General features: G+C 50.0%; 53 protein-coding genes (2 of these 53 only partly in view). 13 read left to right on the forward strand and 40 right to left on the reverse strand.

Going from position 1 to position 57,671, the window contains the following annotated elements:
- The 14 genes from NYE29_RS29920 to NYE29_RS29985 form a co-directional block, all read right to left on the reverse strand.
- Positions 1-1,099, reverse strand: partial view of a DUF5682 family protein gene (locus NYE29_RS29920; protein WP_445322226.1) — the 5' portion only. 1,244 nt of this gene lie to the left of the window's left edge; 1,099 of the gene's 2,343 nt are visible here — the first part of the coding sequence; its start codon is at positions 1,097-1,099; the stop codon falls past the left edge of the window.
- Positions 1,099-2,202, reverse strand: a complete 1,104-nt coding sequence (locus NYE29_RS29925; RefSeq protein ID WP_340898730.1) for an AAA family ATPase — start codon at positions 2,200-2,202, stop codon at positions 1,099-1,101. The genes NYE29_RS29920 and NYE29_RS29925 overlap by 1 nt, the downstream gene beginning before the upstream one ends.
- Before the next feature lie 23 nt (positions 2,203-2,225).
- Positions 2,226-4,064: a HEAT repeat domain-containing protein gene (locus NYE29_RS29930; RefSeq protein ID WP_340898731.1), complete on the reverse strand. Its 1,839-nt coding sequence runs from the start codon at positions 4,062-4,064 to the stop codon at positions 2,226-2,228.
- A gap of 51 nt (positions 4,065-4,115) precedes the next feature.
- Positions 4,116-5,555, reverse strand: coding sequence for an SWIM zinc finger family protein (locus NYE29_RS29935; protein WP_340898732.1), 1,440 nt, complete (start codon positions 5,553-5,555; stop codon positions 4,116-4,118).
- A gap of 251 nt (positions 5,556-5,806) precedes the next feature.
- Positions 5,807-6,409, reverse strand: coding sequence for a response regulator transcription factor (locus tag NYE29_RS29940; protein WP_076111358.1), 603 nt, complete (start codon positions 6,407-6,409; stop codon positions 5,807-5,809).
- Positions 6,409-7,545: a sensor histidine kinase gene (locus NYE29_RS29945; RefSeq protein ID WP_076111382.1), complete on the reverse strand. Its 1,137-nt coding sequence runs from the start codon at positions 7,543-7,545 to the stop codon at positions 6,409-6,411. The genes NYE29_RS29940 and NYE29_RS29945 overlap by 1 nt, the downstream gene beginning before the upstream one ends.
- A gap of 163 nt (positions 7,546-7,708) precedes the next feature.
- Positions 7,709-8,773 carry a fatty acid desaturase gene (locus NYE29_RS29950; RefSeq protein ID WP_038590765.1) on the reverse strand — a complete coding sequence of 355 codons (1,065 nt, stop codon included), beginning with the start codon at positions 8,771-8,773 and terminating at the stop codon, positions 7,709-7,711.
- A 133-nt stretch (positions 8,774-8,906) separates the two neighbouring features.
- The gene (locus NYE29_RS29955; RefSeq protein ID WP_340898733.1) at positions 8,907-10,094 is read right to left on the reverse strand and encodes an MFS transporter; all 1,188 of its coding nucleotides are present in this window, start codon (positions 10,092-10,094) and stop codon (positions 8,907-8,909) included.
- Positions 10,095-10,319: 225 nt separating this feature from the next.
- Positions 10,320-11,915, reverse strand: coding sequence for a response regulator (locus NYE29_RS29960; protein WP_340898734.1), 1,596 nt, complete (start codon positions 11,913-11,915; stop codon positions 10,320-10,322).
- A 17-nt stretch (positions 11,916-11,932) separates the two neighbouring features.
- Positions 11,933-13,279: an ABC transporter substrate-binding protein gene (locus NYE29_RS29965; RefSeq protein ID WP_340898735.1), complete on the reverse strand. Its 1,347-nt coding sequence runs from the start codon at positions 13,277-13,279 to the stop codon at positions 11,933-11,935.
- 38 nt (positions 13,280-13,317) lie between these two features.
- The gene (locus tag NYE29_RS29970; protein ID WP_340898737.1) at positions 13,318-15,042 is read right to left on the reverse strand and encodes a cache domain-containing sensor histidine kinase; all 1,725 of its coding nucleotides are present in this window, start codon (positions 15,040-15,042) and stop codon (positions 13,318-13,320) included.
- Between the two features lie 85 nt (positions 15,043-15,127).
- Positions 15,128-15,991, reverse strand: a complete 864-nt coding sequence (locus NYE29_RS29975) for a carbohydrate ABC transporter permease (protein ID WP_076111354.1) — start codon at positions 15,989-15,991, stop codon at positions 15,128-15,130.
- Positions 15,988-16,941, reverse strand: coding sequence for a carbohydrate ABC transporter permease (locus NYE29_RS29980; protein ID WP_340898740.1), 954 nt, complete (start codon positions 16,939-16,941; stop codon positions 15,988-15,990). Before NYE29_RS29980 ends, NYE29_RS29975 begins: the two co-directional genes overlap by 4 nt.
- Positions 16,942-17,086: 145 nt before the next feature.
- The gene (locus NYE29_RS29985; protein WP_340898742.1) at positions 17,087-18,448 is read right to left on the reverse strand and encodes an ABC transporter substrate-binding protein; all 1,362 of its coding nucleotides are present in this window, start codon (positions 18,446-18,448) and stop codon (positions 17,087-17,089) included.
- A gap of 241 nt (positions 18,449-18,689) precedes the next feature.
- On the opposite strand from NYE29_RS29985, the gene NYE29_RS29990 reads away from it, so the two are divergent.
- Positions 18,690-18,902 carry a hypothetical protein gene (locus NYE29_RS29990; RefSeq protein ID WP_340898744.1) on the forward strand — a complete coding sequence of 71 codons (213 nt, stop codon included), beginning with the start codon at positions 18,690-18,692 and terminating at the stop codon, positions 18,900-18,902.
- Between the two features lie 183 nt (positions 18,903-19,085).
- A complete protein-coding gene (locus NYE29_RS29995) occupies positions 19,086-19,985 on the forward strand; it encodes a manganese catalase family protein (protein WP_340898745.1) in 900 nt (299 codons plus the stop codon).
- 84 nt (positions 19,986-20,069) lie between these two features.
- Here NYE29_RS29995 and NYE29_RS30000 read toward each other — a convergent pair whose 3' ends face one another.
- Both NYE29_RS30000 and NYE29_RS30005 read right to left on the reverse strand, forming a co-directional pair.
- A complete protein-coding gene (locus tag NYE29_RS30000; RefSeq protein WP_179091770.1) occupies positions 20,070-20,231 on the reverse strand; it encodes a hypothetical protein in 162 nt (53 codons plus the stop codon).
- A 175-nt stretch (positions 20,232-20,406) separates the two neighbouring features.
- Entirely contained in the window at positions 20,407-21,402 is a 996-nt protein-coding gene (locus NYE29_RS30005) for an aldo/keto reductase (protein ID WP_340898748.1), read from the reverse strand.
- A 176-nt stretch (positions 21,403-21,578) separates the two neighbouring features.
- Between NYE29_RS30005 and NYE29_RS30010 the strand changes: the two genes are divergently transcribed.
- Entirely contained in the window at positions 21,579-22,253 is a 675-nt protein-coding gene (locus tag NYE29_RS30010; protein ID WP_076111349.1) for a tetratricopeptide repeat protein, read from the forward strand.
- Positions 22,254-22,517: 264 nt separating this feature from the next.
- Here NYE29_RS30010 and NYE29_RS30015 read toward each other — a convergent pair whose 3' ends face one another.
- From NYE29_RS30015 to rpiA, 5 genes are all read right to left on the reverse strand, one after another.
- Positions 22,518-25,676: an MMPL family transporter gene (locus tag NYE29_RS30015; protein ID WP_340898750.1), complete on the reverse strand. Its 3,159-nt coding sequence runs from the start codon at positions 25,674-25,676 to the stop codon at positions 22,518-22,520.
- The gene (locus NYE29_RS30020; RefSeq protein WP_038590729.1) at positions 25,673-26,125 is read right to left on the reverse strand and encodes a MarR family winged helix-turn-helix transcriptional regulator; all 453 of its coding nucleotides are present in this window, start codon (positions 26,123-26,125) and stop codon (positions 25,673-25,675) included. The genes NYE29_RS30015 and NYE29_RS30020 overlap by 4 nt, the downstream gene beginning before the upstream one ends.
- Before the next feature lie 226 nt (positions 26,126-26,351).
- Positions 26,352-26,792, reverse strand: a complete 441-nt coding sequence (locus tag NYE29_RS30025) for a GNAT family N-acetyltransferase (RefSeq protein ID WP_076111347.1) — start codon at positions 26,790-26,792, stop codon at positions 26,352-26,354.
- 94 nt (positions 26,793-26,886) lie between these two features.
- Complete coding sequence (locus NYE29_RS30030) at positions 26,887-27,294, reverse strand: VanZ family protein (protein ID WP_076111346.1); 408 nt, start codon at positions 27,292-27,294, stop codon at positions 26,887-26,889.
- 79 nt (positions 27,295-27,373) lie between these two features.
- Entirely contained in the window at positions 27,374-28,054 is a 681-nt protein-coding gene (gene rpiA / locus NYE29_RS30035; protein ID WP_179091774.1) for a ribose-5-phosphate isomerase RpiA, read from the reverse strand.
- Positions 28,055-28,138: 84 nt separating this feature from the next.
- Between rpiA and NYE29_RS30040 the strand changes: the two genes are divergently transcribed.
- Complete coding sequence (locus NYE29_RS30040) at positions 28,139-28,336, forward strand: hypothetical protein (RefSeq protein WP_076111344.1); 198 nt, start codon at positions 28,139-28,141, stop codon at positions 28,334-28,336.
- Positions 28,337-28,344: 8 nt separating this feature from the next.
- Here NYE29_RS30040 and NYE29_RS30045 read toward each other — a convergent pair whose 3' ends face one another.
- From NYE29_RS30045 to NYE29_RS30055, 3 genes are read right to left on the reverse strand one after another with little or no spacing between them, the layout of a single operon-like run.
- Complete coding sequence (locus NYE29_RS30045; protein WP_340898754.1) at positions 28,345-28,821, reverse strand: GNAT family N-acetyltransferase; 477 nt, start codon at positions 28,819-28,821, stop codon at positions 28,345-28,347.
- A 39-nt stretch (positions 28,822-28,860) separates the two neighbouring features.
- Positions 28,861-29,394 carry a macro domain-containing protein gene (locus NYE29_RS30050; RefSeq protein WP_256718138.1) on the reverse strand — a complete coding sequence of 178 codons (534 nt, stop codon included), beginning with the start codon at positions 29,392-29,394 and terminating at the stop codon, positions 28,861-28,863.
- Between the two features lie 4 nt (positions 29,395-29,398).
- Complete coding sequence (locus tag NYE29_RS30055) at positions 29,399-29,866, reverse strand: hypothetical protein (protein ID WP_144024344.1); 468 nt, start codon at positions 29,864-29,866, stop codon at positions 29,399-29,401.
- Positions 29,867-30,140: 274 nt separating this feature from the next.
- Between NYE29_RS30055 and fsa the strand changes: the two genes are divergently transcribed.
- From fsa to NYE29_RS30070, 3 genes are all read left to right on the forward strand, one after another.
- Positions 30,141-30,788, forward strand: coding sequence for a fructose-6-phosphate aldolase (gene fsa, locus NYE29_RS30060; protein ID WP_038590710.1), 648 nt, complete (start codon positions 30,141-30,143; stop codon positions 30,786-30,788).
- A gap of 149 nt (positions 30,789-30,937) precedes the next feature.
- Positions 30,938-31,390 (forward strand): MarR family winged helix-turn-helix transcriptional regulator, encoded by a 453-nt coding sequence (locus tag NYE29_RS30065; protein ID WP_340898757.1) that lies wholly within the window; start codon positions 30,938-30,940, stop codon positions 31,388-31,390.
- A gap of 11 nt (positions 31,391-31,401) precedes the next feature.
- A complete protein-coding gene (locus NYE29_RS30070; RefSeq protein WP_340898758.1) occupies positions 31,402-32,598 on the forward strand; it encodes an MFS transporter in 1,197 nt (398 codons plus the stop codon).
- A gap of 37 nt (positions 32,599-32,635) precedes the next feature.
- On the opposite strand, the gene NYE29_RS30075 is transcribed toward NYE29_RS30070, so the two are convergent.
- The 3 genes from NYE29_RS30075 to NYE29_RS30085 form a co-directional block, all read right to left on the reverse strand.
- Positions 32,636-33,916 (reverse strand): MFS transporter, encoded by a 1,281-nt coding sequence (locus tag NYE29_RS30075; RefSeq protein WP_340898760.1) that lies wholly within the window; start codon positions 33,914-33,916, stop codon positions 32,636-32,638.
- A gap of 225 nt (positions 33,917-34,141) precedes the next feature.
- Positions 34,142-36,493 carry an RNA polymerase recycling motor HelD gene (gene helD / locus NYE29_RS30080; protein WP_340898761.1) on the reverse strand — a complete coding sequence of 784 codons (2,352 nt, stop codon included), beginning with the start codon at positions 36,491-36,493 and terminating at the stop codon, positions 34,142-34,144.
- A 247-nt stretch (positions 36,494-36,740) separates the two neighbouring features.
- Entirely contained in the window at positions 36,741-37,772 is a 1,032-nt protein-coding gene (locus NYE29_RS30085) for an FUSC family protein (RefSeq protein WP_340898762.1), read from the reverse strand.
- Positions 37,773-37,975: 203 nt separating this feature from the next.
- On the opposite strand from NYE29_RS30085, the gene NYE29_RS30090 reads away from it, so the two are divergent.
- Entirely contained in the window at positions 37,976-38,446 is a 471-nt protein-coding gene (locus NYE29_RS30090; protein ID WP_076111336.1) for a hypothetical protein, read from the forward strand.
- 49 nt (positions 38,447-38,495) lie between these two features.
- Here NYE29_RS30090 and NYE29_RS30095 read toward each other — a convergent pair whose 3' ends face one another.
- On the reverse strand, positions 38,496-39,176 hold the full coding sequence (locus NYE29_RS30095; RefSeq protein ID WP_340898763.1) for a phosphatase PAP2 family protein: 681 nt from the start codon (positions 39,174-39,176) through the stop codon (positions 38,496-38,498).
- A gap of 111 nt (positions 39,177-39,287) precedes the next feature.
- Between NYE29_RS30095 and hfq the strand changes: the two genes are divergently transcribed.
- The gene (gene hfq, locus NYE29_RS30100; protein ID WP_038590687.1) at positions 39,288-39,509 is read left to right on the forward strand and encodes an RNA chaperone Hfq; all 222 of its coding nucleotides are present in this window, start codon (positions 39,288-39,290) and stop codon (positions 39,507-39,509) included.
- Positions 39,510-39,647: 138 nt separating this feature from the next.
- On the opposite strand, the gene NYE29_RS30105 is transcribed toward hfq, so the two are convergent.
- A complete protein-coding gene (locus NYE29_RS30105) occupies positions 39,648-40,757 on the reverse strand; it encodes a lactonase family protein (protein WP_340898764.1) in 1,110 nt (369 codons plus the stop codon).
- Between the two features lie 223 nt (positions 40,758-40,980).
- Here NYE29_RS30105 and NYE29_RS30110 point away from each other — a divergent pair, with 223 nt between their 5' ends.
- A complete protein-coding gene (locus NYE29_RS30110; protein ID WP_038590681.1) occupies positions 40,981-41,316 on the forward strand; it encodes a hypothetical protein in 336 nt (111 codons plus the stop codon).
- 316 nt (positions 41,317-41,632) lie between these two features.
- On the forward strand, positions 41,633-42,844 hold the full coding sequence (locus NYE29_RS30115; RefSeq protein WP_076111333.1) for a peptidylprolyl isomerase: 1,212 nt from the start codon (positions 41,633-41,635) through the stop codon (positions 42,842-42,844).
- Positions 42,845-42,922: 78 nt separating this feature from the next.
- On the opposite strand, the gene NYE29_RS30120 is transcribed toward NYE29_RS30115, so the two are convergent.
- A complete protein-coding gene (locus NYE29_RS30120; RefSeq protein WP_038590676.1) occupies positions 42,923-43,117 on the reverse strand; it encodes a hypothetical protein in 195 nt (64 codons plus the stop codon).
- A gap of 75 nt (positions 43,118-43,192) precedes the next feature.
- Positions 43,193-43,792, reverse strand: a complete 600-nt coding sequence (locus NYE29_RS30125; protein ID WP_076111332.1) for a nitroreductase family protein — start codon at positions 43,790-43,792, stop codon at positions 43,193-43,195.
- 381 nt (positions 43,793-44,173) lie between these two features.
- Here NYE29_RS30125 and NYE29_RS30130 point away from each other — a divergent pair, with 381 nt between their 5' ends.
- A complete protein-coding gene (locus NYE29_RS30130) occupies positions 44,174-45,484 on the forward strand; it encodes a metallophosphoesterase (protein ID WP_179091768.1) in 1,311 nt (436 codons plus the stop codon).
- A 30-nt stretch (positions 45,485-45,514) separates the two neighbouring features.
- Positions 45,515-45,733, forward strand: coding sequence for a DNA-binding protein (locus NYE29_RS30135; RefSeq protein ID WP_076111330.1), 219 nt, complete (start codon positions 45,515-45,517; stop codon positions 45,731-45,733).
- 97 nt (positions 45,734-45,830) lie between these two features.
- Here NYE29_RS30135 and NYE29_RS30140 read toward each other — a convergent pair whose 3' ends face one another.
- The 9 genes from NYE29_RS30140 to NYE29_RS30180 all read right to left on the reverse strand — a co-directional run.
- On the reverse strand, positions 45,831-47,345 hold the full coding sequence (locus NYE29_RS30140; protein ID WP_083675693.1) for a copper amine oxidase N-terminal domain-containing protein: 1,515 nt from the start codon (positions 47,343-47,345) through the stop codon (positions 45,831-45,833).
- A 93-nt stretch (positions 47,346-47,438) separates the two neighbouring features.
- On the reverse strand, positions 47,439-48,107 hold the full coding sequence (locus tag NYE29_RS30145; RefSeq protein ID WP_340898772.1) for a TraX family protein: 669 nt from the start codon (positions 48,105-48,107) through the stop codon (positions 47,439-47,441).
- Between the two features lie 169 nt (positions 48,108-48,276).
- Positions 48,277-49,440, reverse strand: a complete 1,164-nt coding sequence (mmsB, locus tag NYE29_RS30150; protein WP_076111328.1) for a multiple monosaccharide ABC transporter permease — start codon at positions 49,438-49,440, stop codon at positions 48,277-48,279.
- Positions 49,427-50,977: a multiple monosaccharide ABC transporter ATP-binding protein gene (gene mmsA / locus NYE29_RS30155; protein ID WP_076111327.1), complete on the reverse strand. Its 1,551-nt coding sequence runs from the start codon at positions 50,975-50,977 to the stop codon at positions 49,427-49,429. The genes mmsB and mmsA overlap by 14 nt, the downstream gene beginning before the upstream one ends.
- Before the next feature lie 40 nt (positions 50,978-51,017).
- A complete protein-coding gene (gene chvE, locus NYE29_RS30160; RefSeq protein ID WP_076111326.1) occupies positions 51,018-52,106 on the reverse strand; it encodes a multiple monosaccharide ABC transporter substrate-binding protein in 1,089 nt (362 codons plus the stop codon).
- Positions 52,107-52,412: 306 nt separating this feature from the next.
- Positions 52,413-53,636 carry a response regulator gene (locus tag NYE29_RS30165; protein ID WP_076111325.1) on the reverse strand — a complete coding sequence of 408 codons (1,224 nt, stop codon included), beginning with the start codon at positions 53,634-53,636 and terminating at the stop codon, positions 52,413-52,415.
- A 26-nt stretch (positions 53,637-53,662) separates the two neighbouring features.
- Positions 53,663-55,522 carry a cache domain-containing sensor histidine kinase gene (locus NYE29_RS30170; protein ID WP_340898776.1) on the reverse strand — a complete coding sequence of 620 codons (1,860 nt, stop codon included), beginning with the start codon at positions 55,520-55,522 and terminating at the stop codon, positions 53,663-53,665.
- 29 nt (positions 55,523-55,551) lie between these two features.
- Positions 55,552-56,565 (reverse strand): substrate-binding domain-containing protein, encoded by a 1,014-nt coding sequence (locus NYE29_RS30175; protein WP_076111323.1) that lies wholly within the window; start codon positions 56,563-56,565, stop codon positions 55,552-55,554.
- Between the two features lie 79 nt (positions 56,566-56,644).
- Positions 56,645-57,671, reverse strand: partial view of an LTA synthase family protein gene (locus tag NYE29_RS30180; protein WP_076111322.1) — the 3' portion only. 779 nt of this gene lie beyond the right edge of the window; 1,027 of the gene's 1,806 nt are visible here — the last part of the coding sequence; its start codon lies off the right edge, out of view; the stop codon is at positions 56,645-56,647.

The following is a 57,671-nucleotide window of genomic DNA, read 5'->3' on the forward strand; positions in this document are numbered from 1 at the left end:
ACAGCTCTCCGTGGCCGAGAAGCGTCTGTGCGGCATCGCGCAGATCCCGCAGCGTGGGTGCACTGCCGCCGTGCAGCGACGCCAGCGACTCTGCCAGCCGGACCGCTTCAATAACCTCTGCGGTTGAGCGGTGTGTGCCGGAGCCGCGTACACGGCGCGCCACCGAAGACAGGTACAGATGCGGCAGTTCCTCCGGCCGCCCGGCCGCCATGGCTTCCCACATCATTTGGAAATAATGGGGAGCCCCGTTCCCCGCGCCATAGCCGGACATCGTGGACAGCTTGTAATACGAATAAGGCATCAGCGTCAGCTTCGTGCTGCGTGAAGGCAGCGCAGCCAGTTCTTCATCACTCATGCTCTCCGTAAGATCGGCCAGAGCCGAAGCATGGTAGGCACCACAGATGACGACGATCTTCTGCGGCTCATGTCCGGCGGCAATCATCTTCTTGATCTGCCGCCTCATATAAGACTCACGCAGCGCATTGTAGGCATATTCGGACGGCTGCTCCCGCAGCTCCTTCTCTTCCGCCAGTTCACGCATTTGTGCGGAGAAGGATAGGACCGCTGCACGGTATGCCCCGGCATTCGCATTATGCTCGTAATTCCGCTCCCAGTACATGTCATAATCATACTCGCCTGCCAGCCGGGCAATCCGGCTGTAGAGCGATTCTTCGTCCTGCATTTCTGCTGCAGAAGGTTCTTCGGCTTCAACAGCAGCGGGCTTAGCTTCCTGCCCGCTGCCCCGCTGCTGTCTCTTCATATCCTGCAAGCCCAGCGTTACCGAAGAAGGCAAATCAATAAATAACGCCTCCGCTCCATTCTCCTTAGCCCACTTCATGCCCTGATATTCCGGAGAATAGACGGCAAAAGGCCAGAGAACGGTACGCACCGGCAGCTCATCAGTAAAGGCCAAAATTGCCACCGGAGGTTTCGTAACTTTATGAGTCAGATGGCGGATTTCCTCGGAAGCATCGCTAGGCCCTTCGATCAGCACCGCTGTCGGCTGAAGCTGATCCAGGTATTCCAGCAGATGCTTTGCGCCGCCCGGTGACAGATGCCGCACCCCGAAAATATGCACTCCAGCTTCAGCAGCCTTAATCACTCGTTCATCTCCTTACATGCCTGGTACAGGCCGCGCCACTCTGCTCCTTTTTTCTTCATCACATTGTCCAGGTATTCCTTCCAGACCAGTTTATCCTTGTCATCATCCTTGACAATCGCTCCCTGAAGTCCGGCGGCCAGATCATCGTCAGTCAGCTCGCCGCTGCCGAAGCTTGCCGCCAGCGCCATACTGTTGGTCAGCAGAGAAATGGCTTCTGCCGTAGAGATAACCCCAGCCGGTGACTTCACCTTCTCCTTCTTGTCTAACGTCATTCCGCTGCGCAGCTCCCGGAAGATGGTAACCACCTTCAGGAGCGCCTCATCCGCCGGAACGGAAGCTTGCAGCTCATACGAAGAAGCAATTTCCGCAACCCGCTTCTTCACGATGGCCAGCTCCGTCTCAAGATCGGAAGGCGCCGGCAGCACAATAATATTGAACCGCCGTTTGAGTGCGGCGGACATTTCGTTGACTCCGCGGTCCCGCGTGTTGGCTGTGGCAATAATAGAGAAGCCCTTGCGGGCCCCCGCCTCCTTGCCCAGTTCCGGCACAGAGATCGTCTTCTCCGACAGAATGGAGATCAGCGCATCCTGCACCTCGGAAGCACAGCGGGAGATCTCCTCGAACCGGGCGATTCCGCCGTCCTCCATGGCGCGCATGATCGGACTCTTGACCAGCGCTTCCGGAGTAGGACCGTTCGCCAGGAGCATCGCATAATTCCAGGAATAACGCACATGCTCTTCACTGGTTCCGGCGGTCCCTTGCACAACAAGCCCCGAGTTACCGTAGATCGCCGCCGCCAGATTCTCAGACAGCCAGGATTTGGCTGTTCCCGGCTCACCGATTAGAAGCAGCGCCCGGTCAGTGACCAGGGTGGCAACCGCCATTTCAATCAACCTTGAGTTGCCGATATATTTCGGTGTAATGATCGTTTTCCCGGCTTTGCCGCCAGTTATGAAGGTCAGCACCGCCCGGGGAGACATCTGCCAGCCGGCAGGAATCTTCCCTTTGTCCTCCTTGCGCAGCGCTTCCAGCTCCTCACGATATAATACCTCCGCAGGCAGCCGCATGTAATCCTGAAGCTGCTCTTGTCCCGTTAACATATACTCATCTCCCTCTAATGACTTTACTCTTGGCTCCGCAAATGGTTAAGCAAATACTCAAGCTGCTGTGCGCATTCGTATCTGTATACCGGAACAATAGCTTCAATACGGCTGATATAGCTGACCGGAAAACGAAGCATCATTTGGAACACGAAATAATCAAAGATATAAGGATTATAAAGCCGATCATTCTCCAGCACAGACATTAGGAGCTCCTGGCGCTCCTCCTCTTGCATATCCGTACGCTCCAGACCAATAAAGATATTCGTGATAAATTCTTGCATTCTGCGTTTCTTCTGCCCCTGGAGCTTCTCCAGGAGGTAGCTGCGGGCACGCTCATGCCCCGGCTGTGCAAAGGCGCATACCAGCTCCAGTGCGTCACGGTCAATGAACCAGTCCAGCCAGCGCGGGTCCCACTCTGCGGCAATTCTCTCCGCAGGCAACATCTCTCTCGAGTATTGGAGCCTGTCTCTGGAAGAACTCCAAGGTGATTCGTAAGCCACCCGTTCCACATTCATAATCTGCCGCTCCAGCGTTTCCAGAAGCTGCTGGTCACGCTGCGCCGCCTCCTTCGAGACGATTGATTTCAACTTGTTCATCATCGTACCGCCGAACTGGTTGTACAATTCCTCCGGGTTCAACTGCTGCTGAGCCGCACGGAAAACATTCGGCAGATAGCGCATGTTTTGTTTCGCCAGCCCCTTCAGCAGCTCCAGTGATTCCGCGGTAACCGACTTTTCAGTGTACCAGGCCGCCTGATCGATAAGCGGCAGCCAGCCAAACGAGATAAAACGGGTGTATTCTCCAATCACATAGCTGTATGCTTCATCGAGCTGCGGATTCCGCTCGCTATGGAGAGCAGTTAGGTAGGGTTCGATTCCATTCCAGTATGTTTCCGACTTCTTCTTGTCCTCGTTGTCCCGGGGAGCATCACGCAGCTCCTCCATAAATCGAACCGACAGCTGGTCTGTAACCCGCGCCGAAGGCCACTTGGAGAGCGCCTCCGCGACCAGCGCCCGGTCCTTCTTCAGCGAAAATGCTTCCAGCAGACGTTCCCCGCCCTGCAGGGAACCGCCTGCTGCCAAAGCGGCAAACGCAGCTTCCCGGATGGTCTTCTTCTTGTCCGCCGTCCATTCCAGCAGTGCCGGGATATAGGCCTCATGCCCGGCAAGACATCCGATCGCCGCCACCCGGACATCATCGCTGCCGCTCTCTGCGGCTGCGTAGATCTGTTCGAGCACGCCGGCTCCCCCCACTTTGCCAATCACCTGCAGCTTGCGGACCTCACCTCTGCCGCCGGCCGGATTAAAGTGCTCCATCAAATATTCGGCGATAGCCGGGCCGTAAGACGGAAGTATCTCTGCCGCCGCAAACTCCGCAAGCTCCGCATAAGGATCTTTCAAAGCGGCAATAGCCAGCGGAAGCAGGCGCATATCCTGAAATACACCTTCCTTAAAAGCTTCGATTACGATCTCATATCTGCCGCTTCCCGTCGTGGTCAGTGCCTGTCTCACAGCGGCCAGCTTGCGGTAAGGCAGCCGGGTCTCCGCCGGGAAATAAAAGGCCCGCAAAGGACCCGGAGTTCCGTCGGGTGCCGTAACCCCCTGGGTGTAGAGCACCGATTCCAGCAGCAGCGTCAGCTCCTGCAGCTTTGCAGCGGATACAGGTTCCGCTGTACTGCCGGGCTCTATCAGAGCCGTTATACCCTCACCCAGCCTCTTGAAGACTGGAGCACGCTCACCGAGTTGCTGAAACTGCGGAAGCAGACGCTTCAGCCGGAAATCTCCGGCTGCCAGATCACTTCCGGCAATATAAAGTCTTCTCACCTCTTGGTGAAGCTCTTGCAATAATGCTGTACTCATGGGCTGTCCCCCTATAGGTATATAAATCATGTTTATGATCTCAATGATTGGTCAGTACAAGAGCCGGGTTACCGCCTCATCCTTGATTATCGTCAGCGGTTGGGCAGTCAGCCGACCCGAATCCAAATGATGCTCGAACATCACAAGTATGGCACAGTCCGTCAGCAAGGAAGCTGGCAGAAACGGCAGTAAATCCACCGTTCCCTGAGGCAGCGAAGGGATATCCTCCAGCACCAGTCTGCTGCCGGACTCATCTGTGATGACATACTGGCCGCTTTCGGTTATCCCAAGACTTGCTGCATGCAGAAGCAGCACAGGCGATTTATCACTCAGCGGATTCTTGAGCTGATTTTTCACTTGCTTGAGCACCTCCGCGTAAGAGCGGTGAGCCTTGCTGTAGACCTGATGCAAGTCAGCCTCAGTAACAGGTCTCGCTGTTATTTCTTCATATCGGACCCGGGCATTCATCTCTCCGGGGTATTTGTAGAGCAAGGGAATCCGGCCAACTTCAAAGAAGCTGTCTTCTTCCCGCATCAGTTTGGCTGCCTTGTAAGGGCGATAATATACCGTCCGGTGAATCTCTCCGCTGTTCGTTTCCAGCCAGTAGCCAAGGTCGACATATTCCTGACGGGCAAGATCATCGTAGCTGTAGAAGGCTAATTGCAGAAGCTCGACCTCTTCCTTCACCAGTCCGTATTCCTTCAGTTCAGACAACTGCCAGGCATGTCCAAGCCATTCATCAATAGTAGATTCATGATCCAGGGCAAGCTCGGGGTCCTCACTCCTCGCGGTCAGATAAGCCCGGCCTTTCTTAATAAAAGCATGAAGCCGTGTCAACTGCTCCATCGCATATGTATAACTCTCTTCACGGTCACGGCCTTCATCCAGCAGCAGCGCGAACCGGCGCAGTTCAATCTGTGCTCCTGACAAATAATAATTGCCAAGCTGCTTCACATGTTCTTTAATCGTCTTCAGCGTTTTGCTGTCAATGGTCGACAATCCGCTGCGGATAAGCGACAGGACCAGCTTCTCCAGCAGATCAAGCCCTTCAAGCTGAGCGTTGATCTTTTTCTTCAGCGCAGATTTATTAACTTTCTTAGGCTTAGCTTCCCCGCCTTCGGCAGCTTGCTTCACCTTGTTCTCTTCACGTTTCTCGGCCTTCTCGCGTTTGGCAGAGATGTCCTCGGGTACATCAGCTATTGTGAAAGGCTGACCCTCGGCATAGGCATACAGCAGGCCCAGCGCATGCTTGCAGGGGAACTGCCGGCTGGGGCAGGTACAGCGGAACACCGGCTTATCCGGTACAACGAAGTCCGCAGAGCACTCATAAGGCGTTTTGCCGCTTCCCGAGCACTGCCCGAACAGCAATTCCCCGTTCTCCGAACGGTTCAACTGCACGAAGCTTTTCTTCTTCACCAGCCCCTGACCATTCTTCATGGCAGCGGCGTTGGGTGCGAGCGAATCTACATACGATGATGTCAGTTCAGGCAAATCAGTTTCCTCCCCAAATGAGATAGCATAATAAATCGAAAGATATCAAGCAAACAATTGGATATATCTTCTATTAACCAATTAACACGGATAAGATCACATGTTTGCATTTATCTTAACAAAAATGGTTTGCTGTTCCAATGGCAACCCCTCATCCGTGGCAAAAATAGTAAAATCGTCCTACCTCTGCAGATGAAATCCCGGGAAATGAGCAAAAAAATAGGGTGACTCCGAAAGTCCCCCAGTGATCCTCATTTGAACCAGCCTTTTTCCTTGAACCTAGTAATCGCTTCAATCCGGTTGCCCACATCGAGCTTGTCGAGAATAACCGAAATATAATTGCGGACCGTACCGGTCGTAATGTACAGCTGGCTCGCGATTTCCTTCGTATTTTTGCCGTCGGCAATCAGTCCCAGTACTTCCTTCTCCCGTTGGGTCAGAGGATTGGCCTCATTGCTGTAAGCTTCGTCCATAAGCTCCGGCGCATACATCCGTTTGCCAGCCATAACGCTGCGGATCGAGAGAGCCAGCTCTTCACTGGGGCTGTCTTTCAGCAAATAGGCATTTACGCCAGATTTAACGGCGCGCTCGAAATATCCGGCCCGGGCAAAGGTGGTCAGAATCATGATTTTGCAGCCGGATTGCTTCAGCGCCTCCGCCGCCTCAAGTCCGGTCATTGCCGGCATTTCGATATCCATGATGCAGATATCCGGTTTGAGCTGCTGGACCAGCTTTACAGCCTCTTCACCATTAGCTGCCCGGCCCACCACTTTCATATCCTCTTCCAGATCGAGCAATGAAGCCAGGGCGCCAAGCAGCATGCGCTGATCTTCAGCAATTACAATTTTGATCATCAGTGATTCGCCTCCCGTTCCGTCTGCTGGATGACTGTGGGTACTTTAATGACAATCGTTGTCCCTCCGTCCTTCACAATGTCCAACAAACCGTTTACAAATTCCAGCCTCTCTTGAATTCCCTGCATTCCATGGCCCTTATAAAATAGAGAAGTCCCCTCAATTCCCTTGCCGTTATCCTGTATCTTAACAACCAAATCTACGCGCGAGGGTTCAATGAGAATTTTGCAGACCGTGGCACCGCTGTGCTTTACCACATTCGTTACCGCTTCCTTAATACACATGCTCAGCACATTTTCCGTAATTAGTGAAGTATTCTTCAGCTTGGGACTGCCTTCCAGCTCGAACTCAATTTCCGCAGCCTGCAGGAGCTGCTTGATCCGCACCAGCTCGTCTTCAAGCCGGATGCCCCTCATCTGTGTAATCATTTCACGGACTTCTTTGAGCGCTGTTCGCGCTGTCTGGCGGACATCGTTAATTTCGACGATAGCCTGTGCCGGATTTTTGTTGATCAGCTTGCCGGCCAGATCACTCTTGAGTCCGATGAGCGACAGCTTTTGTCCCAGTGTATCATGCAGATCACGGGAGATCCGCTGGCGTTCCTCCATGATGACGAGTTCAGAGATCCGTTTATTAGCATCCTCCAGTTGGACCTCCAGCTTATCCTGATTGTTGCGGTTATACGTTGTAGCAGGCAGCAGGACCACCGCAATCATACTCACAAGCACAAAAGGGAGCTGGGAGATGAATACCGGATTGCGTGTAATCAGTTCATAGTTGATGGCGATAATCGTGGTCAGCAGGTGAATTGAATACAGCGTAAAGAATCCGACCCGCTTCTGGATATTCCCGATAAAAAAAGCCAGGAACAATGCAAAATACATATACCCGAACAGCAAGGTCATCGTTATAGAAACAATAATCTGCACACTTGTCCAGAAGTAGACCACCCAGCCCGTTGATTTGAAGGCTAGGACATAACAGGCAAAAAATACAATGATCATGAGAATTCCGTATACCCACCGGTCCATTGAGGACGAACGGAAGATAAAATAGAAGGGAAGAATGTAAAAAATGACCCATACATAAGGGCTCAAACCTGTACTTTTATGGAATATATGGTGCCACTTCTGCATGTTAGCCATCCTTTTTGCCAGCAATATTGTACCTCCATTTTAGCATAAACCTTGCAGCAACCGGCAACCCGCAACAAAAAAGAGAAAGCTCAGCACCGGTCAGCGTTCAGCGGTTCTGGCTTCCTCTCCTGTTACAGTGTCATTTAAAAGATAAGGATGGCTCTCATTCGCCTTGAAGTCCGGGTTTGCGTACCTTTAACGCTTCCACAGCCGGCTTCGGCTCCCGCAGTCTTGCCTTGATCTCCTTAAAGCCTACAAATCTTCTATTCTCTTCATCCCACAGACGGAAATGAAGGGCCTTCAAGCTGCTGCCAATCGTGATCGTTGTCGCTTTTTGCAGCGGCGGAGTGGCATTATGGGCCAGCTCCAGATTATAATTCGGCACCTTCGGACTTAAATGATGGACATGGTGAAACCCGATATTCCCGGTGATCCACTGTAAAAGTCTCGGCAGTTTGTAGTAAGAGCTGCCTTCTACGGCGGCACTTACATAACTCCATTCGTCCTCATGCTCAAAATACGAATCCTCGAACTGATGCTGTACATAAAATAACCAGATGCCGAGAAAGCCTGAGACAAATACGATCGGCAGCTGTACCAGCAGAAATGCCTGCCAGCCGATGGCCAAAATCAAACCACTATAAAGCGCTGCGATCAAAATGTTAGTCAGATAAGTATTCATCCGCTCCTTACGTCTTGCCCCTTTGGCATTAAAACGGTATTGGATCAGGAAAACGACGATAGGTCCAGCTACAAACATCACCAGCGGGTTGCGGTAAATCCGGTAATATAAACGTTTCAAAGGCTTGGCAGCCTCATATTCTTCAACTGTCATAATCCAGATATCGCCAATGCCTCTTTTCTCAAGATTGCTGCTTCCGGCGTGATGGATGGAATGACTGTGTTTCCACTGGCGATAAGGCACCAAGGTTAATACTCCCGTGATCGTGCCTATGATATCGTTGGCTTTACGGCTTTTGAAGAACGAACCGTGGCAGCAGTCATGAAAAATAATAAAGGTCCGGATCACAAACCCCGCTGCCGGAATCGCAAACAGGAGGGTAAGCCAGTAGGAGACAGACAGGCTGAAATATGCAGCCGCCCATAACAGGACAAGCGGTCCAAGTGTATTAATAAGCTGTCTTACGCTTGTTTTGCGGTCTGTTTTCTCGTAGGGAGCCACACTTTTTTTCAAACTGGAAAGCTGGGATGTCTGTTTCGTAGTCATCGTGTTTGTTTCCTCCTCGGATGTGTCCGGTTCCGGTCACATTCATCTAACTTCATTATAGAGAAGGAAGTGTCATACCCGTAAGTCATAAGTATCAAGGAGGGAGTATGACAAATGTCATACTCCCCTCAAATTAAGCTAACTTTCTAATCCGTAGCAGCGGGAGCAAAATCAGCGTACCCATCAAGAGCAGCACACCGCTCCCTGTGAAAACAGCGAACAGCGAGAATGTTCCCTTCAGATATCCGGCCATGGACATACCGATGACCATAAATCCCATAAACATCGGTCCCATAATTCCGCCTACCCGGCCCATATAGGCAGTCTCCGTATTTTGCAGAATCAGTGTATTGATTCCGATATGAACACAAGGATAAAAAAAGCCAGTCAACGCTTGAAGCAAAATCGCGAGCAGCACATTATGCGCCGATCCCATACCGATGGTCCCTGCGGCACTTATGAGCAGCCCTGCTGCCAGCAGTATTTGCGGCTTTACCTTTTTGCCGATTCCTATAACAAGTGTCCCGCCCAGCATCATTGCAGCTCCGTTAACCACCATCATCCATTGCAGGAAGCTGCTGTCCTTGCCCAGATTCTCAATCATCACAAATACACCCAGAGGCTGAATAAGCCCTGCTCCCAGCCCGGCAAATGCAAACGAAATTCCCAGATTTCTCAATATCGCACTGGAGTGCACATAATGCAGTCCTGCTATTATTTCCGTGGCAATCCCCTTACGCTCCCCGGCTGCCTCATCCGGCACATCCTTAGGCAGCAGCCCCAGAATCAGCGCCGAACCGATAAACATGACTCCCATGATCGTAAGTGAAGTTTCAATACCATAGTGTTCATATATAAAAGCACCGATCATCGGGCCAATCACCATAAAAAAAGCGGTCAGCGACTGGAAAACGGCCATCACACCCTGTAGCTGTTCTTCGGGAACATGCTGCTTAAACAGCTTCATTGCGGAAGGCTGGGAGAATTGTGACAGTACCGCCGAGACAAAGGTAGCCAGCAGCAAGGCTCTCCATGATCCTGTTAAGACCACAAGAAGCACTGCAAACACTGATAATGCGGATAACCCGTCGCTTAGAATCATCGTTTTCTTCGGACGCCACCGGTCCGCAAACGTACCACCGATCAAAGCAAATAAAAAAATCGGTGCAAATTCAGCTACAGAAATCAGCGATACGTAAAACGGATCATTGCCCGTTATCTCCGTCACATACAAGAGTATCGCGAAATTGCGCACCCATACTCCAAGCTGAAGCAACACTCTGGATGCAATAATTGTTCGTACAACTTTATTACCTAACACTAGGTTCCCCTCCATAAAAAATAAACATAAAATTATAAACATCGAGAGCTCTCGTTTATTAATATATAGACGTTTTATTATTTTGTCTATATTTAATTAGACATTTATCTAATCTATCTATTGTAAACGTAAAAAAAAGCGCACAGAGAGATCTGTGCACTTCTCAAATAGAATTCAAATCGTTGCTGCGCTTTACCAAGTGTTCCGGAAATTGCCCCCAAGCTACTATGCCTGCTTCGTATATTCCTCGCGGTACTCTGTCGGCGTCTTGCCGGTCGCTTTCTTGAACACCTGTGTAAAATAACGGGGGTCCTGATAGCCGACGAGCGGAGCTACCTGGTAGACCTTTACATTGCTGTTCTGCAAAATATATTTGGCCTTTTCCATCCGGCAGTTGGTAACGAATTCAAGAAAGGTGTAACCGGATATTTGCTTAAATAACGTGCAGAAATGGCTGATGCTCAAACCGGCTACCTCCGACAGCTCTTCAATACTGAGATCTTTATGATAATTGTCTTCAATATAACGTTTGGCTTTCTCAACAACGCTGCGTCCATCTTCACGGGCCATCACTTTGTTGCTCTCCAGCATCCACTCGCGAAATTCCTGCTTCAGCACGTTAATCATTGCCGTCAGGGTACCCAGGCCGTGCAGTTTGCCAAGCAGCCCCTCCAGCGACCAGTCCGGCTGCATGTTCAGGTTCTCAAATTGCCTGTACAGCACAACAACCATCTCGATGATGATCCGTTCGGCCAGCTCCTTGGACAGCGCCTGGGCTTCAATAAAGATGGCCATTTCATCGAACAGCACCAGCATCCGCTCCATGTTCAGCGTGCGGATGCTTTCGATCAGCGAAACCTCAAGCTCCTTCGGATACTTTACGTCCCTGCCGCCTGTATCCGGTGTCTCCTCTTCAATAAACACGCCTGCCTGGCCGGAATAAAAGCGCTGGAACAGCGCCTTGGCTGCAAGCGGATATACGGTGCTCAATTGATCGATCCCCTGCGTGCTGCGGCTAATCCCTACTGAGCAGGCCAGCTTGGAGTACCTTTTAATATCAGCAACCAACTTCTCGCCAAGCTCTCTTTTGCCTTCCCCGAGCCTTCCCGGAAAGAGCAGCACCCATTCTCCATTGTAGAACGGGAACACAGAAAGCGCGCCATTGTCCATTGACCACTCTTCAAGGATATTGCGGATTGCGAACAGCCAGAGATGCTTCTCCTCCGCGCTCCATCTTGCAGCAAGGGCCGCATAATCGTCAAGCCTGACGACAGCCATGAAATATTCGCCCTCCAGCTCGCTGTTCTCCAGCCACTTTAAATGCTGCAAAGGCCGCGAATTACCGAGCGTGAACTCCGCAAACATCCGCTCCCTTGCGAGCGTCGACAGCATTTGTACAGAGAGCATCAACTGCTCGTTCTCCTTCTGTTTATCCAGTTTCACCTTCGCCCGGGTCAGCATCTCCGTTAATTCATCATGGTCAATCGGCTTCAGCAAATAATCAAATGCCCCGAGCCGCAGTGCATCACGCGCATATTCGAACTCCCCATAGCCGCTAATAAAAATAAAGATCAGCTTGGAGCTGTGGGGCAGCACCTCTTTCATTAGGGCGATACCATCGATGACAGGCATGCGTATATCACTGATGATGATCTGCGGCGCTTTCTCTTCAATCAGCCGCAGCGCCACTTCACCATTTCTGGCCTCTCCCGCAATCTCAAGTCCCAGCTCATCCCAGGGAATCGCCACCTTCAAGCTTCGCAGAATAATCGGCTCATCATCCACTAGCAGCACTTTGTATTTCTCTTGCCATGCAGTCATTTCCGGCACCCCCAGGTTTATTGAACTGTAGAACTTTGTATTAGATTCCAGTATTGCTCCGAAGCGGATTGCAGCTGCGCGAGCGCCTCGTCAGCCTGCATCCCTCCGCCGATCATCTCCTCGATGACACTGAGGAAGGTCTTCTTCACTTCTGGAGACAGCAGGTTGTCGTACGGAACAAAGCTCTGGTGATTATCCTCCATCATAGCCATTACCTGAGCAAATACCGGTCCTGTCTTATCCGGATCAATGGTGATCCGCATCGAAGGTATTCTTAATCCCTCATACACAATCTGTGTCTGAATCTCTTTTGTATAGAATGCTTTCATCAGCTCCAGCGCCGCTTCCCGCTTACTTCCGCTCAGGCTGGAGGAGAGACCGATTCCTATCGTATAACCTCCCGCGATGGACGGTTCTGTCCCTTGGTTCAGGGCGGGAAAAGGAATCACTCCTACCTGATTCTGAAAATCTGCCGGAGCCGTGTCTCCCGAGAACAGATTAATATCCCAGTTACCGTTCAAATACATCGCAGCCTTACCGCTTGTAAATAAACGCACCGCATTCTCCGTCGATAAATCATTGGATTTGGCGCTGAATGCATCCTCCTCAATCCACTGCTCCAGATGCTGAAAAGCCTGGGAATACAAATTATTCTCAAAGGTACTCCCATCCTCCCCGGTAACCAGCTTCTGAATCAGCTCCGGTCCGGCATACCGGTCCATTAAATAATGGGCGAATATCCCGGCAGGCCAGCGGTCTTCATTGCCGAGAGCAAACGGGATGTACCCTGCTTTCTTTAGCGTCTTAATCGCAACATCCAGTTCAGCAACCGTCCCGGGAATTTTGATGCCCAGCTTGCTGAACAGCGTTTTGTTGAAATACAGCGGCTCGGCATTTCCCTCAATCGGCAATCCGTAGATATGCTGGTTGAAGGTCCATAGATGCAGATCACTGAATTGGTTCTTCAGCCCGTTCTCCTGCACAAAATCAGTCAGATCCATCAACCGGTTGGAGCGGACATACGGCTCAATCTCCGCACCGCCGAACAGCACGAACATATCCGGCGGTGTACCCGTGACCATCTCGTTTTTCAGCTTCTGCTCACGGTGAATCGTCTGGTCGAGTCCCTCGAAATTCACTTTGACATTGGGATGTTCCTTCTGATATTCCTGAACGACCTCTTCATATATTGCAAGCAGCGGCTTATCATGCTCCTTTATCCAGAAATGGCGGAAGGTCAGTGTAATCTTCTCCGGAGAGTTATCTTCAATCGGCTCCCTGTTGCCAAAATTTATAAATAATACCGCTCCGGCCATAAGCAGGATATAGAGCAGTATCCAGCCCCATTTCATCACCCATTTCACAGCTCCTCGCCCCTCTTTCATCCCGTTTTCGCTTATTTTCATGGCTGGATTTTGGGAATACGGATACAGATTGTCGAACCGAATCCAGGGGACGAACAAACGAGGATACCATAAGGATTGCCGAAACGGATGTTCAGGCGCTCATGCACATTCTTCAGGCCTACGCCGCTGTCGCTGTACTTTTTCGGATTGCTGTGCTCTGTATTCCATAGGCTCATCAGTGTGGCCAGATCGAAGCCCGGACCATTATCCTTGACGATGATAATAATATCTTTACCTGTCTCTTGTGCACCGATGGTGATCACCCCATGCTCTTCCATCTGCTCAATGGCATGATATAACGCGTTTTCCACTATCGGCTGAACAATCAGCTTCTGGGTCATCACATTTCTGAGGGTATCGGGCAAGTCAATGGCGTAAGAGAATTTGTCTTCAAAACGGAATTTCTGAATATCCAGATAGTGGCGGACATGCTCAAACTCCATTTGCAGCGGAATCAGCTCCTGATTCTGGCTGATGCTGATCCGCAGCAGCCTGCCGAGAGAAACGACCATTTTGCTGATATCCCTGTTCCCCGCCAGCACCGCCATAGAGTTGATGGATTCCAGTGAATTATAAATAAAATGCGGGTTAATCTGCGCCATCAATGCCTGCATTTCCGCTTCCTTTTTGCGGCCCTGCTCCGTTTGCACCTGCTCAATGAGTTCGCTGATCTGCGAGCTCATCCGGTTAAAGCCGTCAATCAAGAGATCGCTTTCATCATCTGAGCGCAAAGGTGTCGTAATCGGAGTAAAGATTCCTTGCTTGACCCGCTTCATACCGTTGACCGCGCTGTTAATGCTGCGCACAAGCCTTCGGATGAAATAGCGGTCAAACAAAAAGGCGGACAGCAGCGATACTGTGGATAGAATGATGGCAAGATTGCGAATAGAGTCCGATTCCGAGGATATCAGATTCATGGGAGTGATGGCCACCAAATTCCAGTCCAAATTATGAGAAGGAAGGAAAGTAATCAGTGATTTCTCTCCTTGATAATTGTCAATGTAATAATCCTGAGCCTGGGCGTAACCCTCCTGCAGAAAAGGAAAATGGGTTTGCTGCCCGATATGCTCACCGGATTTGTTAAAGACGATATTCCCCTGCTTGTTGACCAGCAGAATATCCCCTTTCTTCAGTGTTGCAGCTTCCCAGAAAATTTGGTCAAGCAAATCCGGTTTAACGTAAACGACCAGATAACCGATATCCTCCAGGGAATAAGAATCCTTGATAATTCTGGACTGCACCAGTACCGGATTGCCGGTAGCTTCCGAGCCATTCTCTCCGGGTCCCGACCATACCGGCCGGCCCTCCGCTTCCTCCATCGCGCGGTACCAGTTCTGATGGCGCATCTCATTGAAGGGCATAGGGGCATTGTACTGATAGATCAGGCGATCCTTGCCGTAAAGACTGAAAGAAGTGATCATCGGATGATTGATCAGCAGGTTGTTAATATCCTGCTTAATGTCGTAGGTCAGTACAAAATCCGGCTGTTTGAGCGTTTCCTGAATTTTTGGCGAAATAATAGCCGAATTTGTAATGTATGAGATTTCGCTAAGTGCAAACTTAAGCTTGCGGTCTGTCTCCAGAAGTGAGATCCAGTAAAAATTGCTTGATTTCTTCTCCATGGCACTGGAAAAATTCGCATACGTAACAATTCCCATCACGATCACGGGAATGAACACGAGAAGAATAATAGCGAACAAGATTTTGCGGCGGAGCTTCATATGCCTTTCCCTTCCTCCTGCTGTCTCTGCCCATTATTATTCTTCACGGTACTCCCTATTTCCTTGTTTAACATTAAAAACCAGTTTAGCTTTTGATTGCGCCTGAGGTCAGACCGGCAATTACCCAACGGCTGAAGAACAGGAAGACGACGAGCAGCGGAAGTGTGGCCGTAAAGGTTGCTGACATAATCATCCCGTAGTCAAGACCATCACGTGCACTGAACAGCTGCTGCAGAGCGATCTGAATGGTAAAATGCTCTTTATTCTTCAGGACGACGAGCGGCCAGAAGAAGTCATTCCATACCGTCATAAAATTAAGTATGCCAAGCGTAGCCATTGCCGGAGTAATAACAGGAACAGCAATCTTCCAGAAGATCCGGAAATGTCCGCCTCCATCAATCCGTCCTGCTTCGATCAGTTCGGTAGGCACCGCCGAGGAGATATACTGGCGCATCCAGAAGATCCCGAAGGCATTGACCATCGCAGGCACAATAAGCGCCTTGAAGCTGTCGATCCAGTGCAGTTTGGACATAATAACATAAGTCGGAATTACACCCAGCTGCTGGGGAACGATCAGCGTAGCGATGACGAACACAAATAGCATATTCTTTAGCGGAAACTCATATTTGGCAAATGCATAGCCCGCCAGGGTACAGAAGAACACAACCGAAATCGTGACCATGGACGAGACGAACAGCGAGTTCCCGAGTGCCAGGAAGATATCCGACCGTTCCAGCACTCTGCTGAAGTTGTCGAAGAACTGGTCACCGATGGTTAACAAAGGTGGCTTATGGAACACGGCGCCCTTGTCATTGGTTCCTACAACAAACATCCAATAGAACGGAAAGACAGAGATTAATGCTCCTAGAATGAGCAGGAAATAAAACCCCAACTTGCCGAAGAAACCGAGGTCATCCGGTTTTTTTCTGAATATTCGCAATGTGCTCACGCTTTTCTCCTCCTAGACTCTCCGCCTGTGCCTCTGGTAATCAGCATATTAAGGATGGAGAATAGAATAGTGACGAGGAACAGCATAACCGCCGTAGCCGCCGCCGTACCGAAGAATCCGTTGCGGAATGCTTCGCTGTATAAATAAGTAACCATTGTAATCCCTTCCTGGCGGGTTGATCCGGTCCCGGATTGGCCCAAGAATACATATGGCTCTGTGAAGAGCTGCAGCGCACCAATCGTAGATTGGAGGGATACGAAAATAATGAATGGCTTGAGGAGCGGCAGTGTGATGGAAAACAGCTGCTGTCTTCTGTTCGCACCGTCAATCCGCGCGGACTCGTACAGATCCATCGGTATGCTCTGCAGGCCCGACAGGAAGATGATCGCGTTATAGCCCGTCCAGCGCCACATAACCATGGTGGAGATGGCAATCTTTACGCCCCACCAGCCGGAGTTGAATGCCATGCTGTCCAGTCCAAGCCCGTTCAGCATCCAGTTGATCATCCCGTTGTTGCCGAACAAGGTGCTGAATACAAGCGTAACAGCCACAATCGACGTAATATTGGGCATGAAATACAGAATACGGAAGGTTTTCTTAAACCGCGTCATTCCTGAATGCAGCAGCACTGCGAGCAGCAGCGCCAGAAACACCTGCGGCAACGTGCCCATCAGTCCCATAATCAGCGTATTGGTGAAGGAAATCCAAAAGGTCGGGTCGCTTGTGACCAGATCGTAGTTCTTCATCCCGACGAATTTCATCGGATTGAGCGCGTCCCACTTAAAGAAAGATAAATAAAACGTAAAGAAGATCGGGTACAGTCCAAATATCGAGAACAGAATAAAGAACGGAGAAATAAATGTATAAGCAGTGATGCGGCTCCGTCTTTGTTCAGTTAAAAAAGGGCGTTTGCTCTCGGCATGTGGACTCGTAATTACGGGTTCAGCCATGTCACACCTCCAGGGAATATAGCAAAAACTCCGATAGGAGTCTTGATCGATGATTAAGTCTTCCTATTTCACTAAAACCGGACTCACAGAGAGTGCGGCTCTCCATGAATCCGGCATTACAGGCATCATTTCCTTATTGAAATGCTTAGCTGCGTTCCTCAAGGGTTTTTGCTTGTTTAACTGCTTCATCCCACTCTTTGGCAGGGTCGGCTTTTTTCTCAATTACGTTCTTCAGCGCGTTCTTGAAGAAGGTATCGGTTTGGTCATGCAGCGGTCCGTAGTATACCGGTTTAACACGGTTAGCCGCCTTACCAAATTCAACTGCGATTTGTTGGCCGCCGAAGAAGTCATCTTTGAAATCTACGAATGCCGGATCTTCATACAGTGCAGGAATGGAAGGCATCAGACCCTTAGCTTTGAACGATTCGAGCTGATTGTCCTTGTTGACGAGCCATTGAATGAAATCATAAGCTTCCTTCGGATGCTTGCCTTCCTTAGGAAGGGTGATGAACGAACCGCCCCAGTTTCCGGCACCTTCGGGCAGCTGAGCAATTTTCCATTTACCGGCAGAATCAGGAGCGTTGGTCTTAATATAGCCGGCCATCCATGCAGGACCCATAACTACGGCGAACGATCCGTCGGTCATGCCTTGACCCCACTCAGGAGACCACAGCAGCATATTGCTGACCCAGCCTTCCTGAATGCCTTTAACGGTGAAATCGTAAGCTTTTTTCACTTGCGGATTGGTATCTCCGATGAATTTGCCGTCAGCCTTGCTGAAGTAGATTTCATCAGGAGATTGGTCGCGGAGTGCGTTATACGTCAGATCTGTTAAGTCAGAGAAGTATTTACCGGTTTTGTCCTTGAAGGTTTTCGCTACAGTAGCGAGCTTATCCCATGAGTCAATAGCAGCACCGAACCCTTCCGGATCGCTTGGCAGTCCCGCTGCTTCAGCCAAATCCGTGCGGTAGTAGACAACGGTAGGACCGATATCCGTTGGAAGTCCGAGCTGGAAGCTGCCGTCAACAGAGGAGGCTTGCTTCCATTTCCAGTCGAGATAATTGGCTTGAATATCTTTTGCTCCCAGATCATTCAGGTTGTAGAATTTATCCTGAGCACCCAGGAAACGTTCCATGAAACCGATTTCAAGTTGAAAAATATCAGGCGCTCCCGAATTCGCCGACAACGCAGTTGTCAGATTGTTGTGATGGGCAGTCTGGTCACCGGTGTTCTGAATTTTGATTGTAACGTTCGGATGTTCCTTGGTATATTCTTTCGCCAGCTCTTCATAGTTAACACTGCCAAGTGTCCAGAATGATAGCTCAACCTTCTCAGCCGGCTCCGTTTTATCTCCTTCCGTTGCCGGTGCATCTGTACTTTTAACGTTGTTACCTGCATTATTTTTCGCAGTGTTGTTTTCAGCGTTGTTGTTACCTCCGCATGCTGCCAGTGAACCAACGAGCATGATTGAAGCAAGCGTCAACGCCAGATTCTTTGCTTTTTTCATTCCTCTGTACCCCTCTCAAAGGTTTCTCTTACAAGTCTTAGTGTACAGTAGGAGAAATCTTTTTTTGAGGAGGCAAACTTCCGATTTGAGGTGGAAATATTTACGATATGGTAAATTCAGGTTCTAATACACCCATTTCCACAGCCGCCTCCCGTTTGGAACCATTGGATTTCTATCCTCTGCACAGGTATACTGGTTTTATTTCAAGCAATTATTCACCCATCAAAGGAGAGTACCTTTCATGCCTATCAACCGGCCTTTACTGACAGACAGTGATTTACAGGATGCCGTTGACCGCAAGCTGCCTGTGCGCGTCTTTCAGGACGATCATCTGGTGAATTCCGGAGCGACGGTTGTCCGATTTACAGATTCGGATGTTGTCATCCAGTCGCGGGTCAGCGATTTAACCTACTATTCCCGGCGGAGCTGCGAATTTTTTGAGGTCAGACCCTAGCTCAAATATTTTGAGAATGGAGAGGAACTGTATCTCGTAGAGACGCATCCGGCGACAGCTTTGGGGCAACCAACATTACGACGGAAATTAACAATAGTATTGAGTATAGATTTACAGGCAGGGAGACACTATAGAGCGAGGAATGGCTGGTCAGCCAACAACAATCCATAGTGAGGTGCCCCCATGTTCAAAAGATTTGACGAGATTGCTATTGAGATTCCCGAGGTTGAACGCCCCGACCCCAATGCTGCTGCTGCTGTTCAGGAACTGCTCGGCGGGAAATACGGGGAGATGTCCACACTGAACAATTACCTGTTCCAGTCTTTCAATTTCCGCAGCAAAAAAAAGCTCAAGCCGTTCTATGATCTGCTCATGAGCATCACCGCAGAAGAGCTGGGCCATGTTGAACTGGTCTCGCATGCAGTTAATAAATGCCTCTGCGGCTCCACCTCCTATAAAGAACCGGATCAAACGCCGCTGGAGCCGTTCAAAAATGCACGCAACACCTATTTTGCACTTAGCGGTGGCCAAGGCGCATTGCCTGTAGATTCCATGGGACGCCCATGGAGCGGAGAATATGTCTTTAACAGCGGCAATCTGATTCTGGACTTGCTGCATAACTTCTTTCTGGAATGCGGCGCCCGTACCCACAAGATGAAGGTTTATGAAATGACAGACCATCCGGCTGCCCGTGAGGTGGTCGGGTTTTTGCTGGTACGCGGCGGAGTGCATGTGGTGGCCTACGCCAAAGCGCTGGAAATGGCTACAGGTGTAGATGTCAGCAAGCTCATTCCAATCCCTTCCCTCAGCAATAAAGCATTTAGTGAAACGCGTAAATATGAGTCCAAAGGGATTCATACGAAGCTGTACACGAACAGCGAGGGAGATTTCACAGAGATCAAACAAATCTGGAAGGGGACGCACCCTGAAGACGGCCAGCCCTTAGAGGTCATTGAAGGCTCCCCTAAAGGATTTCCGATTGCCGAAGCTCCTGAAGTACCGGAAGAATTCGCTCCGGGTTTTTCAGAGGAGGATTTCCTCGCCATTGCAGCACGCCTGCAGCAGGCGGCCAATATCCGCTAAATTCAAAGAAGCCGGACAAAGGCCCCGCAGGGGGATCTTTGTCCGGCTTCTCTCATTGTCATCACTGTGTCATAAACTTCCTAATTATCTCTTCATCTCATTCGTTGATGTCTTCAGCTTCTCGTTCAGAATATCCTGAAAGCTGCGAGTCTTGTCATCGGAGTTGGAAGATTTGGCTTCGACCACGGGTTGAGGTCTAAAATACTGATGATTGAAAGCCATAAGATTATGTACTGTCATATTCATTAAGGTTCAACCTCCTTCCGTAATCTGCACCTGAATTTGCGTGGTTGCGCATTTTCTTATCTCTTATTTAACCCATCATTTCCATCCCTAAACATTTTTTTTGCACTTTCAGGAAAAAAATAACCTCCGCGCCGATAACCCGGCCGGAGGCTATAATCTTCTTCGTATCGAATATTTATTTCAAGGCTGCCCAAGAAGCTTCATTCAGCTGCTCCAGCTCATCCCTAACAAGCTGGAAACTCATGGCCCCGATGTTCTCTTCCGCATGCCGGACCTTGGAAGCGCCTGGAATGGCGACCACTGTATCCCCGTGAACATGTATGAGCCAGTTTAGGGCAATCTGGCCCGGTGTCACTCTGTATTTCTCGGCCAAAACAGATAATAGATCAATCAGCGGCTTGCTGCGGGCCAGGCTTTTCTCATCCAGACCGGATTGCATCCGCCGCATCCTCGAAACTGCATGGATCTGTGAAGGATCCTTATGGAAACGTCCGGTCAGAATCCCCTGCTGCAGCGGAGAGTATGCAATGATTGAGATGCCCAGCTCCTTCGCCGCTTCCATTGTTCCATTCTCATCAATCTTCCGGTGCAGCAAATTATATTTCACCTGGTTCGAGACCAGAGTTAGACCATACTGCTGCAATATCCTGTGCGCCTCCACCATCTGTTGGGCCGAATAGTTGCTGACCCCTGCATAACGGATTTTGCCATCCTTGACCAGACCGGCCATCGCTTTCATTTCACTGGCTATTGAGGACAGGGAAAATGGCTGGTGAATCTGGTACAGATCGATGCTTCGCCCGCCCAGACAGGTGAGCCGTTCATCAATTGTAGATGAAATAGATTTCGCTGTGCGGAGCATCGGCCACCATTTGGTGGCGATCAGCGGCTTGGCATGGAGACTGCCCTCCTGCTGCAATTGATCCAGCGCATGGGCAAGCGCCTCTTCTGATTTACCTCCGCCGTAGATCTCTGCGGTATCGACCCAGTTCATGCCGCCTTCCAGACTGACACGGACGATATCAAGGATATCTGCATCCTTAAGATTACTCCAGTACCTTCCTACGATTCCGCTTCCCCGGCTGAACTGCCAGCAGCCCAGCCCGAGCGGTGAAACGGATAACGATGATTGGCCTAAGGGGCGTAAAGTTACTGCTGTTGTCTCTGTCACCAAGTTTCATCCTTCTTTCAGAACCAAGATAGTAAAAATCACTCCAGAATCAAAACTACTCCAAAATAGAGCTCAGATCCACCAGCAAATATGGTATAATTACCCTGCTCTGCAACGCCATACTACAAACAAACCGTGTTGCAGAATGGAAACACAATCATTTATGGAGGGAATTCATGTTAAAAATCTTCGGTTTTTTCATGCTGTTAAATCTGGTCGGCAATCCTTTTCTTGCCCTAATCATCCTGCTGGTCATTCTGTATTTCCTCGACCGCCGATATGTCGGCATCTTTCCAAGCATCACGAAGCCGTTCCGCCGGAGCCGGCAAATTTCCAAGCTGCGGACAACCATCTCGCTGAATCCCAATGATGTCTCCGCCAAGTTCGAACTGGCCCGGCTGCTAACCGAACGCAAGCGTTTCAGCGAATCCAAAGAGCTGCTTGTGCAGATCGCTGACCGTTACGAGCAATCCGCCGAATATTGGGTGGAGCTTGGTTATGTGAATCTCAAGCTGGGACAGCTTCCCGAGGGGGAAGCGCAGATGCTTCAAGGACTGGAAATCAACCGCAGAGCGCAATATGGCCAGCCTTATCTCCGTCTCGCCGAGACTTTCCGCAATATCGACCATGACAAAGCTCTTTATTATGTAGGACAATTCCAGGAAATTCAGTCCTCTTCCAGTGAAGCCTACTATTTGGCCGGCTCTATGTACAAAGCGCTGGGCAGAAATGAAGACGCCAAACGCGCTTTTGCCGAATCTACGGCCATTTACCGCTCACTGCCAAAGTACAAGAAACGCCAGGAACGCGGCTGGGCGCTGCGCAGTTATTTCGCAAAGCTGCGTACATAAATAACCGGGATGGCTCCATTATACGCCTATTCCTTCCTGCAATCATTAACGCAAAATGCATAAACCTCCGGCTTCTGCACTCCCTGTGCATACCAGAGGTTTTTTTATGCTATTTTACAGGAACGGTCATTTCAAGCTAGGAATGTGGTGAATGGTTACCTCTACGTATAAATTTTTTTCGCCCTGTTTCTTCATAAACAGCAAAGAGCAAGCTCCACTGTCCCAGAAGCCTGCTCTTTGCTGTAATTCAAGTCATGCCGAATCTTATAAATCTAATGTTTTCGGCTGATCCTCCGCTGATGCCGAAGAAAACGGCCACCAGTTCGCCCGGCCAAACATCCGTACCATAACAGGAACGAAAAATGGCAGGAAGACCAGTGCATAAAGAGCAAGACCAGCCAGAACTACAGTAGCAATCTGCATCATCGACAATACGCCGGAAGGATACATCGAGGCAAAGGTTCCGCCCAGGATCACTACAGCCGACAGAATGACTGTCCCCATATTGCGCATGGCATGCAGGATCGCTTCACGCACATCCCAGGTCTTGTTCTCATTAAAGCGGGCCATCAGGAAGATGCTGTAATCCACCCCAAGCGCAATCAGCATAACGAAGCTGAAGAATGGAGTAGTCCAGGTAATTCCGGAATAATTCAGCAGATTCACAAAGATGGCTTCCGTAATTCCCAGCGCCGTAAAGTATGTGATAACGAGTGAAACTATCAGATAAATCGGCATGATAATCGATCGAAGCAGTAATACCAGAATGATGAAAATACCGCACAGCATCAGGATAACGGTCCGCGAGTAATCCTCATTGGAAATCTTCTGCAGATCGCTATAGGTGCTGGTCACTCCGCTGATCGCGGTCTCCGCATTCTCCAGCTTCGTGCCCTTCACAGCCCGGTCCACGGCAGCCTGAATATCTCCAATGCTGTCAATCGCTTCGGAACTATAGGGATTCTCGGCGAAAACAACATCCAGCGTCATCACCTTACCGTCACCTGCCAGGTACGTATCAAAAATCTGCTGGATGCCCTCGGCTTCCAGCGCCTCAGACGGTACGAAGAATCCGCTCAGCTCATCATCTTTGGCCTCCTGAATTTGCCCCAGGTACGCTTGAGCAGAATTCAGCCCGCCGGTGATTTGCTTCAGGCCATCCGCACTGTCATTCAAACCGTCTGTAAGCTGGCCGATTTGTCCGGTAAGCTGGCCGAACCCGTCAGCAAGCAGCTGCTGGCCGCCCTGCAGCTGGTCGAGCCCGTTTGTGATCGAAGGAATGCGATCGACAATTTGCCCTTGCCCCGCCGCCGCTTGATTCAGGCCCGTCTGCAGCTGGCCGATTCCGGCGACAAGCTTGCCCAGACCTTGTGCCAGCGCCGTTTGACCGGCAGCGGCCTTGGCATATCCGGTGTTAGCCTTGTTCAGACCGGCAGCTGCAGCTTTTAGCTGACCTGAAATCTGTCCAAGTCCTGCGGCAAGCTGGGCTGTACCCGTGCCGGTTTGCGTTACCGTTCCTTTAATCGTCTGGTAATCAACATCCTGCAGAAGATCAGGATGGCTGGCTTCCAGGCCTTTGAAGGAAGTATCCAGCCCGGTAAGTGCAGCAGCCACGCCCTGGAGCTGGGTTTGCAGCCCTGCAACGCCTCCGTCCAATGCGGTCAGCCCCGTGCCGATTTGCTTGTAGCCTGCCAGTAGTGCAGCATTGGCGTCCGCAAGCTGCTCCGCGCTGGCTGCTGCCTGCGCCAGACCGGCTTTGATCTCACCTGCTCCCGCTGATCCGCTTTTAATGCCGTTCTCTATACGGGAAAGTCCATCGCCCAGCGCGGCGATACCTTGTTTCAGCTCAGCTGTGCCCTCCGTCAGCTTCGCGCTGCCCGATACGGCTTCGTTCAACTTCGGCTCGTTGTCACTTAGCTGCTTACTTGCTTGCGCAAGCCCCGTTTGAATCTTCGTAAGCCCTTCATTGCTCTGATCCAGGCCCTCTGACAGTGTAGCCACTTGAGTCGGGATCAGGAAGTCATTGATCTGTTCCCCCGTAGGACGCGACATGCTGCGCACAGCTTTGACGCCGTCGACCTTTTCCAGCTCACGGCTGATTTTTTCAGCCAGACCCATATATTCAGGAGTATCCATACGGTCATCATTTTTGATGATTATTTTGCCGGGCATCGATTCTCCCGGCCCAAAGCTCTCGGAGATAATGTTGAAGCCTTTAACCGATGCGTAGTTGGAGCCGATTTCGTCCATGCTGTTAAAGGACAGCTTGCCGCCATAAGTGACCAGGAACGGCACTACTACCGCAGCTACAATCAGCAAAGCAGCCCACGGTCTTTTTAAGGAGAAGGAACCGGCAGCCCCCCAGATACGGCTTTCGCTGTGCTCCAGCTTCCCGCGGGATGGCCAGAACATCTTTTTGCCCAATACCGCCATAAAGAATGGAACGACAGTCACGAGCGCCAGCATCATCACGGCAATCCCTACGGCCACTGCAACCGCAGAACGGTACAGCATGAATTTGGACAACCCAATGGCCAGGAACCCTACAAATACCGCAAGACCGGAATAGAATACTGTCCCCCCCGCTTTGCGGTAGGTCGTGATAATCGCACTTTTCGTATCCTCAGAGGTTGCCAGCTCTTCCTTAAACCGGCTGATCAGCAGGATGCAGTAATCCGTCCCGATCCCGAACAGTACGGCCACCATAAAGATCTGCGTAAATGTGGATAACGGAAAATCAAACCGGTCCACCAGAAAAGCCACAACCGATTGCGATACAATATAGCTCAGTCCGACCGTAAGCAGCGGCACAAACGGCGCAACGAACGAACGGAATACAACGAACAGGATCAAGAGAATAAATACAACGGTAATATACTCCGATTTCTTCAGCCCTGCCTCTGAGCTGACAATGGTATCTTCCGTGATCAGTCCTTCGCTGGTCAGATAATGACCGGCTGTTACATCACTTAACAGGGCTGCTACTTTAGCGGGGAGCTCCTTGACCACTTCTTCTCCGCCTTTTACCGACAGTGCGACCATAATGGTCTTCCCGTCCTTCGCAATCAGCGTATCCTTTAATTCGGTTTGAGAAAAGGGGTCGGTAATGGAATCCAGCTTCAGCGATTCCTTGCTCGCCGCAAGCTGCTCAACGCCCTGCTTAATGCTCTCCGTATCTTCTGCGCTCAGTCCACCCGGCTTATTAAAAACAAGGGCAACCTGGTGCAGCGTCTCACCGCCCTTGGCGTCAGCCACCTCTCTCATAATCTCGGCCGCTCTCGAAGAGGTGTAGCCATCCGGAACAGCAATCTGCCCCTTCTCGCGCACCAGATCCGACATCGCCGGCGCCGTCAAAAATAACACTACTGCTACAGCCAGCCAGACTGTAATTACAGCCCATCTAGCTTTCAGTATGGTCTTCAATTGTTTCTCCCTCCTGTTTCATGCATTAAAAATGCAAGCTTCTCAAACATGGTAATAAATTTCTCAATGTCCTTTTCCTCAAAATCAAACAGATAGGGAGAGATCACTTCCTGAACCTGCTTCTCGGCGGTCTGATGCACACTCTTCCCATGCTCCGTGAGTGTCAGATATACCTGGCGGCGGTCATTCTCGTCCCGGGTCCGCTGAATCAGTCCAGCTTCGTCCAGCCGGTTAATAATTGCCGTTATCGAACTCTTGCCTACCGCAACCGCCTCGGCCAGAAATGTGGAAGTACAAAGCTCCTGACTGTTTATCAGCCGGAGAATAATAAACTGGTCATTGGTCAGTCCTTCCGGAATCCGCTCCTTGACACGGGCGCTAATCTGCCTAGTCACCACCATGTATGCATCCAAATAGCGGTTGATCCAGTGTTCCGCCTCTTCTTTCAAAATTCAAACCTCCCAACACTATTAATAGTTCACGTATGAAACTGTTTCACAGTAAAACTATATGGTCTGCCGCCCAAAAAGTCAATATGTTCCTTTCCGTGTTCCAGCAGCGGCTAATTTGCATTTTGCATAACAAAAACAGCCATTCCGCACGGGTGACATGCGTAAATGGCTGTTTGCCGGAAGGAGGTGAGAATTCTCTCTTTTCCCCTTAGCCTATTCTCGGTTATCCTTCGTCTTCAGACTCCTCAACCTCATATACACAGCGGAACATTTCGATTCCTGCGGCATTTTCACCCAGGCTGTACACCATGAACCCAAGGCTGCGGTAGAAGTCAGCAGCTATTTCGTCTTCAGTTTCTGCCAGCAGGTAACGGGGCTGACGCGCAGTTAGCAGCTCAAGAATCATTCCGCGCGCATACCCTTTGCCCCTGTTTTCTGGCAGTACGGCGATATGGCGGATGTCCAGTGAGCCGTCTTCCGTTTCTTCAAAGCCCACCAGCCCCAGCAGCAGACCTTCCTCTTCCCAGCCGCACAGCTGCAGTGCAGCCTGTGCGCTATATTCGGCTGAAGTGCGCTGCAGTGCATCCGGTTCATCAATAACAGCATAAGCCAGCAGCTCGTCCACCTCGGGAGAACCCACGAGATGCTTCAGATCTATCAGCATTTTTAAACCTCCTAAAAGTTTTGTGAGCATAGCTTCCTGATAATACTTCGTACAAAACTCACTTCGAAAGCATACGCTTAAGTTTTGTGAAACTTTAGTTTAATGATTTACCCCATGCCAAATGAAGAAAAATATAGCCTATCCACACACCCAGCAAGTTAAGCAGCAGATCGTCAATATCAAAGCTGCCGACACGCAGCAGCATTTGCATGGATTCCAGCAGCAATATCCATAAAGCCATATGTAAGGTTAGCCCAAACATGGAATTAAGCCGCTTCTTCAGCAGCGGCAGCAGGAGACCAAAGGGAATGAACACGGCGACGTTTCCCAGCAGATTCACCAGCCGGCCGGAGAAGGGCACCCCATTGTCCAAATCAAAATAGAGTTTTATGGTCCGCAGCGGCTCCAGATTATATTGCAGCGGTCCGTCCGGATGAACAACACGGCCAAAACCGATAAACATCCAGTACACAACGGCTGCACTATACAGAATTAGCAGCATCCAAGCCCATATTCGGCGCGGCTTCGGCTGAAGTTTTCCCCGGGCAGAACGGTTTACGGGTTTCTGCGTCTTACGTGGACTAGAGATTGCTTTCACCTTCCACTATTTCGATGCTGCCGTCGTTCTTGCCGATAATGGCCAGAGCGGCAATTCCAATGAACAAGCCGTGTTCAACAACGCCCGGAATGCCCTGCAGAGACATCGCAAGTTCAGGAGCGGAAGCAATCGCTTCAAACCGGCAGTCCGCAATGTAATTGCCGTTGTCTGTCTTGTACAATTCATCGCCGCTCCGCCGCAGCTCCGGCTTGCAGCCCAGCTTGGCTAGTTCAGCGACTGTCCATTCCCAAGCGAAGGGAACGATCTCAACCGGCAGCGGAAACTTGCCCAGCGTTTCTACCGCTTTGCTCTCATCCGCCACCACAATCATGCGTGTGCTGCCCATGGCCACGATCTTTTCGCGCAGCAAGGCACCGCCGCCGCCTTTGATCAGTTGAAGCCGGCCATCGAGTTCATCCGCTCCGTCAATCGTCAAATCCAGGTGGTCAACATCACCAAATGCAACCAGTGGAATGCCCAGCTCGCGGGCCTGCTCCTCCGAAGCACGTGAGGTAGCTACTGCGGTAATCTTAAGTCCCTGCTGCACTCGTTCACCCAGCTTGCGGATGGCCCAATATGCGGTGGAACCTGTGCCGAGGCCAACCTTCATTCCGTCTTCCACATACTCCACGGCTTTTTCCGCAGCCAGCTGCTTTACATTGATACTCATTTTAATACCTCCATATTATCCGTTATAATAATGAAATAGCTTTACATTATAAAATTATCATCACCAGGAGGATTCCGGATGAGAACCGAAAATCAGATTCAGTCCAAAATCAATGAATTAACACTCCAACGCAGGTCTCTGGAGTCACGTTTGACACCACTGGCCGAGGACAGCCCGCAACGCGAAGCCCTAACCGCCCAGCTTACCCGGCTGGAGGATATGATGCTGATGCTGGAATGGGTGCTGAATGCCCCTGCAGGCAAATACCACGCTTGAACATCAGATTAGAAGAGTTCCTTACCGTAACATAAACTATCCGGATCGCCAATATAAGGTCCGAACAAATCAATCGGCCGATAGCCATGCTTCACGTAGAGTGCAATGGCTTCCGGCTGTTTGATGCCCGTCTCCAGCCGGATTTCCCGGCAGCCGGCACTAATGGCCTTCGCCTCAAGATCCAGCAGCATCTTGTTGGCTATTCCTTGCTTGCGGCTGCCCGGGTCCACATAGAAACGCTTGAGCTCCATCACCGCACTGTCCGGGTCAAGCGGGCGCAAAGCTCCGCAGCCGACCGGCTTCTCTCCTTGATAAGCTACCACGAAAGTCATCTCTTTTACCTTCGGATCGGTGAAATCCACAACGTAGATGGTCTCATGCGGATAGCGGGATTTCAGATCCTCATCCAGACGGTCAATTAACGAACGCAAATCCGTGTTCCCGGGATCAACTACAACAAAATTAACATCAGTTATAGACGTCATTACCGTCTCTCCTCCACTTCAACCATAGCGCAAGTCCAGCTATATATAATTTTTAAGCGTTTCCTCATATAATTCAGCGTTACCCTTCTCAAAGCAAATAAATGAGATCTCTTTCAGCGGCAGCAACCGGGAATCCTGGGCCACCACATACTCAATGACCGTATGAAGCGCAATTTCACAGGCCAACACTTTAGGGAAATTATAAACCCCGGTGCTGATATTCGGAAAGGCTATGCTCCTCGCACCCTTTAAGCACGCCAAGTCGAGGCTGCTGGCATAACATTTGGCCAAAGTATCGGCTTCCCCGGCGCTCCCGCCTTTCCAAATCGGCCCTACTGTATGTATAATGCCCAGCAAAGGCAGCCTGCCTGCACTCGTTAATGCCGCCTCACCAGGCAGACAGCCTCCCTGCTTCTGGCGGATTACCGCACATTCCTCAGCAATTCGTGGTCCGGCAGCCCGGTGGATCGCTCCATCAACACCACCGCCTCCATAAAGGCCGGAATTGGATGCATTCACAATCATATCACCCTGCCAGGACGTAATATCACCTTCGCGGACAGATACCGCCACATCATTAATGATGATTTGCATGTTCGGCCTCCTCTCTCGCCGTAACCTCCAAGTTCCGAATCAGCTCTTTCTCTCCCCTGCGGTCCGCCTTCTCCGGAAAGGAAGCAAATACGACCCTTGCTCCTTCAATGGAAGCTTTGCGGATGTTGCTTCTCATCCAATTCTCCGCGTCGGTCAGAACCATCTCTCCCGTGCCGGCCGGTACACGGCATAAAGCGGAAGTCGTACCCTTTTCTCCCTTAGCGAGCTGTTCTCCCGGTCCGGAAAGCACAGTGAACTGAAATAACGGAACCGCCTCCGGCCGTTCTTCATGTTCTGCGAACGCTTGATTAACTACGGAGTACATCAGTGAACCGGTAGGTGCGGCAGATTCACTCGCCTCCCGCTCGGAAATCATCCGGCTGCTCTGGTAGGCAAGCAGTCCTGCAGCAAACAACAGAAACAACACGACGCCCCCAACTACAGTAATCATTTCTGTCACCCGCCATTCTTCAGAAAATCAACAATACCGTTTCTATATTATCATGGAGAGAACATGCCCGGGAATGGTCAAAATGGGCTGAGTTTCTTTTTTCACAGGAAATCTTCATGATTAAGGACGCCGGTCCTAACTGAAAGCGATGTATATTCTATAAAGTTATTTTGAAATATTCATATTAACAGTTGAAACTTTCTGTGGCATGATCCATAATGAAGTTGTGCATACTGTTTGTCAATCCATAAGAAATCAAGGGAGGAAATTTACAATGAAGTTTTTCTTGGATACCGGAAATATTGAAGAAATTAAACGTATTACCCGCCTCGGTTTAGTGGATGGCGTGACGACGAATCCGTCACTGATCGCCAAAGAAGGCAGATTGTTCAAAGATGTAATCAAAGAAATCGTTGCTATTGTGCCTGGTCCTGTCAGCGCGGAAGTCATTGGCCTTACAGCAGAAGAAATGCTTAAGGAAGCCTATGAAATTGCTGAGTGGGCACCCAATGTCGTAATCAAGCTGCCTATGACCGAAGATGGTCTGGAAGCCTGCTACGAATTGACCAAAAAGGGCATCAAGACTAACGTTACCCTAGTATTCTCCGCGGCTCAAGGCCTCATGGCTGCCAAAGCCGGCGCAACCTATATCAGCCCGTTTGTCGGACGTCTGGACGATATCGGCGTAGACGGCATGAAATTGATCAAGGATCTGAAGACCATCCTGACCAACTACGGCCTGACTTCGGAAATTATCGCAGCCAGTATCCGCAACATCGCACATGTAGAGCAAGCGGCAATCGCCGGCGCGCACATTGCAACAATCCCGGGCTCCTTGCTGCCTTCTCTTTGGAAACACCCGCTTACAGATAACGGTATCGAACGCTTCCTGAAAGATTGGGAGAAAGTTCCGCAAGTATAATACAGCTGCTGCTATTAACATAAAGCACCTCGTGGAAATCTTATTGGATCATAATGGGTCCGATACATTTCTATGGGGTGTTTTTTGCGTCCGGTTGACTAATTTACTTGTCTTGATTATAGTTGTTATAACAAGTATTTTTAGAAAGGATGATTCTTTTGTCTATTTCCTCTCCGCAGCAATTCCTCGGATTCTTGCTCGGGTCCACCCACCGGAGGATATCCAATGCATTTGCCCGGGCTTTGAAGCCTTACGATATTACACCCGAACAATGGTCTGTCCTGTTAATGATTGTTGACCGCGAAGGTATTAACCAGAAGGAAGTTGCCGCTGCGGCAGCCAAAGATCAACCCACAACTGCGCGGATCGTGGAGCTGCTTCAGAAGAAAGGTTTTATTACAAAATCAACAAGTCCCAGCGACCGGCGGGCCTTTCTGCTGTACCCCACCCTTGAGGGGCAGACGCTGATCGAAAGCACAATCGCTCTGGAGCAGCAGACGATCCAAGCAGCGGTTGCCGGACTTTCGCCGGAAAAGATTGAAGAGCTTCGCGTTATGCTGGAGCAGATCTATCACAACACTGGAAATTCCCACCAAGAATAGGAGCAATGGTATTGAACACAACATCTGATCGTCTCTGGACAAAATCGTTTATTCTGCTGACAATTTGTAACCTGCTGCTGTTTACAGGACTGCAAATGACACTCTCCACTCTCCCGGCCTATGCCGAAGAATCCTTGAACGCCTCTTCTGTGCAGGTTAGCCTGGTCACCAGCTTATTTGCGCTTAGCGCCATCGCTTCACGGCTGTTCTCAGCCAAGGCCATGGAGAAAGGCGGCCGCAACCTGCTGATCTTCCTCGGGCTGGCCGTATCCCTTGTAGCCGTCACCGGTTATTACTGGGCCGGAAGCATAACCGTACTGCTGCTTATGCGCATGCTCTTCGGGATCGGCTTCGGGATGGCCAGCACCGCCTTTCCGACAATGGCTTCGGATGTGATCCCGATTCGCCGGATGGGTGAAGGCATGGGTTATTTCGGCTTATCGACAAGCCTGGCGATGTCTGCCGGTCCATTGATCGGTCTAAGCCTGCTGCAGGGTCCCGGGTTCGGCTCATTGCTGCTTGTTACCGCGGCCGCACTGGCGCTAATCTTCCCGCTTGGCTACCGCCTGACAGCAGTGCTTCCGGGTCAGCACAAGGAACCCGCTGCGGTTCCGGCAGCGGATTTCAAAGGCGGGGCATTTCGCAGGCTGTTTATCCCATGCCTGCTGAACTTACTGCTGTCCGTGTCATACGGCGGACTGCTGGGCTTTCTCGCTCTTTACGGCAAAGAAGCCCATTTGGAACATATCGCCTATTTCTTTCTGTTTAACGCTGTTGCCATTGTTATCATTCGTCCATTGTCAGGCAAAATTTATGACCGTTTCGGTCCAGCTGCCCTGCTAATTCCCGGCAGCCTGTTCATCATCGGCGGATTGCTGCTGCTCTCCTTCGCCTCATCGACAGCCGCCCTGTTCCCCGCTGCTTTATGCTACGGGATCGGGTTCGGATCCATGCAGCCTGCCCTGCAAACCTGGATGATTCAGTCCGTTGATACACGCCAGCGGGGAATGGCCAACGGCATGTTCTTCAACTCACTGGATTTTGGTGTAGCAATCGGCACGATGCTCCTCGGATCTGTTGCGTTGTATAACACGTATGCGGTCATGTACCGCTATTCTGCAATGGCTCCCGCACTTTTGCTTCTGGTTTATATTGCATATCTCGCCATCAGACGGAGAAGCAACCGGACCGCCGTCACCTCTGCTTAATTTCTAGCCGGCCGTCAGCGAATTAACAGAAGTATAACTACCGGGCGCGCTGCGGCCAGATCTGTGGTATCCGTTCGGACAATCTTTTTGTACCCGATTCACCCTTTTTTCCTTTTTCTCCTTTACTGGGCGTCACGGCGAACAATGTCAACAGTCCGCCGATTGCACCCACTCCGGCCATCGTACCAAACAGCAGCCAATGCCCCCGTGTCATCAGCAGCGACACCACCGGCGGTCCCAGCGACACGCCGATGAATCGCATGCTGCTGTAAAGGGAGGTGATGGTGCCCCGCTTTTCCTGCTCAATCCCTTCAGTAATCAGCGCATCGAGACATGGCAATGCTACGCCTATTCCAATCCCGCCCAGACTAAGGAACCCAATGATCATATAAATGCTTTTACTGAATCCGGCAATAACCATCGCCGCTGTCAACAATACCATCCCGCTGAAGCCCAGCCATTTCATCATTGACTTGTTCCGCCCGATGATCTTGCCGCCGCCAAAGGAGGATAGACACAGCAGCGCCAGCGGAATAGCCAATACAAAACCTTTCATGGCACCATGAAGGTTGTATTTCGCCTCAAGTGTCTCCGATAAATAAAAGAGAACACCAAAGGTTACGAACATGCAAATGCCGCCGATAGCAAAGATGGCATACAGCCAGCGCCCATGCTGGCGTAAACTATCCGCAATGCCCCATAAAAACTGCCGGACGGATGTCTTCTCGGCCTCTTCCTGCTCTTCAGGCTTGCGGACCAGAAACAAGACAAGCAGAAACGAGATCACACACAGTACCGGAATGGCAATAAAAGGTGCATACCAAAGCAGCAGCCCTAAATAAGCACCGAGAATCGGGCTAAGCACCTTGCCGAAAGTATTTGAGGTCTCGATAAGTCCCAGACTTTTACTGACCACCTTTTCATCCTTGAACAAATCGCCAACAAAGGGAAGCACAATCGGAAACGCTCCGGCAGCGCCAATCCCCTGCAGCACACGTCCGCCAAGAATGATCCAGTAAGCGGTCAGCCCCGCTGTGAACCAGGCAGCAGCAACACAAACCGCTCCTCCGGCCGCAGCAATGAGCAGACTCGGCAGAATAACCTTTTTCCGCCCATAACGATCAGACAGATAACCCGCCACAGGAATCATCAGAATGGCCATCAGGCCGTATAGTGTGATCAGCATACTAACCTGAAAAGAGCTGATCTTCAGCTCCCGGGAGATTTGTGGCAGAATCGGCAGCAGCATGGAGTTGCCTAGCGTCATAATAAGCGGAATGGAAGCCAGAGCTGCCAGATCCCATTTTCTGTCCTTCATGGATTGACCACCTTTGTTATCGTTCACAATCTCCTTTATTGTGGTTTATTAGCAGACCCGGTATGCATCCCAGCAAGTGGAAACGCCTCGCCTTCCTCAAAAGGACGGTATCCGTTTCAGCGAGAAATAGAAAGATAATTTATAGCGTGAAGCATATAAATTCTATATTTAAAAAAAGCCGTTCCCGCATCAGGTGCGAAAACGGCCAATATGATGTTATTCAGCTCACAGCGAACCGGCGGTTACAGACTCGCGTACGGCGGCTGGAAGGAAATGATTGGGTGCCCCCAGGCTATAGATATGCAGCAAATGCATCGCCCGGGTACAAGCAGTATAAAACAGCTTACGCTCGCTCTCTCTGCCATACCTCTCCGCTGAGCCGTCATAAATAATGACTGCATCAAATTCCACGCCCTTGGCTAAGTATGCGGGCAGCACCAGAGTCCCTTTTTGAAAATTAGGCGTCTCCTTTGTCACGAGTCTTACCGGCAGCCTGTTTTGCAGCCCGGCATGTACACGTGCGCTCTCCTCCGCCGTTTTGCAGATGACTGCCACATAGTGATAGCCCTCCGCATGGAGATTAAGAATATCCTGCTCGACCGAGGCAAGCAGCTGCGGCTCACTTTCGACAACGGTAAGCTGTGGCGTTTCCCCGCTGCGGTTGAAAGGAACGATCCGCTCTCCCCCTGGAATCATCGCCCGTGTGAACTCAACAATTTCATAAGTCGAACGATAGCTGCGGGTTAGAGAAATCACCTCGGTATTCTCCTCGCCGTAAATACTCACCAGTCCTGCCAGGTCGCCAAGCACCTCGCCCTGGGCATAAATCGCCTGATTCAGGTCCCCAAGCACCGTCATCTTGGCCCGCGGAAACAGGCGGCGCATAAATTCCAGCTGGAACGGAGAATAGTCCTGCACTTCATCCACAATGACATGACGAATTAGCGTATTGGTCCGGAAGCCCTGGCTCAGCTCCTTTAAATATAGAAACGGCGTTGCGTCCTCATATGCCAGCTCGTTGGCCCCTATAGATTGCAGCGTTTGTCTGCAAATCTCATCCCAAACCTCCGGCAAAGTATTGCTGTTGTTGAGGGTTTCCATTAGCTCCCGGTCAGTAAACAACCGGCTGTACAGCCCTTTAACATCGACAAACCGCCCCCGTTTGGTCCATCCGCGCAGCGGCTTCAGCCGCTGGCTGACGATATACCGGGCGAGCAGGCTTTTTTCAGTATCGAAATCATCAAAGCTCTCGTTATGGCCGCCACCCTTGCGCCGCATCATCTGGTAAGCACGTTGATATTCACTGGAATCCAGCAGCTCAATCTGGTCTTCGACCCATTGGGCACTCCGCTCCTCCATGCTGAACGCAGCAATCTTCTTGAGCAGCCAGCCTGTCATCAGATCAATCCGGTTCGCCAGCTTGATATTGGAATCGTAGCTGTAGAACTGCTGCTCCATCTCATCTTTTCCAACGATCGCCCTGCCCTGGAACATCAACGGCTTGAATTGCATGCTTTCATGCTCCAGCAGATTCACATAACGGCGGATGGCATCCAGAAAAGCCACTGATGATTTATACCCGATCCCTTCTCTGCGCACTGAGGCTTCCGGTCCGTCAGGTGTATTCAGCAAACTTTCCGTCTGGCTGAAGACATCCTCCAGTTGAAATTCGTGGCCCAGCCGGTGCTCCAGATACATCTGGAACGTTGTCTGCTGCATATTCTCTTCACCAAGCTCCGGAAGAACCGTGGAGACATAACTGTTGAACAGCGGATTTGGTGAGAACAGCAGCATTTGATCGGCTTGCAGCACCTCACGGTATTTATAGAGCAGATAGGCGACCCGCTGCAGGGCTGCTGAGGTTTTACCGCTTCCGGCAGCACCCTGGACAACCAGCATCCGGCTTTTATCGTTGCGGATTACCGCATTCTGTTCCTTCTGAATCGTCGCTACAATGCTCTTCATCCGGTCGTCCGCGCTGTGGCTTAGCACCTGTTGAAGCAATTCATCCCCGATGGTTACTCCGGTATCAAACATCACTTCGATGACCCCGTCATCAATTACGAACTGCCGTTTCAGTTCCATCGTACCGCTCACGAGTCCTCCAGGTGTATCATAGGCCGCCGGACCTGGCGCTCCGTCATAATACAGACTTGAGATTGGGGCCCGCCAATCATAAATCAGGAAGCTGCCGTTATCCTCCATCAGGGAACCAATTCCGAGATAGATCTTCTCTACCTCTCCATCCGGAGTCTCAGAGAAATCAATTCGTCCAAAATAGGGAGACACCACAAGCTTTTTATATTTTTTGAGCGCTTTGCTTGACTGCAGATGATGGCGCTCGCGTTCATTTAATATTTGCGCCTGCTGCCGCAGACTGGTTGAAGTCTCGCCCAGATCATCCGGGCTGCTGAAGTTAACCGTGACCTCTTCCCAGAAATCTTTGCGCATATCCACAACATCGCTGCGGTGCAGACCCAGCTCTTCAGACAACTGCCGGATATGGCTCTTAAGCAGCTTCGTTATACCCGTTACCCGCTCCTGCTCCTCTTTCCACTCACTATCATGTTTCTCCACTGCATTTCATCCCCTTTGGAAGGTTGACATTTATTTTTACCCATGGTATAATTATTTTGAATAATTATGCATTTTTTACAATATTCATTCAATATCCTATTATTTTAGCAATTCCACCCGACTTTATCAAGTCTTTGAGTCCATTATTATAATACTTTATGATGTCATAGCCTATTATGTATATGATCCGGTCCTTTGGGACCGGATTTTTTGTTTATATAGAGTAAGTATATCAGGTAGAAGCCTGCTATTCTTTTTCATCGGCAGATGCACGGTTGATCTGATCCGCCACTTTATCGAGGCGCTCCAGTTGGTACCCGTAATCATAGATAGCTGCTGCAACAACAGATAACCGCAACTGCCCTGATTTCTCAGCGTCATAGCCCTCAATTGCCTGCTGCAGAAATCTGTCATTGTCCTCTCCAAGCGGCTCCGAGTCACTTGAACCCGGCTTCAGCTTGTCCTCGAATTTGAGCAGAATGTACTCATGGTATTTAATCAGCTGCTCCAGATGCCTGTCGAACAGCTCATCGGTCCGCTCCGTCCGTTCTGCCTGGAAATAGTGCCGGTCTACAGCCTCCAGCACCTCATACCCCTTCTGCAGGGAGGATAACAGATTTTTGTACATCACCATTTGCCGGGTTTGGCTATATTTGGCTCTTCGCAGCTGCTTCTGCTCTTCTTCAAACAGTCCATACTTATCTGCCAGCGCTTTAATCGAGCCCTCCAGCGCATGTTTCTCGTCGCGGAAGACACTCTCTTTCATCTCATGCGATACTGCAGTCCGCAGCAGCAGCGACAGGCTGGTGAACACGCTCTCGATCTGCTGGATGTACTGCTTACGCGGCTTTGGCGGAAAGACCGTAATATTGATTAAAAATGCCGATATAATTCCTGTGAGCGTAAGCAGAAAGCGGGTCAATGCAAATTCCCACTGCCCCGAAGCTTCCATTACGGAAATTACTGTAACGAGTGTCAGTCCGATCGTATCGGCACGGTTCATTTTCATGCTGATCATAATTACGAGGATACATACCAGCCCAACCGCGATGGGCTCATTGGACAACACCATTCCCCCCAGCAGCGCGATAACTGCCCCCATTGTGCTGGTCTGTATCTGGTCCAGGAAGTAGCGCCATGAACGGTAGATGGAGGGCTGCATGGCAAAGATTGCTGCAATCGCCGCACCTACTGGAGAAGTAAATTGCAACAGTGCAGATAGATAAAGTGCGAGTGTGACAGCCATTCCTGTCTTGAGTATGCGGGCGCCGAAGGCCAAAATCATCCCTCCTTACTATTTTATTAACATCTTTTATGTATATCCTGCAGAACTTCAGTCAATTTCTAATAGGGTACAACCACTATTACCCATGGAGAAGGCCGGCGAATTTTTAGTATGGCTTAAGCTGGCTTTCAGAATTCTTTCAGCTTCCAGGGAATACTGTGTACTGCAGTACCCATAACGATCACAAGAGGTGAATCATGAGCAACAACATTAAAAGAATAACAGCCTTTGCTGCAGCCGTGATGCTCAGTCTGGCTCCAGCCGCTGCATTTGCAGACAACGCTGCCGGAAGCACACCTTCACCTGCACCAGACAGCATCCATGCGGGAAAAGAACATTCCTCCCATCCACATCATGTGCGGGGCTTTAAAGCCGGAGGTTACTTTATTCTGAATGAATCGGCCAAGCTGCTTGAGATCGACCGTACAGAATTGATCCGCAGTTTGAAAAGCGGTAAAACCCTCTACACACTGGCTAAGGAAAAAAAGGGCTGGACCGAGGAGCAATATATTCAAAAACTGAGCGAGGCCGCCAGCTTGAAGCTGGATGAGTCCATCAAAGACGGGCAGTTGACATCCGACGAAGTCCAGAAGCTAAAAGCCGGACTGCCTGCTTTGCTGAAGCTGAGCATTGCCAATGCGTCGAGTGCACATCAAGCCAAACCCTAATCGTTCAAGAAAAGAAAACCACCAAACATCAAGCGGATACAACGCAGGTCTACCTGCGGGTATCCGCTTGATTAATTGTTCCGGCAGATTTGCGCTTTCGTGAATTCCGGTAGGCTTCAAATAATGCGATAGACAGCATCAGCCACGCACCGCTTGCAGTATACCCTCCGATCACATCACTCGGATAATGCACACCCAGATAAATCCGGCTCCACCCGATGCCGCCTGTCATCAGAACCGTAAAACAAATCAGTAAAAACCGTTCACGGTGCCGCCGCAAATGCCGCCAGAGCAAATAGGCGATTACACCATACAAGGAAAAGGCGGCCATGGAGTGACCGCTGGGAAAACTGTATCCCGCCTGCTCAATCAACCGGTGAATATTGGGGCGTTCCCGGTGAAACCACAGTTTCATCATTGTATTCAGCAGCTGCGAACCTAATGCAACCCATAGGAACAAAATCAGCTCCAACCGGTGCTTCAGCAGAAAGAATAGCAACGCCATCGTCAACAGCGAGATGCCGATCGCCAGACTGGAGGAACCCACCAGTGACAATCCTTTAGCCAGCGAAGTAAGTGCAGGAGATTCTGCAGATTGGACAATATGAATAATATAGGTATCAAAGGAAGCCGTCTTGTTCAGGAATACAAGTGTCGCAATCACACTGAATCCTAACAAAAACCATAAAAACCGGCGAAAACCTCTGGACCAGTACTGATAATAAAGCATAACTACCTCCTTGTCTAATTCCGCGCCGTCCACCACATTTCCAGGAAGAGTCTTTCCCGTGTTATAATTGGCCTGGAAGTCAATTCATAAAAAAGATGGAGTGCTGCCAAAGTGGAAAGTCTAAAATTACAGGAACGTTTGTTGAACCAATGTATTTCAACAAAGGTGCCCGTGACGATTTTTACAACCAACGGAGTTAAAATGCAGGGAATTGTGACCTCATACGACGCTTACACGATCACCTTGCACGGACAGGGTGACGGCAGGCAAAATGTGCTCTTTAAATCGGCAGTTTCCACGGTTGTGCCGCTTAAGCCCGTCTCACTTAAATAACAAGCCATTTTACATCACCACTAACCACCATAACGTTACAGCCTTAATTCAAAAGGAACACCGGAGCAATTCCCCGGTGTTCCTTTTGTCGGATTTAACCCGAATGAAGTCCACTTAACCGCTCTGTCTTGTGATAACTTACGAGATGAAGAATACAGCAGGCTTAACACATACCGGCTTTGACACCTCTGCTGTATTCCCTGTGAAGCTAAGGCGCCCGCTGGCAGGATCGAGGGAAAATACCACCAGATTGTTCCCGTCACGATTGGCAACAATCAGAAATGCTCCGTCAGGGGTCACTGTAAAGTGGCGCGGATGGCCGCCGCGTGTAGACACATGCTCTACCCAAGTAAGCGCAGCCGATTCGGCATCCACAGCATAGACCACAATACTGTCATGCCCGCGGTTGGAGCCGTAAAGGTAACGGCCGTCCGGTGACAAAGATATTTCAGCGCAAGTGTTCTCCCCCTCATAATCCGCTGGCAGAGTCGGCACAGTTACAGCCGTATGCAAGGTTCCGGCACTGCTGTCATATGTAAACGAAGTAATCGTGGAATCCACTTCATTAATAACATAAGCAGATTTGCCGTCCGGATGGAAGGTAAAATGCCTTGGACCTGCTCCATTGTGCAGCGGGGTTTCGTCATGAACCTCGAGCGTCTGCCGCTCCCGGTTGATCCGGTAGGAACGAATCAGATCGAGCCCCAGATCCGACACAAACAGGAAACGCCCGTCAGGACTGAATACGGACGAATGCGGATGCGGCCGGTCCTGGCGTTCCGGATGCGTTCCATGTCCAGTATGCTGAGCAGTATCCGTAAGTGCCAGCGGCAGCCCTTGCTTATCGAGCGCCACAAGACCGATACTTCCACCATGGTAACTGCATACAACGATATATTCGTTCTCCAGATCTCTGGAGATATGACAGGTTGTGGTTTGGGTTTTGCCTGCAGCAGGCATCGTTGGAATCCGCTTCCGTTCGGTCAGCTTGCCTGTCTGTGAATCAATGGCGAAGGAGACAACCTCGCCTTCCTTGCCGCCTTCACGATTCCCCTGTTCACCAATGGCATATAGCCGTTGTCCCGAAGCATCAACATTAACAAAGGTGGGATTCGTGATACCTTGCACCGTATCCAGCAGTTCCAGTGTGCCCCCTGCCTCCCCGTTGAACTCAAACACCTGAACTCCGCTCTCTTCCGCACTTGCGTAGGAGCCAGTAAACAATAACAGTTTAGTATTCTCATTCATCTCGGTATTCCTCCTCCATGGTTTCATAACTATAGTATCATCCAAACCGCCCGCAGTTTTAACGGCAGTCATCTTTATAATTTACAATTTTTCAGCGTCTATGACAAATGCAACGTAAAAAATGACAAAAAACATTTCAAAAATAAGCCTTCTCAAATCAGATTGGATATGATATAATGAAAGCGCTAACATCAATGTAAATTTTTATAAAGGGGGAACACGAATGAGCAGCCTGCTGGAAGCCAGAAACGTATATGAGGACTTCGAGGTGGAGACGGACATTCTGTTCTTTAAAGTCGGAGATCACGACTTGGTCATTTTTCACGGCAGAAACTACAACATTAAAAAGAGAATGACTGCCGAGCAATTGAATCGTTTATTATCCAATGCCAGCTATTATCATGTGTACGGAGGCTGCTACGTTAATCTGAACAAGATCAGCGCGATTGAGGACGACTGTATCTACTTCGGTGAAATGGGCCTGTACGCCAAAAATGTCCGTGTTCCCAGACGGAAACAGGAAAGTATTCGCCATCTGCTCAGAGGCCTCAGCTCCTAAGCGGATGTACTCAGAGATATACGAATACATTCTTATATCTTCTACATAAACCGGAAGCGCGTGGTGCAACCATGCAACTCCGGTTTTTCCTTTAAAATATAAGAATTTATATGCTTCACGCTATAAATTATCCTTTTATTTCTCGCTGAAACGGATACCGTCCTTTTGAGGACGGCGAAGCCGTTTCCGCTTGTCTTAATGGAATCTTAAAAAGTAAATAGACTTTTTTATACTTTCTTAAGGTTTGGAATCCTGATTTCTGGTAAAGTTGTAGAAAGACAGGCAACACCTATATTGAAGGGAGTCATTAATTATAATGGACAAAAGAGATTTGGGCGAAAACGAACACCAGAACAACAATGGAACACCGGAGGAAAGCAACACTTCCGTAAACAACAATGAAGGGTTAGTCCAAGAAGCAGCATCTACTCCAGCAACCGGTGATGTCAACGATTCCGAAACACCAGTGTTTAAAACTGCCGAATCCGTTGAGACACCTGCTGTTAGAGAAGCTGAAAGAAATGTTCCAGTAATGAACAAAGTGGGCGCTGGAGCTCCTCCACCGTCATCTTCCCCTAAGGCTGGAAAAGGCTGGATGATCGCTTCTATTGTACTCGCAGCTGCGCTTATCATTGTACTAATTAAACCGCCTTTCCAAAAAGACGACAGCAAGACGGCTGTTGCAACCGTTAATGGAACCGACATTACGAAAGCACAGCTTTACGATAAACTCATTGAAGCCGGCGGTGAAGCTACACTGAAGAACCTGATCACAACTACCCTTGTGGATCAGGAAGCAAAGAATGCCAACGTCACCGTTACCGATGAGGACCTCAATGCGGAGATTGAAGATCTTAAGACTCAGCTCGGCGGTGAAGAGGCCCTGACCGCTGCATTGTCACAAAGTAATATGACCCTTGATGATCTGAAGAAGCAAATGCCGATGCAAGTGAAAATCCGCAAGCTGATTGAACCGAAAGTAACCGTTACGGAAAAAGATATTTCCGCTTATTATGATGAGAACAAAGCTTCCTTTAACCAGGAAGAAGAAGTCCGGGCTTCCCATATTCTTGTAGCCACCCAAGCGGAAGCTGACTCCATCGTCAAGCAGCTTAAAGAAGGAGCGGATTTTGCCAAGCTGGCTAAAGAGAAGTCTACGGATACTGCTTCTAAAGAGAACGGCGGCGATCTTAACTTCTTCAAACGCGGTGATATGGTTGCTGAATTCTCCGATGCAGCCTTTAAGCTTAAAGTCGGTGAAACCAGCGGTGCAGTAAAGAGTGATTTCGGCTACCACATTATCAAGGTAACCGACCGCAAGGAAGCAAAAGAGTATACGCTGGAAGAAAAGAAAGCAGAAATCGAAAAGACCCTTAAAGCACAAAAGGTATCCGAAATGTCAAACACTTGGCTTTCGGAGCTGAATAGCAAAGCAAAAATCACCAACACGCTCACTGATGCCAAAGAATCTGCACCTCCAGAAACGAGCGCAGAACCTTCAGCAACTGAAGCACCCCCTGCCAAATAAGGCAGTTCGCAATATTTAACAGGACAAGCTTTCCCACAGAAGAGGACCAGGCGGTTAACCGCCTGGTCCTCTTCTTGTCTAATGATTTTTCTTACGGATCTGCTTATCGTGATTTTCGCCCCACTCTTTAGCTTGTGCTGTCGCAATCGAGATGGCTCGCCCTTCCTCATAACCTTCCTCCAGCAGGGCATTGGCTATCTCAATCGCCTTGTTACGTACAGGCGCCATAAAATTCTTAAGTGAATCCGGGTAATCATCCTTGTTCCACGGCATAATGAAAACCTCCTTGATTAGGCTATAGTACTTATTAGCCCGGTCAAGGAGGTTCTAAACAGCTCTATAGGATGCTTATTTAAGCACTTTTACACGGTCTTCAATCGGTTGGAATTCTTTCTCGCCCGGAGCGGTAGCAATTTTACCGAACGGCATTTGGGCGATCAGCTTCCATTCTGCAGGAATGTCAAAGCTTGTTTTCACTTCATCGTCAATTAGCGGATTGTAGTGCTGCAGTGACGCACCTAGGCCTGCTTCTGCAAATGCTGTCCATACTACAAACTGCAGAATCCCGGAAGACTGGTTGGACCAAACCGGGAAATTATCGGCGTACAGGGCAAAATTCTCCTGCAGGCTCTTCACCACTGTCTGATCTTCGAAGAACAATACGGAACCATAACCTGCTTTGAAGGAAGCCAGTTTTTGAGCAGTGCCTTCAAACTGTTCTGTTGGAACAATCTTGCGCAGGGTTTCAGCAGTGATATCCCATAGTTTATCATGCTTGTCGCCCAGAAGAACAACGGCTCTGGAGCTTTGGGAATTAAATGAAGTTGGGCTATGTAATACCGCAGCTTCAACAATCTCTTTGATTTGAGCATCGGAAATCGGAGTTTCTTTGCTGAGTGCATATATGGAACGTCTTTCTTTTACTGCTTCCAGAAAATTTTTAGACATAAAATAACTACCTCCATTTATTTAGTAACTAACTTTTCTAAATCTTAACACTTTTATTCCGGGAACACAATACTTTTTCACAACTATTTCCTGCTTCCTCTCTTTTCACCAACACTTATTGTCGCAGGAATCCCTATATTTATACCCTCTCCACTATTTTTCTATAATCACCTATGCAGGTTTCGAAACATCGCCTTACTTTCCGATATACAATTCCGCTAGAAATAAGCTACAATAATTCAGCAAAAGTGCAGAAGGAAGGTTTCAACCATGAAATTATTGTCTCTGAAGTACCCCTTTCACCTAAAAAACACTACAACTTGGGCCTTATCTATATTGCTGGCAGCGTCTTTAGGCCTCAGCGGATGTGAAGACACAAAATTGCCACCATCTTCAACAGCGGCCCCGTCTTCTTCGGAACAAAATACCGAACCGGTATCCTTTTGGGTAGCAACCGATACCCACTACCTTGATAAAGCGCTAGAAGATGGCGGAACTGCTTTCCAGTCCTATGTCAGCGGCGGAGACGGCAAAATGCTGCCTTACAGCGATGAGCTTGCGGAAGCTCTGATCTATGATGTGCAGCAGAAGAAACCGAAATTTCTTGTTCTCAGCGGCGATCTGACCAATAATGGCGAAGCAAGCAGCCATAAGGAGCTTGCAGAGAAGCTGAAACGTATTGAGAATTCGGGTACCTCTGTGTATGTCATTCCCGGCAATCATGATCTGTTCAATCCTTGGGCGAGATCTTTTGAAGGGGACAAGCAGCTTGTTGCAGAGCATATCACTGATAAAGACTTTACTGGAATGTACGGGGACTTCGGCTATAATGAAGCCGTATCCCGGGACAAGAACAGTCTGAGTTACCTCGTAAAGGCAGCGCCTGGACTATATCTGCTGATGATTGACAGCAGCCAATACAACAACAACGAGAAATACGGCTTTCCGCAAACCGACGGGCGTATTCTTCCAGGTACGTTCTCCTGGATGGATGAATGTGTAAAGGTGGCGGCCGAGCAGCATGCTTCGATCATTACGGTGATGCACCACAACCTGTTGAGCCATACCTCGATGTCCGTTTCCGGGTTCAAGCTGAACAACGGCCAGGAAGCATTGAAGATGCTGCGCCGGAGCGGACTGAATCTGGTACTGTCCGGGCATATTCATATGCAGGATATCCGCCGTGATCCACCTGTCAGTGAAGAGAATAAGGCAGCTTCTCAAGCATTGCCGGTATATGATATCGCTACAAGTGCTATGGCTGTGAATCCCCATCAATATGGAGCTATGACCTTTGATCCAAGCTCCCGTGCTGTAACCTATCTTACGTCTGCTGTTGATGTGGAGGGCTGGGCCGCAGCATCTGGAATTAACGATCCCCATCTGCTTAACTTTAAGACATATGCAGAAGAAACTTTTGCCGGATCATCCTACAACAAGGCGATGAATAAACTCAAAGAAACAACCTTTACCGAAGCAGATAAGCAGTCGATGGCTGAGGTAATGGCCAAATTAAATGTGAAATACTTTGCAGGAACTGCAGCCAGTTCGATTGATGAGATTAAAGCCATGCCGGGCTACAAACTGTGGGAAGGCATGGAAGGCGGCTTCATGTCCGGCTATATCCGCAGCATGGCCGAGAATCAGGAACAGAGCCTTACATCACTTAAGATTGTCCTCACCAAACAATAGGAACCTTGTGCAAAGAGAGGAGCACTTCCAGTGGCTGATTTCAATGAATCCAAGCTAGACAGCGATCTCCCCGCCAAATTGTCCAAGCCGGCACAGCGTGCTCTTACCGCTGCCGGATACAGCCGCCTGGAGCAGTTCACTACACTCCGCGAAGCTGAGGTGCTAAAGCTGCATGGCATGGGACCCAAAGCGATGGATCAAATCCGTCAAGCACTTGCGGCCAAAGGCCTCGCGTTTGCCGAAGGATAATTTATTGCGTGAAGCATATAAATTCTTATATTCGCAAAAAGGCCGGAACTCCTATGTACAGGAGTTCCGGCCTTCTCTTCTATTGCTTCACAATTGCTTAAGGACGGTGGATATCAATATAACCGTACTCATCTACTTTAACGGTCGCATGCAAAGCTTCTGCCAACAGACGGAGTGGCACATAGGCATCACCGTACTCGTCAACGAATACTGGTTCTGAAATCTTCACTGCCTTACCGTTGATCAAGACCTGTGCAGAGCCTACCTTGAACACGACAACGTCGCCATACACATCATCGGTAACATTAATCGCCTTGTTCACAGGATCCCATTTCACCACTGCATCCAGATCCTCTGCCAGGTAGCGCAGCGGAACATACGTTGTACCGTTTTCTACAATCGGATAATAATAATCATCATCCGGGGCAATCACAATATCTTTGGCTGTAATGCCAAAATCATCCTTCAACAGTTTGTATACTGCAGAATTCTGATCAAAGCTTCTCAGCGTCTGACCCGGTGTAAGCTGGGTTTCGGAGAGGTCCAATGCTCCCTCTTTGCTGATGGCATCGGCTGTCACAGCTCCATTTACATTCCAGGTCTGGGTTTCTGCTTTAACCGAAATGCTCTGAAGGGGCAGGTCTTCACTAGCTGGAAGTGCTACCTTCAGATCTAGGTTTTGCTTGCGGATATGGAATCCGCTGTCCACTAACAGATCCACTTGCAGTTTTGTATCCTTGCCGAGAATGGTGTTCAGCTCAGGAGTTGACTTATACAGGTTCTTCACCTGATTGTCGTACACCAGGAGAAGGGCATCCACCGCCAGCTTGGCGGCATCATGTGCGACTGTTACAACACCCTCTTTGTCATCCAGCGGGAGATCTCCCAGTCCGAGATCGCTCAAGCTTTCGTCCATTCCGGATGCCTTAAGAATCGGATACAGATAATCATAGAGGCCGCTAATCAGTGCAGTAAATCCTTCAGTATCTTTGGAAACGGATTTCAGGAAGCTTTTCACTAATGCGGGCAGCTCGTCACCTGTAATTTCCGTATGTAGCTTCGTAAGGTTCAATTGCTGACCATATACGGCTTCGTTTACGGAGGATACGTTAATTGCACCAGGGTTCGGAAGATTCTTCACCACAAACGTCGTAAGGAGCTTGGAAATCTCCTGTGCTTTTGTCGGATCAAATCCTTCAACACCAAATTCTTCTTCATAACTTTCAAGCGGGAAGTAGAACGGCTGCTTTGCCCCTTCCGCTGTAAACACTATGGCTTCTTTATCCATAAACAGTGTAAATGGCACTGTCAATTTCTTATAGCCAACTGATCCGGCAGCAGATACATTGCCGTTGTCCTGCAGTTTTACATGAGCAATATTAACGGAAAAAGAATTGATAAGATCTACCATCTCCTGATCCTCGGCGCTGATTCCAGCGGCAGGTACAGCATTCAAGGAAAAGGTTGTGCTGGATTCAGAAGACTTAACATCCAGATCCCCTAGTAACGCCTTATTGACGTCGAGTCCGCCGACCGTCTGACAGCCCGCTAGAATCAGCAGCAGTGCGAGAATCGGGAGTAACCACTTGGTTCTTGCTTTCATTTTCTTCATAGCATGTCTCCTCTTACGTTTATTTTTGTGATCTATCCATCAACTCAAAATGAGGAAGGATTTGCATAGGATACGCCATCATTTGGTAACCAGCTATAAAGTTAACAAACTCCGCCATTCTATAGTTACCCAATTCTGGAAAATCAGAATCTTCACCAAGGCGAGCACCGCTAAATGTGCCGGATAAAAGGACCACCATACCCAGCGCGGAAGGCGTTTTTTCTCCAGAAACCCCCATACTCCCGGGGTCAGAGCAATGAACAGCGTAGGCACAATGCTGACCATCTGGACCAGCCAGCCGCTGTAGAACAGGTAAAACCCGTTCAAAACAAAATGTGCCAGAACTAGCCAATAGGAACGCGCATAGCGGAAAATCAGCACCAGCAACAGACCGTAGGCATTATAATCGAGCGGAAGAACATCCATTAGAAAAACCGCTGCAATTACCACAGGAATGCCAAACCAAAGGCTAGGCAACTTATCCAGGATTACAAGCACAAGAGCAGACAGAAGCAGAGTAAATACGACATTCCAGCCCCCGGGATCCAGCGCCAGATTATATGGCACCTGTGCAATCAACGCAATCCAGAGAAGCCGCCGCAGGTATCTGGCCCTTGATGATGTATGTATATGCCCCTGCACCAGTCCGTAGCAGTAAATAGGAAAAGCAATTCTCCCTACATACCGCCAGGCAAGCTCTCCCGGAAAAAAAATATAGCCGATATGGTCGATCAGCATAGTCAGCATCGCGATGATTTGCATGTCAATCCTCCTGGTTCATAATCTACATTATATATAGCTATTCATCAAGAAGTCTTTTCTATTGTAAGGTACGGATTCAGATATGAACAGCCTCTTCTTTCCAACTATGCCAAAAAGAGCCCTCCCCGCATTTATTGCGGGAACGGCTCTCTGACAGGCACATCCTTAATTACGCCGTCTTCGACTTGTTGTAAATATCGAACCCTACGGCCAGAAGAAGTACAAGCCCTTTAATACCCTGCTGCCAATCGACGCCCAGGCCAACCAGGGACATACCATTGTTCATGACGCCCATTACCAGCCCCCCGATGATCGCTCCCACCACTGTGCCGATTCCGCCGGAAGCAGAAGCTCCCCCAATGAAGCAAGCCGCGATGGCATCCAGCTCGAAGTTGGTTCCGGCTTTTGGAGTGGCGGAGTTCAGGCGGGCGGCAAATACCAGACCGGATAAGGCTGCGAGTACGCCCATATTGACAAACACCCAGAAGGTAACGCGTTTGGTTTTGACACCGGAGAGACTGGCTGCTTTTTCGTTACCGCCCAGCGCATAAATATGCCGGCCCATCGTCATATGATTCATCACGAAGGAGTAGATCGCAATTAGCACAAGCAGGATGACGAGGATATTCGGAATCCCGTTGTATTGAGCAATCACGAAGGTAAAGAGGTTGATTACAACCACCAATGCTCCGGCTTTGGCGATGGACAACCAGACCACCGACTGCTCAAAACCGTATTTCACAGAGATTTTGCGGGTTCTGAATTCCTGGTACACCACCAGAACGGAAAGAATGATGCCCACAATAAGGGTCAGCACATTCAGCGAACCGCCGCTCACGATATCGGGGACGAACCCGGAACTGATTTTTTGGAATGTCTTGGGGAACGGGGCAATGGACTGCCCATTCAGTACGATCATCGTCAAGCCGCGAAACAATAACATTCCTGCCAGGGTGACTATAAATGCGGGGATTTTGATATAGGCAACCCAGAAGCCCTGCCAGGCACCAACCAGCGCCCCCATCAGCAGTGAAAGAATGACAGCAAGTACCGGATTCAACTGCATGTCGACCATCATAATCGCCGAAAGCGCCCCGATAAATGCTGCCACCGATCCGACGGACAGGTCGATATGTCCCGTAATGATGACAAGCACCATCCCGATGGCCAGAACCAGGATATAGCTGTTTTGCAGAATCAGATTCGTAACGTTCAGCGGCTTGAGCAAAATGCCATCGGTGAGGATTTGAAAGAAAATTGAAATAAAGATCAGTGCAATGATCATGCCGTATTGGCGGATATTCTTTTTGAAAATCCCACTAATGACTGCCATGCGGTGTTGCCCCCTTGCTTCGTGTCATGTACTTCATTAACAGCTCCTGCGACGCATCCTGCCGCTCCACTTCGCCGCTGATCCGGCCTTCGCACATTGTATAAATCCTGTCGCACATGCCGATAATTTCCGGGAGTTCGGAAGAAATAACCAGCACTCCCTTACCCTCCGCAGCAAGTCCGTTGATGATCGAGTAAATCTCATATTTCGCACCTACGTCAATGCCTCGTGTAGGTTCATCCAGGATAAGGATATCCGGCTGCGCGTAGATCCATTTGCTGAGCACCACTTTTTGCTGATTGCCGCCGCTGAGGTTGACCGTTTTTTGCAAAATGCTTGGCGTCTTGATGTTCAGCTTCCTGCGGTATTCCTCTGCAACCAGCACTTCCTCATTCTCATTAATAACCCCCCGGCGGGAAAGCTTCCGCAAATTGCTGAGCGAGATGTTGCGCTTGATATCGTCGATTAGAATAAGCCCGTACTGCTTGCGGTCTTCGGTTACATAAGCCAGTCCGCTTTCTATCGCTTTATTGATGTCGTTCAAATGCACTTCCTGTCCATGCATGTAGATCTGGCCGCTGATCTTTTTGCCATAGGACTTTCCGAAGACACTCATTGCCAGCTCCGTACGCCCGGCTCCCATAAGTCCGGCAATACCGACAACTTCCCCGCGGCGGATATGAAGATTGATCCCATGGAGCATTTTGCGGTCAGCCTGTGTAGGGTGATACGCTTCCCAGTTACGGATCTCAAAGATCGTTTCGCCCAAATCCGGTGTCCGCTCGGGATAGCGGTTCGTTAGATCGCGTCCGACCATGCCTTTGATAATGACATCCTCGGTCACTCCATCCAACTTCATATCCAGTGTCCGGATCGTTTGGCCGTCCCGCAAAATCGTTACAGAATCCGCTACCTTCTCGATTTCGTTCAACTTGTGTGAGATGATAATCGAGGAAATCCCCCGTTTTTTCAGTTCCAGGATCAAGTTGAGCAGGTTCTCGCTATCATCCTCATTCAGTGCCGCCGTCGGCTCATCAAGAATGAGCAGCTTCACCTCCTTGGAGAGCGCTTTCGCGATCTCCACGAGCTGCTGCTTGCCGACACCTATCGTTGATACTCCGGTAAACGGTGATTCTTTTAAGCCGACAGTCTCCAACAGTTCTTGGGTCTTTACCGTCGTTTCGTTCCAGTTGATCACCCCATGCTTTGCCTGTTCATTGCCGAGGAAGATATTTTCCGAAATAGACAAGTACGGAATCAACGCCAGCTCTTGATGAATAATGACTATACCCAGATTTTCACTGTCTTTGATATCCTTGAACCGGCAGACTTGGCCTTCGAATAAAATATCCCCTTCATATGTCCCATGCGGATAGACACCGCTCAGCACTTTCATCAGCGTTGATTTCCCGGCTCCATTTTCCCCGCAAAGCGCATGAATCTCGCCCGCCTTGACCTGCAGATTCACATTCGAGAGCGCTTTGACGCCGGGGAACGTCTTCGTAATGCTGTTCATCTCCAAGATATAGTCACTCATTGCTTTTCACCCAGCTTTCAATTGTCACTGTTGCAGCCGATTATTTTCCCAGCTCTTCTTTGGTATAATAACCGCCATCCACCAGCACTTTATCCACATTGCCAGCATCCACAGAGACTGGCTCCAACAGGTAGGAAGGGACGATTTTTACGCCATTGTCATAGGTAGTCGTGTCATTAACCTCTGCCTCTGTGCCTTTAAGTACGCTTTCCGTCATATCTACCGCTTTTTTGGCCAGCTCACGGGTATCTTTAAATACGGTCTGGGTCTGCTCTCCGGCTAAAATCGACTTCACGGAGGCCAGCTCGGCATCCTGACCGGTGACAACCGGAAGCTTCTTGTCCCCTGAGCCATACCCCACACCTTTTAGGGAAGACAAAATTCCAATGCTGATGCCATCATATGGGGACAGAACGGCATCAAGATTCTCGCTCGCATAATTGGCGCTGAGCAGATTATCCATCCGCGCTTGAGCGGCAGCACCGTCCCAGCGTAAGGTAGCGACCTGATCCATCGTAGTCTGTTTGCTGCGGACCACCAGCTTGCCGGAGTCGATGTAAGGCTTCAGAATGGACATCGCACCATCAAAAAAGAAATAGGCATTGTTGTCATCCGGTGAACCGCCGAACAATTCAATGTTGAACGGCCCTTTGCCGTCCTTCAGGCCAAGCTTTTCTTCGATATAGGAGCCTTGCAGCACACCGACCTTGAAGTTGTCGAAGGTGGCATAATAATCAACATATTCACTTTTTTTGATCAGGCGGTCGTAGGCGATCACTTTAACGTCTGCGTCATGTGCTTTCTGCAGTACATCAGTCAGGGCCTCACCGTCAATAGAAGCGATGACAATCGCCTTTACACCTTTGGTGATCATATTCTCGATCTGCGACACCTGGTTCTCCACGACATCCTCGGCGTATTGAAGATCCGTGCCGTATCCCAGCTTCTCGAACTCCTTCACCATGTTGTTGCCGTCATTCACCCAACGCTCTGACGACTTCGTCGGCATAGCAATTCCTACCTTGCCTTTGGAATCATCCGTGCTGCCGCCTGCATTTTTTGCGTTGCCGCAAGCGGACAAGATCAATACAACTACCAGTGTCAACATGATCAATGAGTATTTTTTCATTGCTGTATTCCCCCCTGGACTATTCTGTTGCCTTCGCGGGCGTTTCCCGTTTGACAAGTCGAGTATAACAAGGGGGATACGGCCCCGTATTTACACTCAAACTACTGTTTTTATAAAATCAAAACCTTTTTTGTCAGCGTTTACATATAAACAAAAAAACCACATGAGGCCGGAGCCTGCATGTGGTTCATTAAACCTGAAGTATACGTCTGTTCAGTGCCGGTCATGCTCAGGAAAGAAGCGTCTTGCTGAGTAACTATTGAATGCAAGAACCACCGGATACTCTAACTTGCTGCTCCCTGCCACTTACGCGTCGTCACGGCCCGCTTCTCCGGGAAGTACGCCCTTACGAAACTGCAGGGGGGACACTCCTGTCTGCTTTTTGAACGAGGTGCTGAAATAATGCTGGGTCTCGTATCCTGAACGCTCTGCTACCTCATGGATGCTCATTTCCGTGGAATGCAGCAGCTGTGCCGCTTTGCGCACTCGAATCTGTGTCAGATACGTTCCAAAGGATTCGCCGAGCTCCTGCTTGAACAGGCGGCTGAGATAGACCGGAGAGGCTTGAAGAGAGCCCGCCATCGCCTCCAGAGTCAAGCCGTATTCACTGTAATGCTCAAGGATATATTGCTTGGCCCGGCGAACCAGCGGCGATAAAGGCTGCTCCTTGGCAAGCTCCGCTCTGCATTTACGGTATGAGGAGGCCAGCTCCTCAATCTCTCCTTCAACGGGCTGAATTCCCACTTCGACGGCGATTTTGAGATGACAACGCACGGCAGCTTCGACTCCGGCCATTATACGCTCTCCCGCTTCATGCCAGAGAAGAATTACGATTAGTCCTGCCGCATCGCGAAAAATAACTTTCGGGTACGTCTCCAGCAGTTCGGCGGCAATATTCTCGATGGCGAAAAGAAACAGCTGGCGTTCCTTCTCCCCCATTCCCGAGGGGTGGGCTTCCCATCTCCAGCGGATGATGCCGATCAGTTCAGGACGCTCCAGCGGCAACTGCAGAAAATGCAGCTGCTCAAGGATTTCTTCCCGGGTCAGATTTCCGTCCAGCCATTCCTGGCAGAAGCGTTCACGCAGCAATGGAAAGTTTTTGCTAATCTGTTTGGAGGCCTGCTGCAAATGCTGGTTCCGCTCTCTCACCGCATTCAGTTCATCCCGGACACCCCGCAGCACCTGCATCAGCTGCTTTGGTTCGGCAGGCTTGAGAATATAATCATTCACCTGCACCCTTATCGACTCCTGGGCAAAGACAAACTCGTCATGTCCGGTAATCACGATGATTTTGCAGCCGGGGAGCTGCTCCCTCAGCTGCTTCATCAGCTCAATCCCATGCATAATCGGCATATTCAAATCAACGAGTGCGATATGGACGGTATGGTGAAGCGCTAGCTCAAGCGCCTCCTCACCGTCCTCCGCCTCCGCAACTACCTGCAGGCCAAGCCCTTCCCAGTCCACACATTGCTTAATTCCCTCACGAATGATAGCTTCATCATCAGCAATCATGACCTTCCAGTATTCCATATGCGCTTGCTCCCTCCATTCCATAATCAATCGCGGGGATACACTTCACGAACGACAGGATGCCGGATCGTTGCAGCGGTCCCCTCACCTTGTCTGCTGTCGATGCGGAGTCCGTATGGCTGCCCGTAGGTCAGCCTAATTCGTGCCTGGACATTGAGAATGCCATAGCCGCTCCCTGTGCTGCCGGGAAGCGGCTGTTCCGCTTCCGCCGCGTCACTGCTGCTCCCGACGGCCTCAAGCCGTTGGTTCAGGATGGAGAGCTGTGCTTCCGGAATGCCTGCTCCGTCATCTGTAACTGTCAAGTACAAATCCCCCTCACGTTCTACCACCGAAATGGTGAGTTGACCCGGACCGCGCCGCTCCTTGATTCCGTGATAAATCGCGTTCTCAACCATCGGCTGAAGCAGCAGCTTAAGCACATAGAGCTCCCGGAGCCGCGGCTCCACCTCAATGCTATACGTCAGCTTGCTGCTGTAGCGGACCTGCTGGATCTTCAGATAACTGATGATATGCTCCAGCTCATCGGAGAGCGGGACAATGTCGCTGCCTTTGCTGAGTCCCAGGCGGAACAGCTTGGATAAAGACTGGACCACCTCGGCGATATCCTCCGCCCCCTTGCTGCGGGCCATCCAGTGGATCGTATCCAGCGTATTATATAAAAAATGCGGTTTGATATGCGCCTGCAGACTGCGCAGCTCCGCCTCCCGCTTCTGCCGGGCCTGCAGCTCCGTCAAGGAGAGCAGCCTGCTGATTTGGGCCAGCATGCTGTTGAAGCTGCGGCCAAGCAGCCCGATTTCATCCGAGCGGTTGCCCCAGTAGCGGATCGTCAAATCGCCGGATTGCGCCTTGCTCATGAAGGAAGCGAGCTGGCCGATCGGGCGGGAAATCGAATACGCCAGATAAAAGGATGCCGTCATCCCCAGCATACAGACCACAAACACAAATGTTACGACATTAAACGTAATCTCCCGCACGCCATAAGCCGATTCCTCCATTGGAAAGACGCCCATCGTCGTCCAGCCTGTAAAGGCCGAGGTCCTGTAAATCAACTGCAAATGGCGGCCGTCGACAGTCTGCGAGGTGATGCCGGAGGTTTCACTGAACAGGCCAGCCGGAATCTTTTGCATAAAAGGATGCTGCGGAGCATAGATCATTTCCCCGCTGTCATCCACTACCGTCAAATAACCGGTTTTGCCCAGCGTCACATCACGTGCCGTCTCGGCGATGACCCGCAGCTTCAAATCGACCAGAACCACGCCCTGCACCACCTGCGTCTCCGGATCGACAATGGCTCTGACGGCGGATACCACTTCGCTTTCTTTATAATCAACATGGGACATGACTGCGCGCCCATAAGGATGTCCGACAATTTTGAATATCCCTTTATTATCAACAGCCTCCTTGTACCATGCTTCATTAGTCATACGGGTTTCGGGGCGGGCATACATTTCATTACTGATGAAATCGCCTTCACGGTTGACCAGCATAATTCCGGCAATTTCAGAGCTGAGCGTAGTAAAGCCCTGCAGAAACTTGCGGATATTGTACTCTGCCGATTCTCCGCTTGCGCCTGCTTCCTTCAACTGCGTTTCGTCCTTCTCGGTGCCATCCAGAAAAGCCTGCACCCCCGGATCAAAAGAAATCAGGTAGGTAATCTTCTGCAAATTCTCCACATCATTTTCCAGCGCCGTATTGACCTTACCGATCAGCTGCATCGTATTCTCGTTGCTCTGCTCTTCGATAATCCGGTCCACCGTCCAGCCAATCAGCAATCCAAGCCCGATCGAAGGCAAAATGCTGATCAACAAAAAATGGATGATCAGCTTATACCGGATCGGCAGATTGTTAAACTTCAGCTTCTCCATCGTCAAGCCGCTCTTCCGCATAAGACAATCCCCCCTGCATCAGCCTGCTTCTATTTGGCATAATAGTTGTCCACATTGGCCCGGGTCACCACATCAATGCCGGTGTCTACCGTATCAGGCACAGGAATAGGCTTGTTATTGGCGTAGGCGGCAGGGTCCTCATCCAGATCACGGTGTAAATGAAACAGCTCCGTAAGCGACCAGTAGCCCATATTCCAGGTACCTTGCGCCATCGTGGCGGCGATTCTGCCTTCTTTAACAAGATCAAGTGTGCCTTTATCCGTATCGAAGCTGATGATCTTGAGCAATGACCCGGCTCCCTGCTTCGTTTCTACCGCCTCGGCTACACCTATTCCCCCATTGGACTCCGTAGCAAAAATACCTGTAAGCTTCGGGTATTCCGCTACCAGCTGTTGTGCCGCTTCCCTGGAAGCCACCTGATCACCGCGTCCATCCTTGATTGCTACCAGCTTCATCTCAGGGAATTCGCTGCGGATGGTGACACTGAAGCCGTCCGTACGCTCCTGATGATTATGCTGCTCCGGGGTCGTAATAATCGCCACCTCCCCTTTGCCGCCGGTGAGCTGGGCCATCTTCCGCGCAGCTTCAACTCCGGCATTGTAGTTATTGGTGCCAAGGAAAGAGTAGGCCTTGCTGTCCGGTGCCCCCGAGTCAAACAGCACGACAGGGATGCCGCTGTCCACGGCCTTGTTGATCGTAGCTGTGAGCAGCTCGGAATTAACTGCCGAAATGGCAATTCCCGCCGGTTTTTTGGCTATCATTTGCTCCAATACCGTCATTTGCTCATTGGCATCATGCTGGGTCGAGCCATGGTATTCGACGGAGACGTTCAGCTCCTCCGCAGCATCTTCGAAGCCCTTCAGCACGCTTTTCCAATAATCAATTCCACTTTGAAAGGTAACCATCACATATTTATCTTCTATATTGCCGCGCAGACCGGCTGTCTCCCATGGATCCGCAGCGTCAGCCTGCAGCTTGTAATTCAGCACATATACGAGAAAAATACCGATTAGCAGCACATAGACCATCCACAGCTTTTTCAAAATGTAACCCCTTTCGCAAAAGAACAAGGTAGCACAGCTATTGCCATGATACCTTGTTTAATAGGAGAAGGGAATACCCTCAGAATAGCAAATCTTGTGAATAATTCTCGCCCTCCAGCAGATCGTACTCCACCATACGGTAGTCATCCAGCAGCTGTTGCTGTTCAGGAGTGAAAGCTGTCAGTGCACCGTTGGAACCGATCAGCACCTGCTTGCTCAGACCGGGCATCTCATCCTGCACTTTCCCCAGAAGTTTGTAGTACGGGGGCATAGGCTGACCCGAGAGTCTAAAGACTGTAGGACCCAGAAAGGCCGGACTGAGAGTGTTCAGCGGCTCTTTGCCAATATTAAAATTCGCCAGCATCACCAGCTTTGTCTCGTGCTTAAGCCTTGGCTCGCTGTCCCAGCCGGCATCCGTATATATTCCGGCCGACAATGCCGGCAAATGATCACCCCAAAAAACGGCAATCGTAGGACGATCAAGAGTTAGCAGCTCCTGCTGCAGATACGCCAGCGCCTCATCGGTCAGCTTGGTATTCTGTGTGTAGGTTTCAAGCTCGTCTTTATAGGACGGTGAAGTGCCTTCAACGGATATCGTATTCGGTCCATTGTGCCCCTTCGTAAACGGAAAATGATTCTGCATGGTCACCAGATGCAAAAACGCCGGGTCAGAGGACGCCTTCAGCTCCCGCAAAGCCTCCTGTACAGCCGCCTTATCGGAAATGTATCCCTCCGGTGTGATGCGTCCGGCATTGTCCAGATCCTTCTCGCTGGTAAATGCGTCAAATCCGAGAATCGGGTACACACGGTTGCGGTTGTAGAACGTCTCGTCATACGGATGCAGCGCCAGCGCCCGGTAGCCACGCTCCTTCAGAATGCTTACAATTGAAGGCAGCGAGGACATTTTCACTATTTTTTGCTGATATGGAATGGAACCGTCGTTAAGAAAATACATGGACATCCCTGTCAACGCTTCAAATTCTATATTTGCCGTATTGCCGCCAAACTCAGGTGAGAGCAGGAAACCGGAGGGTGTGGCAGATTCTTCCTCATGGATAAACTTTAGCGGATCTTCACTAAAGGAGAGCCCCGGCAGACGGGTAGGA

This window comes from Paenibacillus sp. FSL M7-1046 (assembly GCF_038007405.1).
Lineage (GTDB): Bacteria > Bacillota > Bacilli > Paenibacillales > Paenibacillaceae > Paenibacillus_AQ.

Excerpts from the sequence above, each read along its gene's own strand:
- NYE29_RS30115 (WP_076111333.1), top strand. The coding sequence starts at position 41,633 with ATGGACAAAAGAGATTTGGGCGAAAACGAACACCAGAACAACAATGGA.
- mmsB (WP_076111328.1), bottom strand. The coding sequence starts at position 49,440 with ATGGCAGTCATTAGTGGGATTTTCAAAAAGAATATCCGCCAATACGGC.
- NYE29_RS30105 (WP_340898764.1), bottom strand. The coding sequence starts at position 40,757 with ATGAATGAGAATACTAAACTGTTATTGTTTACTGGCTCCTACGCAAGT.
- NYE29_RS30010 (WP_076111349.1), top strand. The coding sequence starts at position 21,579 with ATGTTAAAAATCTTCGGTTTTTTCATGCTGTTAAATCTGGTCGGCAAT.
- NYE29_RS30025 (WP_076111347.1), bottom strand. The coding sequence starts at position 26,792 with ATGCTGATAGATCTGAAGCATCTCGTGGGTTCTCCCGAGGTGGACGAG.
- NYE29_RS29960 (WP_340898734.1), bottom strand. The coding sequence starts at position 11,915 with ATGACTGCATGGCAAGAGAAATACAAAGTGCTGCTAGTGGATGATGAG.
- NYE29_RS30110 (WP_038590681.1), top strand. The coding sequence starts at position 40,981 with ATGAGCAGCCTGCTGGAAGCCAGAAACGTATATGAGGACTTCGAGGTG.
- fsa (WP_038590710.1), top strand. The coding sequence starts at position 30,141 with ATGAAGTTTTTCTTGGATACCGGAAATATTGAAGAAATTAAACGTATT.
- NYE29_RS29980 (WP_340898740.1), bottom strand. The coding sequence starts at position 16,941 with ATGGCTGAACCCGTAATTACGAGTCCACATGCCGAGAGCAAACGCCCT.
- NYE29_RS30000 (WP_179091770.1), bottom strand. The coding sequence starts at position 20,231 with ATGAATATGACAGTACATAATCTTATGGCTTTCAATCATCAGTATTTT.
- NYE29_RS30075 (WP_340898760.1), bottom strand. The coding sequence starts at position 33,916 with ATGAAGGACAGAAAATGGGATCTGGCAGCTCTGGCTTCCATTCCGCTT.
- NYE29_RS30045 (WP_340898754.1), bottom strand. The coding sequence starts at position 28,821 with ATGACGTCTATAACTGATGTTAATTTTGTTGTAGTTGATCCCGGGAAC.
- NYE29_RS30145 (WP_340898772.1), bottom strand. The coding sequence starts at position 48,107 with ATGCAAATCATCGCGATGCTGACTATGCTGATCGACCATATCGGCTAT.
- NYE29_RS30120 (WP_038590676.1), bottom strand. The coding sequence starts at position 43,117 with ATGCCGTGGAACAAGGATGATTACCCGGATTCACTTAAGAATTTTATG.
- NYE29_RS29970 (WP_340898737.1), bottom strand. The coding sequence starts at position 15,042 with ATGAAGCTCCGCCGCAAAATCTTGTTCGCTATTATTCTTCTCGTGTTC.
- NYE29_RS30065 (WP_340898757.1), top strand. The coding sequence starts at position 30,938 with ATGATTCTTTTGTCTATTTCCTCTCCGCAGCAATTCCTCGGATTCTTG.
- NYE29_RS30165 (WP_076111325.1), bottom strand. The coding sequence starts at position 53,636 with ATGGAATACTGGAAGGTCATGATTGCTGATGATGAAGCTATCATTCGT.
- NYE29_RS30030 (WP_076111346.1), bottom strand. The coding sequence starts at position 27,294 with ATGCTGCTAATTCTGTATAGTGCAGCCGTTGTGTACTGGATGTTTATC.
- NYE29_RS29945 (WP_076111382.1), bottom strand. The coding sequence starts at position 7,545 with ATGCAGAAGTGGCACCATATATTCCATAAAAGTACAGGTTTGAGCCCT.
- NYE29_RS30170 (WP_340898776.1), bottom strand. The coding sequence starts at position 55,522 with ATGCGGAAGAGCGGCTTGACGATGGAGAAGCTGAAGTTTAACAATCTG.
- NYE29_RS30125 (WP_076111332.1), bottom strand. The coding sequence starts at position 43,792 with ATGTCTAAAAATTTTCTGGAAGCAGTAAAAGAAAGACGTTCCATATAT.
- NYE29_RS29990 (WP_340898744.1), top strand. The coding sequence starts at position 18,690 with ATGCCTATCAACCGGCCTTTACTGACAGACAGTGATTTACAGGATGCC.
- NYE29_RS30095 (WP_340898763.1), bottom strand. The coding sequence starts at position 39,176 with ATGCTTTATTATCAGTACTGGTCCAGAGGTTTTCGCCGGTTTTTATGG.
- NYE29_RS29985 (WP_340898742.1), bottom strand. The coding sequence starts at position 18,448 with ATGAAAAAAGCAAAGAATCTGGCGTTGACGCTTGCTTCAATCATGCTC.
- NYE29_RS30040 (WP_076111344.1), top strand. The coding sequence starts at position 28,139 with ATGAGAACCGAAAATCAGATTCAGTCCAAAATCAATGAATTAACACTC.
- mmsA (WP_076111327.1), bottom strand. The coding sequence starts at position 50,977 with ATGAGTGACTATATCTTGGAGATGAACAGCATTACGAAGACGTTCCCC.
- NYE29_RS29930 (WP_340898731.1), bottom strand. The coding sequence starts at position 4,064 with ATGAGTACAGCATTATTGCAAGAGCTTCACCAAGAGGTGAGAAGACTT.
- chvE (WP_076111326.1), bottom strand. The coding sequence starts at position 52,106 with ATGAAAAAATACTCATTGATCATGTTGACACTGGTAGTTGTATTGATC.
- NYE29_RS29950 (WP_038590765.1), bottom strand. The coding sequence starts at position 8,773 with ATGACTACGAAACAGACATCCCAGCTTTCCAGTTTGAAAAAAAGTGTG.
- NYE29_RS29995 (WP_340898745.1), top strand. The coding sequence starts at position 19,086 with ATGTTCAAAAGATTTGACGAGATTGCTATTGAGATTCCCGAGGTTGAA.
- NYE29_RS30140 (WP_083675693.1), bottom strand. The coding sequence starts at position 47,345 with ATGAAGAAAATGAAAGCAAGAACCAAGTGGTTACTCCCGATTCTCGCA.
- NYE29_RS29925 (WP_340898730.1), bottom strand. The coding sequence starts at position 2,202 with ATGTTAACGGGACAAGAGCAGCTTCAGGATTACATGCGGCTGCCTGCG.
- NYE29_RS29940 (WP_076111358.1), bottom strand. The coding sequence starts at position 6,409 with ATGATCAAAATTGTAATTGCTGAAGATCAGCGCATGCTGCTTGGCGCC.
- NYE29_RS30090 (WP_076111336.1), top strand. The coding sequence starts at position 37,976 with ATGAGCAACAACATTAAAAGAATAACAGCCTTTGCTGCAGCCGTGATG.
- NYE29_RS30055 (WP_144024344.1), bottom strand. The coding sequence starts at position 29,866 with ATGATTACTGTAGTTGGGGGCGTCGTGTTGTTTCTGTTGTTTGCTGCA.